The 56,775-nt window shown below is 64.1% G+C and carries 54 protein-coding genes and 1 pseudogene (1 of these 55 only partly in view); 13 read left to right on the top strand and 42 right to left on the bottom strand.

Annotation, left to right across the window (positions count from 1 at the left end):
* The 6 genes in view from EXZ48_RS02955 to EXZ48_RS02930 are tightly spaced (at most 25 nt apart) and all read right to left on the bottom strand, a layout consistent with a single transcriptional unit that may run on beyond the window.
* Positions 1-756, bottom strand: the 5' portion of a protein-coding gene (locus EXZ48_RS02955) for an ABC transporter ATP-binding protein (RefSeq protein ID WP_130514264.1). Its footprint begins 204 nt before the window's first position; only the first 756 of its 960 coding nucleotides appear in the window; the start codon lies at positions 754-756; its stop codon lies beyond the left edge, outside the window.
* Positions 753-1,724 carry an ABC transporter permease gene (locus EXZ48_RS02950; RefSeq protein WP_050744648.1) on the bottom strand — a complete coding sequence of 324 codons (972 nt, stop codon included), beginning with the start codon at positions 1,722-1,724 and terminating at the stop codon, positions 753-755. Before EXZ48_RS02950 ends, EXZ48_RS02955 begins: the two co-directional genes overlap by 4 nt.
* A complete protein-coding gene (locus EXZ48_RS02945; RefSeq protein WP_023514501.1) occupies positions 1,724-2,740 on the bottom strand; it encodes an ABC transporter permease in 1,017 nt (338 codons plus the stop codon). The genes EXZ48_RS02950 and EXZ48_RS02945 overlap by 1 nt, the downstream gene beginning before the upstream one ends.
* Positions 2,741-2,761: 21 nt before the next feature.
* The gene (locus EXZ48_RS02940) at positions 2,762-4,423 is read right to left on the bottom strand and encodes an ABC transporter substrate-binding protein (protein WP_050744647.1); all 1,662 of its coding nucleotides are present in this window, start codon (positions 4,421-4,423) and stop codon (positions 2,762-2,764) included.
* Positions 4,424-4,448: 25 nt separating this feature from the next.
* Positions 4,449-5,354, bottom strand: a complete 906-nt coding sequence (locus EXZ48_RS02935) for a proline iminopeptidase-family hydrolase (protein ID WP_130514263.1) — start codon at positions 5,352-5,354, stop codon at positions 4,449-4,451.
* Positions 5,355-5,375: 21 nt separating this feature from the next.
* Positions 5,376-6,890, bottom strand: a complete 1,515-nt coding sequence (locus tag EXZ48_RS02930) for a leucyl aminopeptidase (protein ID WP_130514262.1) — start codon at positions 6,888-6,890, stop codon at positions 5,376-5,378.
* Between the two features lie 259 nt (positions 6,891-7,149).
* On the opposite strand from EXZ48_RS02930, the gene EXZ48_RS02925 reads away from it, so the two are divergent.
* Positions 7,150-8,052 (top strand): LysR family transcriptional regulator, encoded by a 903-nt coding sequence (locus EXZ48_RS02925; protein WP_023514497.1) that lies wholly within the window; start codon positions 7,150-7,152, stop codon positions 8,050-8,052.
* 108 nt (positions 8,053-8,160) lie between these two features.
* Positions 8,161-9,135 (top strand): annotated as a pseudogene (locus EXZ48_RS02920) (threonine/serine dehydratase).
* Between the two features lie 24 nt (positions 9,136-9,159).
* Here the strand turns inward: EXZ48_RS02920 and EXZ48_RS02915 are convergent.
* Entirely contained in the window at positions 9,160-9,597 is a 438-nt protein-coding gene (locus EXZ48_RS02915; RefSeq protein WP_207900350.1) for a thioesterase family protein, read from the bottom strand.
* Positions 9,598-9,685: 88 nt separating this feature from the next.
* Between EXZ48_RS02915 and EXZ48_RS02910 the strand changes: the two genes are divergently transcribed.
* Positions 9,686-10,642, top strand: a complete 957-nt coding sequence (locus tag EXZ48_RS02910; RefSeq protein ID WP_130514260.1) for a LysR family transcriptional regulator — start codon at positions 9,686-9,688, stop codon at positions 10,640-10,642.
* Here EXZ48_RS02910 and EXZ48_RS02905 read toward each other — a convergent pair.
* From EXZ48_RS02905 to EXZ48_RS02775, 27 genes are all read right to left on the bottom strand, one after another.
* The gene (locus tag EXZ48_RS02905) at positions 10,639-11,667 is read right to left on the bottom strand and encodes a histone deacetylase family protein (protein WP_050744642.1); all 1,029 of its coding nucleotides are present in this window, start codon (positions 11,665-11,667) and stop codon (positions 10,639-10,641) included. The genes EXZ48_RS02910 and EXZ48_RS02905 overlap by 4 nt on opposite strands.
* A complete protein-coding gene (locus EXZ48_RS02900) occupies positions 11,664-12,158 on the bottom strand; it encodes a GNAT family N-acetyltransferase (protein WP_130514259.1) in 495 nt (164 codons plus the stop codon). Before EXZ48_RS02900 ends, EXZ48_RS02905 begins: the two co-directional genes overlap by 4 nt.
* Positions 12,159-12,167: 9 nt before the next feature.
* Entirely contained in the window at positions 12,168-13,097 is a 930-nt protein-coding gene (locus EXZ48_RS02895) for a 3-keto-5-aminohexanoate cleavage protein (RefSeq protein WP_023516444.1), read from the bottom strand.
* 9 nt (positions 13,098-13,106) lie between these two features.
* Positions 13,107-14,477, bottom strand: coding sequence for an aspartate aminotransferase family protein (locus EXZ48_RS02890; RefSeq protein WP_130514258.1), 1,371 nt, complete (start codon positions 14,475-14,477; stop codon positions 13,107-13,109).
* Positions 14,478-14,522: 45 nt separating this feature from the next.
* Positions 14,523-15,287, bottom strand: a complete 765-nt coding sequence (locus EXZ48_RS02885; protein WP_130514257.1) for an amino acid ABC transporter ATP-binding protein — start codon at positions 15,285-15,287, stop codon at positions 14,523-14,525.
* Positions 15,284-15,943: an amino acid ABC transporter permease gene (locus EXZ48_RS02880; protein WP_130514256.1), complete on the bottom strand. Its 660-nt coding sequence runs from the start codon at positions 15,941-15,943 to the stop codon at positions 15,284-15,286. The genes EXZ48_RS02885 and EXZ48_RS02880 overlap by 4 nt, the downstream gene beginning before the upstream one ends.
* A 2-nt stretch (positions 15,944-15,945) precedes the next feature.
* On the bottom strand, positions 15,946-16,596 hold the full coding sequence (locus EXZ48_RS02875) for an amino acid ABC transporter permease (protein ID WP_130514255.1): 651 nt from the start codon (positions 16,594-16,596) through the stop codon (positions 15,946-15,948).
* A gap of 74 nt (positions 16,597-16,670) precedes the next feature.
* Positions 16,671-17,456 (bottom strand): ABC transporter substrate-binding protein, encoded by a 786-nt coding sequence (locus EXZ48_RS02870; RefSeq protein ID WP_130514254.1) that lies wholly within the window; start codon positions 17,454-17,456, stop codon positions 16,671-16,673.
* A 332-nt stretch (positions 17,457-17,788) separates the two neighbouring features.
* Positions 17,789-19,885: a molybdopterin cofactor-binding domain-containing protein gene (locus EXZ48_RS02865; RefSeq protein ID WP_130514253.1), complete on the bottom strand. Its 2,097-nt coding sequence runs from the start codon at positions 19,883-19,885 to the stop codon at positions 17,789-17,791.
* Complete coding sequence (locus EXZ48_RS02860; RefSeq protein WP_023516437.1) at positions 19,885-20,361, bottom strand: (2Fe-2S)-binding protein; 477 nt, start codon at positions 20,359-20,361, stop codon at positions 19,885-19,887. Before EXZ48_RS02860 ends, EXZ48_RS02865 begins: the two co-directional genes overlap by 1 nt.
* Positions 20,358-21,344 carry an AraC family transcriptional regulator gene (locus EXZ48_RS02855; RefSeq protein ID WP_130514252.1) on the bottom strand — a complete coding sequence of 329 codons (987 nt, stop codon included), beginning with the start codon at positions 21,342-21,344 and terminating at the stop codon, positions 20,358-20,360. Before EXZ48_RS02855 ends, EXZ48_RS02860 begins: the two co-directional genes overlap by 4 nt.
* A 48-nt stretch (positions 21,345-21,392) precedes the next feature.
* Complete coding sequence (locus EXZ48_RS02850) at positions 21,393-22,343, bottom strand: electron transfer flavoprotein subunit alpha/FixB family protein (protein WP_130514251.1); 951 nt, start codon at positions 22,341-22,343, stop codon at positions 21,393-21,395.
* Complete coding sequence (locus tag EXZ48_RS02845; RefSeq protein ID WP_130514250.1) at positions 22,340-23,092, bottom strand: electron transfer flavoprotein subunit beta/FixA family protein; 753 nt, start codon at positions 23,090-23,092, stop codon at positions 22,340-22,342. Before EXZ48_RS02845 ends, EXZ48_RS02850 begins: the two co-directional genes overlap by 4 nt.
* A 64-nt stretch (positions 23,093-23,156) precedes the next feature.
* A complete protein-coding gene (locus EXZ48_RS02840; RefSeq protein WP_130514249.1) occupies positions 23,157-24,401 on the bottom strand; it encodes an acyl-CoA dehydrogenase family protein in 1,245 nt (414 codons plus the stop codon).
* A gap of 212 nt (positions 24,402-24,613) precedes the next feature.
* Positions 24,614-25,666, bottom strand: coding sequence for a S9 family peptidase (locus tag EXZ48_RS02835; RefSeq protein WP_130514248.1), 1,053 nt, complete (start codon positions 25,664-25,666; stop codon positions 24,614-24,616).
* A gap of 37 nt (positions 25,667-25,703) precedes the next feature.
* The gene (locus EXZ48_RS02830; RefSeq protein ID WP_130514247.1) at positions 25,704-26,246 is read right to left on the bottom strand and encodes a gamma carbonic anhydrase family protein; all 543 of its coding nucleotides are present in this window, start codon (positions 26,244-26,246) and stop codon (positions 25,704-25,706) included.
* A 24-nt stretch (positions 26,247-26,270) separates the two neighbouring features.
* Positions 26,271-26,603 (bottom strand): cupin domain-containing protein, encoded by a 333-nt coding sequence (locus tag EXZ48_RS02825; RefSeq protein WP_130514246.1) that lies wholly within the window; start codon positions 26,601-26,603, stop codon positions 26,271-26,273.
* 8 nt (positions 26,604-26,611) lie between these two features.
* The gene (locus tag EXZ48_RS02820) at positions 26,612-27,616 is read right to left on the bottom strand and encodes a zinc-binding alcohol dehydrogenase family protein (protein WP_130514245.1); all 1,005 of its coding nucleotides are present in this window, start codon (positions 27,614-27,616) and stop codon (positions 26,612-26,614) included.
* 31 nt (positions 27,617-27,647) lie between these two features.
* Entirely contained in the window at positions 27,648-28,526 is an 879-nt protein-coding gene (locus tag EXZ48_RS02815) for a 3-keto-5-aminohexanoate cleavage protein (RefSeq protein WP_023512137.1), read from the bottom strand.
* The gene (locus EXZ48_RS02810; protein ID WP_023512136.1) at positions 28,526-29,287 is read right to left on the bottom strand and encodes an SDR family NAD(P)-dependent oxidoreductase; all 762 of its coding nucleotides are present in this window, start codon (positions 29,285-29,287) and stop codon (positions 28,526-28,528) included. Before EXZ48_RS02810 ends, EXZ48_RS02815 begins: the two co-directional genes overlap by 1 nt.
* A 3-nt stretch (positions 29,288-29,290) precedes the next feature.
* Entirely contained in the window at positions 29,291-30,217 is a 927-nt protein-coding gene (locus EXZ48_RS02805; protein WP_130514244.1) for a dioxygenase, read from the bottom strand.
* 18 nt (positions 30,218-30,235) lie between these two features.
* Positions 30,236-31,021 (bottom strand): glutathione S-transferase family protein, encoded by a 786-nt coding sequence (locus EXZ48_RS02800; RefSeq protein ID WP_130514243.1) that lies wholly within the window; start codon positions 31,019-31,021, stop codon positions 30,236-30,238.
* Between the two features lie 63 nt (positions 31,022-31,084).
* Positions 31,085-32,131, bottom strand: a complete 1,047-nt coding sequence (locus EXZ48_RS02795; RefSeq protein ID WP_051758831.1) for a branched-chain amino acid ABC transporter permease — start codon at positions 32,129-32,131, stop codon at positions 31,085-31,087.
* The gene (locus tag EXZ48_RS02790; RefSeq protein WP_023512132.1) at positions 32,128-33,006 is read right to left on the bottom strand and encodes a branched-chain amino acid ABC transporter permease; all 879 of its coding nucleotides are present in this window, start codon (positions 33,004-33,006) and stop codon (positions 32,128-32,130) included. The genes EXZ48_RS02795 and EXZ48_RS02790 overlap by 4 nt, the downstream gene beginning before the upstream one ends.
* A gap of 12 nt (positions 33,007-33,018) precedes the next feature.
* Positions 33,019-33,747: an ABC transporter ATP-binding protein gene (locus tag EXZ48_RS02785; protein ID WP_050744625.1), complete on the bottom strand. Its 729-nt coding sequence runs from the start codon at positions 33,745-33,747 to the stop codon at positions 33,019-33,021.
* The gene (locus EXZ48_RS02780) at positions 33,747-34,493 is read right to left on the bottom strand and encodes an ABC transporter ATP-binding protein (protein WP_050744624.1); all 747 of its coding nucleotides are present in this window, start codon (positions 34,491-34,493) and stop codon (positions 33,747-33,749) included. Before EXZ48_RS02780 ends, EXZ48_RS02785 begins: the two co-directional genes overlap by 1 nt.
* A gap of 85 nt (positions 34,494-34,578) precedes the next feature.
* Positions 34,579-35,856 (bottom strand): amino acid ABC transporter substrate-binding protein, encoded by a 1,278-nt coding sequence (locus tag EXZ48_RS02775; RefSeq protein ID WP_023512129.1) that lies wholly within the window; start codon positions 35,854-35,856, stop codon positions 34,579-34,581.
* Between the two features lie 316 nt (positions 35,857-36,172).
* Here EXZ48_RS02775 and EXZ48_RS02770 point away from each other — a divergent pair, with 316 nt between their 5' ends.
* Positions 36,173-37,210 (top strand): LacI family DNA-binding transcriptional regulator, encoded by a 1,038-nt coding sequence (locus EXZ48_RS02770; RefSeq protein ID WP_130514242.1) that lies wholly within the window; start codon positions 36,173-36,175, stop codon positions 37,208-37,210.
* A gap of 84 nt (positions 37,211-37,294) precedes the next feature.
* Here EXZ48_RS02770 and EXZ48_RS02765 read toward each other — a convergent pair whose 3' ends face one another.
* Entirely contained in the window at positions 37,295-38,068 is a 774-nt protein-coding gene (locus tag EXZ48_RS02765) for an SDR family oxidoreductase (RefSeq protein WP_130514241.1), read from the bottom strand.
* A 140-nt stretch (positions 38,069-38,208) separates the two neighbouring features.
* Here EXZ48_RS02765 and EXZ48_RS02760 point away from each other — a divergent pair, with 140 nt between their 5' ends.
* The 7 genes from EXZ48_RS02760 (at position 38,209) to pncB (ending at position 46,921) form a co-directional block, all read left to right on the top strand.
* Positions 38,209-39,108 (top strand): LysR family transcriptional regulator, encoded by a 900-nt coding sequence (locus EXZ48_RS02760; RefSeq protein WP_130514240.1) that lies wholly within the window; start codon positions 38,209-38,211, stop codon positions 39,106-39,108.
* A gap of 542 nt (positions 39,109-39,650) precedes the next feature.
* Positions 39,651-39,905 (top strand): acyl carrier protein, encoded by a 255-nt coding sequence (locus EXZ48_RS02755; protein WP_130514239.1) that lies wholly within the window; start codon positions 39,651-39,653, stop codon positions 39,903-39,905.
* Positions 39,902-41,074, top strand: a complete 1,173-nt coding sequence (locus tag EXZ48_RS02750) for an acyl-CoA dehydrogenase family protein (RefSeq protein WP_130514238.1) — start codon at positions 39,902-39,904, stop codon at positions 41,072-41,074. Before EXZ48_RS02755 ends, EXZ48_RS02750 begins: the two co-directional genes overlap by 4 nt.
* A gap of 4 nt (positions 41,075-41,078) precedes the next feature.
* On the top strand, positions 41,079-41,993 hold the full coding sequence (locus EXZ48_RS02745; RefSeq protein WP_023512094.1) for an amino acid--[acyl-carrier-protein] ligase: 915 nt from the start codon (positions 41,079-41,081) through the stop codon (positions 41,991-41,993).
* Between the two features lie 2 nt (positions 41,994-41,995).
* Complete coding sequence (locus tag EXZ48_RS02740; protein WP_130514237.1) at positions 41,996-42,964, top strand: DUF1839 family protein; 969 nt, start codon at positions 41,996-41,998, stop codon at positions 42,962-42,964.
* Positions 42,965-42,975: 11 nt separating this feature from the next.
* On the top strand, positions 42,976-45,423 hold the full coding sequence (locus EXZ48_RS02735) for a glycoside hydrolase family 2 protein (protein WP_207900348.1): 2,448 nt from the start codon (positions 42,976-42,978) through the stop codon (positions 45,421-45,423).
* A 193-nt stretch (positions 45,424-45,616) separates the two neighbouring features.
* The gene (gene pncB / locus EXZ48_RS02730; RefSeq protein WP_130514236.1) at positions 45,617-46,921 is read left to right on the top strand and encodes a nicotinate phosphoribosyltransferase; all 1,305 of its coding nucleotides are present in this window, start codon (positions 45,617-45,619) and stop codon (positions 46,919-46,921) included.
* Here pncB and EXZ48_RS02725 read toward each other — a convergent pair.
* On the bottom strand, positions 46,918-47,601 hold the full coding sequence (locus tag EXZ48_RS02725) for an aspartate/glutamate racemase family protein (protein WP_130514235.1): 684 nt from the start codon (positions 47,599-47,601) through the stop codon (positions 46,918-46,920). The two genes, pncB and EXZ48_RS02725, sit on opposite strands and share 4 nt — an antisense overlap.
* 7 nt (positions 47,602-47,608) lie before the next feature.
* A complete protein-coding gene (locus tag EXZ48_RS02720) occupies positions 47,609-49,066 on the bottom strand; it encodes an MFS transporter (RefSeq protein ID WP_050744614.1) in 1,458 nt (485 codons plus the stop codon).
* 160 nt (positions 49,067-49,226) lie between these two features.
* Between EXZ48_RS02720 and EXZ48_RS02715 the strand changes: the two genes are divergently transcribed.
* Complete coding sequence (locus EXZ48_RS02715) at positions 49,227-50,069, top strand: MurR/RpiR family transcriptional regulator (RefSeq protein ID WP_023512100.1); 843 nt, start codon at positions 49,227-49,229, stop codon at positions 50,067-50,069.
* 100 nt (positions 50,070-50,169) lie between these two features.
* Here the strand turns inward: EXZ48_RS02715 and EXZ48_RS02710 are convergent, their stop codons facing one another.
* The 4 genes from EXZ48_RS02710 to EXZ48_RS02695 are packed head-to-tail and all read right to left on the bottom strand — an operon-like array spanning position 50,170 to position 54,233.
* Positions 50,170-51,450, bottom strand: a complete 1,281-nt coding sequence (locus tag EXZ48_RS02710) for a type III PLP-dependent enzyme (RefSeq protein WP_130514234.1) — start codon at positions 51,448-51,450, stop codon at positions 50,170-50,172.
* Positions 51,443-52,966 carry an AMP-binding protein gene (locus tag EXZ48_RS02705; RefSeq protein WP_130514233.1) on the bottom strand — a complete coding sequence of 508 codons (1,524 nt, stop codon included), beginning with the start codon at positions 52,964-52,966 and terminating at the stop codon, positions 51,443-51,445. The genes EXZ48_RS02710 and EXZ48_RS02705 overlap by 8 nt, the downstream gene beginning before the upstream one ends.
* On the bottom strand, positions 52,963-53,220 hold the full coding sequence (locus EXZ48_RS02700) for an acyl carrier protein (protein WP_023512103.1): 258 nt from the start codon (positions 53,218-53,220) through the stop codon (positions 52,963-52,965). Before EXZ48_RS02700 ends, EXZ48_RS02705 begins: the two co-directional genes overlap by 4 nt.
* 32 nt (positions 53,221-53,252) lie before the next feature.
* On the bottom strand, positions 53,253-54,233 hold the full coding sequence (locus EXZ48_RS02695; protein WP_130514232.1) for a hypothetical protein: 981 nt from the start codon (positions 54,231-54,233) through the stop codon (positions 53,253-53,255).
* A 156-nt stretch (positions 54,234-54,389) separates the two neighbouring features.
* Between EXZ48_RS02695 and EXZ48_RS02690 the strand changes: the two genes are divergently transcribed.
* Entirely contained in the window at positions 54,390-54,902 is a 513-nt protein-coding gene (locus EXZ48_RS02690) for a cupin domain-containing protein (RefSeq protein ID WP_023512105.1), read from the top strand.
* Between the two features lie 132 nt (positions 54,903-55,034).
* Here EXZ48_RS02690 and EXZ48_RS02685 read toward each other — a convergent pair whose 3' ends face one another.
* Positions 55,035-56,537 (bottom strand): hypothetical protein, encoded by a 1,503-nt coding sequence (locus tag EXZ48_RS02685; RefSeq protein WP_130514231.1) that lies wholly within the window; start codon positions 56,535-56,537, stop codon positions 55,035-55,037.
* Positions 56,538-56,775: the final 238 nt, after the last annotated feature.

The raw sequence follows: 56,775 nt of genomic DNA, 5'->3' as shown, positions 1-56,775 counted from the left end.
CAGGGCTCGCGTATAGGGGTGGCGCGGATCGGAGAACAGCGCAGCACGGCTGCCGCGCTCCACCACCCGGCCGGCATACATCACCATCACCCGGTCGGCGAGCTCGGAGACCACGCCCATGTCATGCGTGATGAAGACGACGGCGGAGTTGTGGGTGGTCCGCAGCTTGCGCACAAGATCGAGAATGCCGGCCTGCACGGTGACGTCGAGCGCCGTGGTCGGCTCGTCGGCGACGAGCAGGGCCGGATTGCAGGAGAGCGCCATGGCGATCACCGCGCGCTGGCGCATCCCGCCGGAAAGCTGGTGCGGATAGCGCGACATCGCTTCGCGTGGATTGGGGAAGTTCACCTCGGTAAGCAGCGCTTCCACCCGCTCCAGCGCCTTTGCCTTGCTGATCGCCTCATGGGCGCGGATCTGCTCGGCAATCTGCCAGCCGATCGTATAGACCGGCGTCAGAGCGGTCATCGGATCCTGGAAGATCATGGCGATCTCCCGGCCGCGCAGGCGCCGGAGTTCTCGCGCCGGCAGGCCGACAAGCTCGCGGCCCTTGTAGCGGATGGAGCCCTCGATCGTGGCGTTGGGATCGGTGATGAGCCCCATCACCGCCAGAAGCGAGACGGTTTTGCCCGAACCCGATTCGCCGACGACGCCGAGAATCTCGCCCTCGTCGAGATCGAAGGAAACGCCGTCGATGGCCCGCACCAGGCCGTCTTCGGTGCGGAACGACACCCTGAGGTCGCGCACGGAAAGCATCATGACGTCCTCACGCGGGGATCGAGAAGGATATAGACGAAATCGACCACCGCATTGGCGATGACCACGAACATCGAGGCATACATCACCGTCGCCATGATCATCGGCAGATCGAGATTCTGCATCGCGTCATAGGTGAGCTTGCCAATGCCGTTGAGGCCGAAGACCACTTCGGTGAGAAGCGCCGAACCGCCGACCAGCGCGCCGAAATCGAGGCCGAACAGGGTGACGAAGGAGATCAGCGAGGTCCGCAGCCCGTGGCGCAGCAGGATGCGCGTCTCCGACAGACCCTTGGCCCGGGCGGTGCGGACGAAATCCTCCTGCATGGATTCGATGATCGCCGCGCGCAGCACGCGCCCATAGATACCGATATAGAGCACGGCGAGCGTGATCCACGGAATGACGAGGGTGAGGAACCAGCCCTTCGGATCGCTCGTCAGCGGCTTGTAGCCGAGCGGCGGCACCCAGGAGAACAGCCAGGTATCGTGATAGCGGCTCTGGGTGATGAGGTTCATCACCTCGCCCAGCCAGTACACCGGCATGGAGATGCCGATGAGACCGAGCGCCATCAGGAGCTTGTCGAGCCAGCTGTCGCGTGTCGCCGCGGCGATGATGCCGATGGCGACGGAGACGACCACCCAGAGGAAGGCCGCGCCGAAGACCAGCGACAGCGTGACGGGGATGGCGTCGAAGACGGCGGGAACGACCTTCCAGCCGCGGTTGACGAAGGAGGTAAGGTCGCCGGTGATGAAGATCTTCTGCATCATCAGGCCGTACTGCACGTAGAGCGGCCGGTCGAAACCGAAGGAATGGCGCACCGCTTCCAGCACCTCGGGTGAGGCATTGCGCCCGGCAATGCGTGCAGCGGGATCGGAACCGGGCGTGGCGAAGAAGATCAGGAAGACGATGACCGAGATACCGAACATCACGAACAGCATCTGACCGAAGCGGCGAAGGATGGCGTAGATCATCAGGTGCGCCCCAGCCGGACCTTCGAGCGCGGATCTAGCGCATCGCGCAGGCCGTCGCCGAAAACGTTGAGAACCATGACGGACAGGGCAATCGTAAGGCCCGGCGCAAGCGCCACGAGCGGGCGGGTATAGAGCAGCGCCTGCCCGTCCTGGATGATGGTGCCCCAGCTTGCCGCTGGCGGCTGCACGCCGATCGACAGGAACGAGAGCGCCGATTCCGTCAGCATGTTCAGCGCCATCATCAGCGGCACGAAGACGATGAGCGTGGTCGTGATGTTCGGCTGGATGTCGCGCAGCAGGATGCGCCAGCCGGGCACGCCGAGATTGATGGCGGCAAGCACGAATTCGCTGTTGCGCAGCGAAAGCACCTGGCCGCGGATGGGACGGGCTACATAGGGCACATAGACGATGCCGATGATGATGACCGGCAGCCACAGCGAGCCGGACTCAATGAGGATCGGCCCGATCGAGATGCCGGCGGTGATGGTCACGATGGAAAGCGAGATCGCCAGCAGATAGATCGGGAAGGCCCAGAGGATGTCGAGCAGGCGCGACAGGATCGTGTCGGTGACGCCACCGAAATAGCCGGCGACGAGCCCGGCTGCCGTTCCGACGATCAGCGTGAAGACCGTGGCGGCCGCCGCGATCATCAGCGAGTTGAGCCCGCCGTAGAGCAGGCGCGCCATGACGTCACGGCCCTGGCTGTCCGCGCCAAGGAAGTAGTTGCCGAGCTCCCAGGTGGGGCCGATCGGCGTATAGCCGAGTCCGAGCCCCTCCGTCGAGGCCTCCATGACCGGAACCTCGACGCCGTCGACCATGATGACGGCATCGAGCGTCGAGGTGAACGGATCCACGCCCGCCCAGCGCGCATAGAGCGGCGCGCTGAGACAGGAAAGGACGATGAGCAGAAACACCGTCAGGGACGCGATGGCGGCCCTGTTGCGCCTCAAACGCACGAAAGCGAGGGCCCAAGGCCCTCGCGTCCCGCGCTGCACGGCAACGACTTCATTCGACACGCAGCTTTCCTCCGCCGGGTCTTACTGTACCCACGACTGGGTGATCATCCAGTCGAACTGGCGGTTGAACTTGAAGTTACCAACACGCTTGCTGACGAAATCGAGCCGCTTCGGCGTGAAGAGACCGATGGCCGGCGCCTGGTCGGTGACTTCCTTGTCGATCTCGCTCCACAGCGCATCGGCGGCCGCCTGGTCGGTGACGCCGAGGTCCATCGCCTTCTGCATCTTGGCATCGATATCCTTGTTGCAGAAGCCCGCGATGTTGATCGAGGCATCCGAGCCTTCGCGGAAGGAGGCGCAGCCGAACAGGATGTTCAGGAAGTTGGATGCCGCCGGGTAGTCCTTATACCACTGGCTCACCGACATCTGCACCTTGTTGTTGGTGTTCTGGATATAGGTGAACTGGATGTTGGCGGAGATCGGCTTGACGTCGGCAACGTAACCGATGCTGGTCAGGACGCTCTGCAGATAGACGCCGATGGAGCGCGAAACGGCCGTGTCCTCGACGATGACGGTGACCTTCTGGCCCTTGGTGCCCGACTCCTCGACAAGCTGCTTGGCCTTCTCGACATCAGGTGCCGACCACTTCGCGCCCGGGTCCTTCGTGTAGGGGCAGTAGTCCACATGGCCGGGGAAGTCCGGCGGCAAGATCTGGCAGACCGGCGAAGCGAGAACCTTGCCGCCGAAGAGTTTTACCAGCGTGTTGCGGTCGATCGCGAAGGAAACGGCCTGGCGGGCCTTCAGATTGTCGAAGGGGGCAAGGCGTGTGTTGAGCGGCGCGTACCACCAGGCCGAAAGCGGCGCGATGTGCAGCTGCTCCATATATTTGGTGCCGACTTCGGCAAGACGGTCGCTCGGCAGGGAATCGAACATCCAGTCGGCCTCGCCGTTCTGGATCGCCGTCACTGCAGCCTCTTCGGAAAGGCCGAAATCGTACTGCACGACATCGGGATAACCGTCGGGCTGGGCGTCCTCGCTCCACTGCTTGAAGTGCGGGTTGCGCGTGACGGTCATGCCCTTGTTGGGGTCGAAGGCGGAGATCGTATAGGGACCGGTGCTCGGGATCGGCACGGAACCCATGTCCTCGGCGGGCGTATCCGCCGGCAACGTCACGGCATGCGGCAGGGCGAGCTTGTAGAGGAATTCGGCGTCCGGCTTCGTCAGGTTGATGGTGATCGTGCCGGCGGCTTCGTCCCCCACCACGCCGCCTTCCAGCGTGCAGCTCTTGGTGTCGGCAAGGCATTTGTCGGCGCCGACGATGCCTGCGTAGAAGGTGCCGGATGTCGGGCCGGAGACCTTGAAGATGCGCTGGAACGAGGCGACCACATCCTTCACGCCGACTTCCTGGCCGGTGGAGAACTTGATGCCCTTGCGCAGCTTGAAGGCGAAGGTCTTGCCGTCGTTGCTCACCTCCGGCAGCGCCTCGGCGAGATCGGCAACGACGGTGAAGCCGTCCATGCCCTCGGCCTTGCGGAAGGTGACGAGGCCGTCATAGATCGGCTGGTACATCTGCCAGCCCTGGGAGGTGTAGTTGATGTGCGGGTCGAGCGTACCGGCCGCCGAGCGGGCGAGCAGCCGCATGGTGCCACCGCGGTGTTCCTGAAGGTATTCGGCCTTGGCCGGGGCCAGCGATGCGCCGGCGATGAGTGCGACGGCCGATGCCGTCAGAAGCAGTTTCTTCATGTTCGATCCCCTTTTCTCTCTGTTTCTACCTGTCATGCTGATTGAGAAAATCTCCCACCACCCGCATGCAGTCGTCCTGTTCCTCGACATGCGGCATGTGGCTGGAATGCTCGAATATCTCCCACCGCGCACCCTTGATGCCGTCCTTGAAGGGCTGCACGGTCGCAGGCGTGGCTTCGTCATGGCGCCCGGAGAGGATCAGCGTCGGCGTGTCGATGGCCGGCAGGCGGTCGATGATGCTCCAGGTTTTCAGCGTGCCGATGACGTGGAATTCGTTCGGCCCGTTCATCAGCGTGTAGACGGTCGGATTGCGCGCGGCCTGCTCGAAGCTCGCCGTCACCTCCGGCGGGAACGGCACGACGCGACAGACATGCCGTTCATAGAAGGCCATCGTTGCCGCCTGGTAATCAGGATGGTCCGTCGTGCCCGCCGCCTCGTGCCGCGTCAACGTGTCCTGCACGTCCCCAGGCAGGTCGGCGCGCAGCCGGTTCGCCTCCGCGACCCAGAGCGTCATGGAGGCGGGTGAATTGGCGATGGTCAGCGAGGCGAGCCCCTTCGGGCGCAGCACGGCGTATTCGGCGCCCAGCATGCCGCCCCAGCTCTGGCCGAGCACATGGAACCCACCCCGGATGCCGAGGTGGTCGACGAGGTTTTCCAGTTCGTCGATGAAGAGCTGCGGCGTCCAGAAATCCGCGCCCTTCTCCGGCAGGAGGGTGGAGTTGCCGCATCCGAGCTGGTCGTAGTGGATGACGGCCCGGCCGTCGCGGGCAAGCAGCTTGTAGGCGTCGACATAGTTGTGCGCGACGCCCGGCCCGCCGTGCAGGATCACCACTGGCAGCTTGTCGCCAGCGAGGTCACCGCTGATGCGATACCAGGTTTCATACTCCCTGAACGGCGCCCGCCCCTCGGTGCTGTTGATCGTCGACGACATTCCCATTCCTTTCCCGCACATTCAGGCGCCTTTCCGGCCGGCCTGAACCCACTCTTCCAGCATCTGCACGCCAAAGGCCGTCGCCCCCTGCCGGCCGAGCGGCCGGTCCTCGCCCGCCAGCTCCTTGCCGGCGATGTCGAGATGCACCCAGGGGCGATCCTCGGTGAAATGGCGCAGGAAAGCCGCAGCATAGGGCGCGTCGCCATCTTCCATGTCCTTGGCGTGATGGCGCAGGTCCGCCAATGGCGATTTAAGACCCTCGTCATAGGCCCGGTCGAGCGGCATGCGCCAGAAACGCTCGCCGACCGTTTCGCCGGCAGCGATCATCTCGGCGGCAACCGTGTCGTCGGTGCTGAACAGGCCGGCAAAGATCGAGCCGAGGCCGCGCATCACCGAATAGGTCAGCGTCGCGAGATCGACAATGACGGAGGGTTCGAAACGCGTCGCCGTATAATAGAGACAGTCGGCGAGGATCAGGCGCCCCTCCGCGTCCGTGTCGAAGACTTCGACGGTCTGGCCGGAGAGGGTGGGAATGATCTCGCGCGGCTTTAGCGAATGGCCGGACGGGAGGTTTTCGGCAATGCCGAGCACACCGACGGCATGCACCGGGCTCTTCTGCCGGGCGAGCGACAGGAGCAGACCGACGACCGCCGCCGCCCCGGCCATGTCGGCCTTCATGTCGAACATCTGCGCGCCGCCCTTGATGCAGAGCCCGCCGGAATCGAAGCAGACGCCCTTGCCGACGAAGGCGAGCGGCTGGTCGCCCGAGCCTTCGCCGCGATAGCGCAGCACCGCGAGCCGCGGTGGCCGCACCGACCCCGCGCCGACCGCAAGCAGCGCGTCTGCGCCAAGTTCCTTCAGCGCGGCGGCATCGAGCACTTCGACGTCGATGCCGGCCTCGCGCAGCGGCTCCAGATGCGCGGCAAAACTGTCGGGATGCAGATGGTTCGGCGGCAGATTGACCAGCGTGCGGGCATATTCGACGCCATCAGCCACGGCATTGGCGCGGACAAGCGCCGCATCCAGGGCAGCTTTTTGTGCGCCGACCAGCCGCAGCCGCCAGACAGTGTCAACCTCGGCCACCGGCTTCCTGTTGCGAAGGTCGAAACGGTAGCGCCGCAGCCGCAGCCCGAGGGCGATGCGCGCCAGGATCTCCGCTGCTGAAAGCGGCGCGCCGTCGATCCGGTCGAGGAGGATCGTCGCCTCGGCCTCGTCCTTCTCTTCCAGATGCGCGGCAAGCTTCCCGCCGGCTGCCGAAAGGGCAAGCGCCGTCAGGCTCTCCGCCTTGCCGAGGGACAGGACGATGACACGCCGTGTCGATACAGAGGGTGGCGGAACGAGATCGACGACGGCACCGCTTTCGCAAAGCGCCGGTTCAGCAGAACAGGCCCGCGAGAGAATGCCGCCCATGCCCGCATCCAGCACGGCTGCACGCGCGCCGAGTGCCTGCCCGGCTGCGTGCAGGATCACGATGACGGAGCTTTCGACGGATATATCGTCTGCCGCTTCGAAGACCGGTGCGGGCGATTGGGGCATCTGGGCGTACTTCCTGTTGCAGCGCCGGTGATCGCCGCAGCCGACACCGCCTGCCCGGGAACGGCTTGCTGCCGACCCGGGCCATGACGGTTACGCCACAAGCCGACCACCGCTGAAGGCGAGATGGTGCCAGAGGCCGAATTACCGTTTCCCCATGGCGACTTAGGACCCTATCTCAAATCGGTACGGGTGAAGGTTCAAGCGTCAATTTCGTCCACATCGATTGACAAAAACTCAGGTGATAATCCATGCTGATTTTATGGCATTACCCTCCCTCAACGGCATGCGCGCATTCGAGGCCGCCGCCCGCCTCGGCAGCATCAAGGATGCAGCGGAAGAACTGCATCTGACGCCCTCGGCCGTCAGCCGGCACATCCGCACGCTGGAAAAGACCCTTGGCCAGGACCTCTTCGAGCGCGGCTTCCGGCAGGTGACGCCGACCATGCGCGGGTCCTACTATGCGCGCAGCCTCTCGGAGGCCTTCGAGGCGATCTGGCGAGCGACGGAGGATGTCAGCTTCTACGACGAGCCGCGCGGCAGCAAGGCCCGGCGCGTCAAGCTGATGTGCGAGCCGACCTTCCTCAATCTCTGGCTGGCGGATCGCCTGCCAGTCTTCCGGCGCCAGCATCCGACCGTCGATCTCGAAATCTCCACCTCCGGCAAGCGGACCAATGTCGATTTCGCCATCGTCGACGAGTTCGTCTACAAGGCCGGCCCGGCCCTGACGATGATGGTGCCGCTGCTGCTGACGCCGGTCTGTGCGCCCTCCGTGCTCGAAGGCCCGATCCCGCTGCGCTCGCCCGCCGATCTGGTGCACCATCACCTGATCCACGAATGCGAGACCACGCGCTGGAAGCAATGGCTGGAGCGGGAGGGCATTGCCGATGCCCGTCCCCCGTCAGGCTCGACGCTGCATGACTGCACGCTGATCATGCGCGAGGCGATGAACGGCGCGGGCATCGCGCTCGCCGATACGATCATGGCGCAGGATCTCTTGCGCCAGGGCAAGCTGGTCGCCCCGTTCGCCGCCCGCCATGCCTATCCGGCCGGCTACTACCTGCAGCAACGGCGCAGCATCGGCAACAAACCCGGCACGCGCCTTTTCCAGGACTGGTTGTTGGCCGAGGTCGCGGAGCACAAGCGCGCAATGGGTATCGAATAGAAACAACCGGGCGACGGCCGGTCCTGTCACCATGACAAGAACGAGCGTTCTCAACGCCGCGGCGGCCCTCTATGAAACAGGCACCGCATCAGCTGAAAGCTTGCTTCAATGACATCCATCGAAATGATCGTCGCCGCCAGATCCCGCCTGCAGGGCCATGCCCGGCGGACGCCCCTGCTATCCTCTCCCTTCCTGGATGAGATGGCCGGACGACGTGTCTTCGTGAAGGCGGAATGCCTGCAGCACACCGGCTCCTTCAAGTTTCGCGGCGGCTAGTCCGCCCTTTCGGAGCTGGAGCCGGACGTGCGCAAGCGCGGGGTGATCGCCTTCTCGTCGGGAAATCATGCCCAGGGCGTCGCTCTCGCCGCCACGCGGCACGGCGTTCCGTCCGTCATCATCATGCCCTCGGATGCCCCGAGGCTGAAGATCGACAACACCCGCGCCTTCGGGGCAGAGGTCGTTCTCTACGATCGCGACAGGGAAGACCGGGACGCCATCGGGGCGCGGCTTTCCGCGGAGCGCGGCCTGACGCTGATCCGGCCCTTCGACGAGCCGCTGGTCATTGCCGGCCAGGGCACGACGGGCCTGGAAATCGCGGAACAGGCGGAAGAGGAAGGCATAACGGCAGCCGACGTGCTGGTGCCCTGCGGCGGCGGCGGGTTGAGTTCAGGCATCGCCCTCGCGCTGGAGGCCACCGCGCCGGGCTTTACCGTGCGTACCTGCGAACCGGAGAATTTCGATGACACCGCACGCTCGCTGGCGGCCGGAGAGGTCGTGCGGAACGCCACGCTGTCGGGCTCGATCTGCGATGCAATCGTCACCCCGGAGCCCGGCAGGATCACCTTCCCCATTCTGAAGCGTCTCGCCGGGGCCGGCATTGCCGTGACGGAAGAGGAGGTCCTTCGCGCGATGGCACTCGCCTTCAAGCGGCTGAAGATCATCGTGGAGCCCGGCGGGGCCGTCGCCCTTGCGGCGGCGCTCTTCCACGGTGCTGCGATCAAGGGCGATACCGTGATTGCCGTTACCTCCGGCGGCAATGTCGATACGGATCTGTTCACCGCAGCGCTCCAGCGCTTCGGCTGAAGGCACGGCCTTCCATCAAGGCCGTCATAGGGCGTCTGTGCTATCCATGTCCGTCTCCAAAAGACCGCGGACGCCGCTCACGATGGTTTCCGGCAGGACGCGCGATTCCCGGCGCGCAAGGTCGAAATAGACGGAGACGGCCAGCAATTCGGCGCAAAGGTGGCCGTCCGCCTTGTCCAGCAGCCTATGAAGGGTGGTGAGCGAGGTGCGCCCGACCTTGACGACGGCGCTGCGGATTTCGAATAGGCTGCCGACGGGCAGCTCCCGCCGGAAATCGATCTCGTAGCGGCGGTCCGCCCAGCCCTCCTGCCGCTCGGCGATCCAGGTCGCCGAGTAGCCGGCCGCGGCGATCAGATGCCAGAACGCCTGGTCGAAGGCGGCGATATAATATTGCACGTTCATGTGCCCCATCGCATCGCATTGCGCGGGATAGACGACACCCTGATAGGTGAGAAGCGGCACGGCGGATCTCCTTTGTCCGTTGAAACCTTTGACGCCCGATGGGCGCATGCAATAGTCGCGGCCCGAAGCATAATTTCAGGGAATGCACATGGCGCGGCAAAGACGGCGTTTCGTCTGGGAAATCGACTGGAACCTGCTCAGGACCTTCATGGTCATCGTGCAGGAACGCGGCCTGACCGCGGCGGGCGAAAAACTCTCCCTCAAGCAGCCGACCGTCAGCAACGCCCTGAAGCGGCTGGAAACCCATATGGGCTGCCGGCTGGTCGAGCGGAACGCCTCGCATTTCGCCGTCACGCCCGCCGGACAGCGGCTGTTCAGCGAATGCATCGCTCTGTTCGAGATCGTCTCCGGCCTGCCGCAGCACATGGAGGAGCAACCCGGTGACCTGACCGGTCATATCGAGATCGCGCTGGCGAGCCATGTCGTCTGCCCGTTCCTCGACGAGGTGCTGGCCGGTTTTCACACCACATTTCCCCAGGTCACGCTGTCGCTCTCCGTCGCCTCCAGCCAGGAAGTGACGACGGCGGTGCTCAACCGGGACGCCGGTTTCGGCATCTGCCTGATGCAGGAGCGGCATCCGAAACTCGAATATGACGTGCTCTACCGGGAGAGTTTCGGTTATTTCTGCGGCGCACGGCACCCGCTGTTCGGCGTCAAGGACCTACCGTTGCAGGCGCTGCGCCAGGAGCCCTACGTCTCCTTCAAGACGGACCAGATGTCCGGCGCACTCTGGCCCGTCGCGCTCCTGCGCCAGCAGGAAGGGTTCGAGGGCCAGACCGTCGGCACCTCCTCGCATCTGGAAGAGGTCAAGCGGCTCATCATCGCCGGATTCGGCTTCGGTCCTCTGCCGATCCATGTGGTGGAGGAAGATGTGCGCGTCGGCCGCCTCTGGCGCCTGCCGCCCTATCAGGACCCGCCAGTCATCGACGTTCACCTCGTCTATGACGGCGCGGCCCGCCGCAGCCGGGCCGAGACGATCCTGCTTGCCGAACTGCGCCAGGCGATCGCCACGATACCCTTCGCGCAACGAACCTATCCCGCCTAACCGTTCTTCGTACCCAAACCGGTGAGAAAGGCCGTCAGGTTGTCGCCAAGGGCGTCGCAGAGATAGCCGCCCTCCTGTACGACGACGGTCGGCAGATGCAGCGCCCCGATTGCCTCCGCGATGCGCGCAAAGCCCGGCGTCGAGACCGAGAGGCCACCGAACGGATCCTTTTCGAAGGCATCGAGACCGAGCGCCACGACAAGCGCATCCGGCGCGAAGGCCCCGATGCGGCGGATGGCGGCGGCCAGCGCCTCCAGATAGACGTCGTCGCCGGACTTGCGCGGCAGCGGCAGGTTGAAATTGTAGCCGAGACCTAGCCCTTCGCCCCGCTCGTCGGCATGCCCCCAGAAGAAGGGGTAGAAACGCACCGGATCGGCGTGGATCGAGACCGTCAGCACGTCGGCGCGCTCGTAGAACATGCCCTGCGTGCCGTTGCCGTGGTGCAGGTCCACGTCGAGGATGGCGACGCGTTTAGCTTGCCGCAGCAGGTGCTGCGCGGCGATGCCGGAATTGTTGAAGAAACAGAACCCGCCGGCGACGTCCCGGAAGGCGTGGTGGCCCGGCGGGCGGCAGAGGGCGTAGGACCATCGCTCGCCGGCCATCACCGCTTCGGCGGCGGAAACGGCCGTAGACGCGCTCCAGCGCGCACTCTCGAAGGTGTGTTCGGAGATCGGGCAGGACGTATCGGCCATGTGATAGCCGGCCTGCCCGACCGCTGAGGCGGGATAGCTGCCCGTGCGGGCGATCGGGTGAATGTTGGGGATGACCTCCGCGGAAGCCCCCTCGATACGCTGCCAGCGCTCGTAGATGCGGCTCAGGAAGTCGATATATTCCGGCGTGTGCACAGCAGAAACGGGTGCGAGGCCATGATCCCCAGGCCGCACGATCTCCGTGCCTGCCGCCCGCGCGCCGGCGAGCAGGCGCTCGACGCGTTCCGGTTGCTCCGGGTTCGGCTGCGGCGCGCCGCTGGAGAGGAAGAAGCTCGGATCGTGGCGTTTCTGTTCTTCCGCAAAAAAGGTCTTCATGGATCTCCCTCACCGGCGAAATTGTCGAAATCCGCGCCCTTGATCATGTGGATCTGCTCGCTGCGGGAATGGCGGATCCCGAGGCGATCGTAGACGGCCTGCGCACGCACATTGTCCACATCGACCGACAGGCGCATGTAGCGCGCACCGTGCGCCCGGCCATTCTGCGCGGTGGCGCGCAGAAGCCGTTCGCCGATCCGCCTTCCGCGAAAGGCATCCGCAACGAAGAGGTCCTGCACATAGAGGCCGGGCTCGCCCATCCAGGTGGAAAAGCTCGGGAAGCTCAGGCACAGGCCGGCGAACGTCGTCCCCACCTCGGCGATCAGCACCTCGAAGGCCGGCGCCTCGCCGAAACCGTGGCGGCACACGTCCTCGACCGTCGAGACGAACTTCGTCTCCGCGCCCATGTCGATGGCCATGGTCCTCAGCGCCGCATGGATGGTCGCAGCGTCATCGGCGACGGCGAACCGGATCGTGATGTCGTCCTGCATGTTTTCTCCTCAGAATGCGACGCGGTCGCCACCCTTGAGACCGAGTATGGCGCGCGCCTCGTCGGGCGTTGCGACCTCCAGCGAAAGACCTTCGAGGATCGCGCGGATGCGTCGTACCTGATCCGCGTTCGAGGTCGCAAGCGCACGGCCATCGAAAAGACTGTCCTCCAGGCCGACGCGCACGCTGCCGCCCATGGTCGCCGCCATCGTTATCATCGGCATCTGCCTGCGCCCGGCAGCGAGCACCGAGAAACGGTAGTCATCGCCGAACAGCTTGTCGGCGATACGCTTCATATGGACGAGGTTTTCCGGATCCGCGCCGATACCGCCAAGCACGCCGAAGACGAACTGCATGAAGGGTGTGCCGGGGATGAGCCCGCGATCGCGGAAATGGGCGAGCGTGTAGAGATGCCCGACATCGTAGCATTCGAACTCGAAGCGCGTGCCGCACCCCTCGCCGAGACGTTTGAGGACCGTCTCGATATCGGCGAAAGTGTTGCGGAAGATCGTGCCGCGCGTCGCTTCCAGAAGCGCGGGCTCCCAGGCGTGTTTCCACTCCCGCGGCCGGTCGAGCATCGGGAAGAGGCCGAAATTCATCGAGCCCATGTTGAGCGAGCACATCTCCGGCTCGGCGGCGAGCGCTGCAGCCAACCGGTCCTCCAGCGCCATGACGGAGGAACCGCCGGTGGTGATGTTGATGACCGCATCGCTCGCCTGCCTGATGACCGGCAGGAAGCGCATGAAGACCTTGGGATCGGCCGTCGGACGGCCGTCATCCGGGTCGCGGGCGTGCAGGTGCAGGATCGATGCTCCCGCTTCTGCGGCTGCGATGGCTTCGGCGGCGATGTCCTCCGGCCTGTAGGGCAGATGCGGCGACATGGACGGCGTGTGTACCGACCCCGTCACCGCGCAGGTGATGATGACCTTGTCCGATTTCATGACCGGCTCCTACTTCGTGACTGGCAGCGAAAGCTCGCCGGCAAGTTGCGCCAGCGTCGCATCGAGGATCGTCACGATCTCGCCGACCTGCGCCTCGGTGGTGATCATCGGCGGGCAGACGAGGAAATGATCGCCCTCGACGCCGCCGCGCGTGCGGCGCGAATAGATGATGAGGCCGCGCTCATAGGCAATGTCGACGACGCGCTGATGCGCATCGAGCGCCTTGGGCAGCGGTGTCATGGTCGCACGGTCGGACACGAATTCGGCGGCGAGCAGCAGGCCCTTGCCGCGCACGTCGCCGATGAACGGGTAACGTTCGGCAAGACCCTCCAGCTCGGCCTTCAGAAGAGCGCCGATGCGGGTGGCGTTGCCGAGCAGATCCTGCCGCTCGATCTCGTCGAGCACGGCAAGCCCCGCCGCGCAGGCGAGCGGATTGCCGGCATAGGTGTAGCCATGGGCAAAACCGCCGCGATCGAGCACAGGCTTCACCAGCCGGGAATGGGCGATCATCGCACCGAGCGGGCAATAGCCGGCGCCGAGCCCCTTGGAAAGCGCAACGATATCCGGCCGGCAGTTCCAGTGGTCACCACCGAGATAGCGGCCGGTGCGGCCGGCTCCGCTCATCACTTCGTCGTGGATCAGGAGGATGCCGTACTTGTCGCAGATCTCGCGGATGCGCGGATAATAGCTGTCGGGCGCGACGAGCGCGCCGGTGGAAGCACCGCCGATCGGCTCCATGATGAAGGCGAGAACGCTTTCCGCCCCCTCCTCGAGGATCTTTTCCTCCAGCATGTCCGCATAGCGGATGCCGCGCTCCTCCATGGAAAAGTTGTCGCGGTCGAGATAGGCGGTCGGTGCCTTGATGTGCGGCATGTCGCGCAGCATCGGCAGGAAGGGTTTCTTCAGCGCGTCATAGCCGGTGACGGCGAGCGCACCGAGGGTCGAGCCGTGATAGGAAGGGAAGCGCGAGATGACTTTCCAGCGCTCCGGCTGGTCGGTGGCGAGCGCCCATTGCCGGGCGAGCTTCAGGCAGGATTCCACCGCCTCCGAGCCGCCGGAGACGAAGAACACCCGGTCGAGCCCCTCGGGCATGTAACCGGAAAGGCGCCGCGCCAGATCTTCCGCCGGCTGGTTCTCGAAATGCAGGCGGTAGGCAAAGGTCGCCTTGTCCATCTGCCGCTTCATGGCATCGAGCACGTTGCGGTTGGAATGGCCGATATTGACGACCATCGCGCCGCTCGAGCCGTCGATGACCTTTCGGCCGTGTTCATCCCAGATGTAGATGCCCTCCGCCCGGTCGGCGAGCGGCCGACGCATGCGGGATTGGTAGAAGAGGTGGGAGGCCGGGCGTTCGCCGGATGCATTCTGATGCTGGCTCATGATCGATCCATGAAAGAAGGAAGCGGTTTCAGCGGCCGGAAAACTCTAGCCGCCCAGGAATTTCTTCAGGAAGCTGCGGGTGCGCTCCTGCTTCGGATTGCGGAAGAGCTCGGCCGGGCTGCCCTCCTCCACGACCGCGCCATCGGCCATGAAGATCACCCGGTCGGCGACTTCGGCGGCAAAACGCATCTCGTGGGTGACGATCACCATGGTCATGTGCTCGCTCGCCAGCTGCTTCATGACGAAGTTGACCTCGTCCACCAGTTCCGGATCGAGCGCCGAGGTCGCCTCGTCGAACAGCATGACCTTCGGCTGCATGGCAAGCGCCCGGGCAATCGCCACACGCTGTTTCTGCCCGCCCGAGAGGCGTGCCGGAAAGGCATCGATCTTGTCGGCAAGGCCGACCTTGTCGAGCATCTTCAGAGCAAGCGCCCTCGCCTCCGCTTTCGCCATGCCCTTCAGCTTGGTCGGGGCGATGGTGATGTTCTCCGCAACGCTCAGATGCGGGAACAGATTGAAGTGCTGGAAAACCATGCCCATCTGCTGGCGCACATTGTTGATGTGGCGTTCGAAGGAACGGCGATCAAGCTTTTGATTTACCTGAACACCATCAAGCCAGACCTCCCCGCCATCGAGCGTTTCGAGATGGTTGATCGAGCGCAGCAGCGTGCTCTTGCCCGAACCGCTCGGGCCGATGACAGCGACGATCTGGCCGCGCGCCACGCTGAAATCGATGCCCTTCAGCACCTCCAGCGGCCCGAAGAATTTTTGGGCGCCACGCACCTCGATCATCGGACGGGTATCGTTCATCGCGAAAGCTCCACTTTCCGTTCGATCCCGCGCAGGACCGCTTCGAGGATGAGATTGAGGCCATAATAGAGGGCGGCGGCCGTCAGGTAGAATTCGAAGGGCCGATAGGTCTCGCTGATGACGAGCTGGGCGCTGTGCACCAGTTCGGCGATACCGATCATCGAGACGATCGACGACTCCTTCAAGAGCGCGATCATCATGTTGCCGACCGCCGGCACCGTGTTGCGCACCGCCTGCGGCACGACGATGTAGATCCGCGTCCGCCAGGCCCCGAAGCCGAGCGAGCGCGCCGCCTCCGTCTGCCCCTTGTCGAGGGATACGATGCCGGCGCGAAAGATGTCGGCATTGTAGACGGCGAAATGCAGGCTGAGAGCGATGATGCCCGACCAGATGGCGGGAATGTCGATGCCGATTTGCACGAGGCCGAAATAGATGAGGAAGAGCTGCAACAGCAGCGGCGTCCCCATGAAGAGCCACATGAAGAGACGCACGGGATAACGAACGACCGGCGTGGCATAGAGCACGAGAAGGGCGAAGCCGATGCCGGCGAGAACGCTGAGCACGGCGGAGGCGGTGGAGATGACGACGGTCCACCACAGGCCCTTGCCGATCAGCGGCCAATATTCAGGAACGATACTGAAATCGAGACCCTGCATCTTCACGCCTCCCCGGCATAGGCGCGGTCGAGACGGTCGATGGCGAGCGTCAGGCCGTAGACCATGATCATGTAGAGCACCGCCGTCACCGCGAAGATCTCAAAGGGTTTGTAGGTGGAGCCGATGAAGCGTTGCGCCGTGTAGGTGAGTTCCACCACCGAGATGGTGGCGACGAGCGCCGTGCCCTTGACCAGCGCCACGGCATTGACGCCAAGCGGGCGGATCATCAGCTTGGCGGCCTGCGGCAACACGATCCAGCGCATGGACTGCCCTTCGCCGAAACCCAGCGAGCGTGCCGCCTCCATCTGTCCCCGATCGACCGACAGCACGCCGCCGCGGATCGATTCCGCCATGTAGGCTGCGATGTTGAGCCCGAGCGCAATCGCCCCTGCCGCGAAAGGTTCAAGCTGGATGCCGACCTGGGGCCCGCCGAAATAGAGCAAAAAGATCTGGATGAGCGCCGGCGTGCCCCTGAACAGGCTGACATAGGCCGCACCGACGAAACGCAATGCCGCGACGTGCGAGAGGCGGAGCATCGCGATCAGCGCCGCCACGGCAAGCCCGATGGCAAGCGACAGCAGGGAAAGTTCGACGGTCGTCCAGGCCGCCTGGACGAAGACTGGGACAATGCGGCCGATGAGAGCGATATCCATTGCCGGATCCTCGGCGATCGGTCAGCCGGCCGGCAGTTTCCCGCCGGGCCGGCCCTGTGACGGGCAGAAAGAGATCAGCGGATGTCCGAGCCGATCCACTTCATGGCGATGGCCTCATAGGTACCGTCGGCCATCATGTCGTCCAGCGCCTTCTGCATGGCGGCCTTCAGCTCCGGATTGCCCTTGCGGATGGCGATGCCGATCCTGTCCTCGGTACCGGCAAACTCGGGCACGTCGAGCTTGACGACCTTGTCGCCCGTCTGCTTGACCGCGATCGATACCGGCACCGCATCGACGATCATCGCCTGAATGCGGCCGGCCTTGAGTTCGAGGAAGAGCTCCGGCAGCCCCTTATAGGTGCGGATTTCCCAGCCGCCGCGCTCGCGTGCCCATTTCTCGTGGGTTTCGCCGAGCGTCACGCCGATCGTCTTGTCCTTGAGATCGTCGATCGACTTGATCTCGGACCCGTCCGAAACGAAGACGCCGCGCCCCGACTTGTAGTAGGGGCCGACGAAATCGACGGCCTTCTCGCGCTCCGGGGTAATGGTCATGCTGCCGATGATGGTGTCGTATTTACCGGCAAGCAGGCCGGCGATGATGCCGTCCCAGGCGGTGCTGACGCCGGCACCCTTCACGCCGAGGCGCTTGGCGATCTCGTTGCCGATATCGACGTCGAAGCCAACGGTCTGGTTGCTGTCGTCAACGAAGCTGAAGGGCGGATAGGCGCCACTGTTGGCGAACTTGAACTCTCCCGCGGCCTTGATGGTCTCGAGGTCGTCGGCACGCGCGGCGAGCGGCGCTCCGAGGACGGAGAAGGCAAGGCCTGCGGCCACGGCATAGGACAGAATGGATTTCAACATGATTGTTCCCCTTGTTGGTGCAGGATCACCGCCGGAGCAATGACGCCCTTGGGGGACGATATGTCGCCAAGCCCATGCATTTCGCAAATAGATATATGAAATGCAGTTCATAGCTTCAGAAAATGATATACTTGATGCCTGCTATCGCCCACTGTGCTTCCTTCAAGCGCCACCGGCGGCAGATCCGAGTTGGTTTGCTCGGGCCGGATCACCATGACAAGCTCCTGGGCCGGATCGACGGTGAACCTGCCGAAATCCGCGCCTTCGCACGCTCTTCGCCTGATCAACTCGCTTTGCGGGATTCTGGAAAACTGGAACGCAACGGCTGGCGGTCAGGCATTCATAAGCGCCTCGATCAGTCGGTCCCGCGTCAGCGGCAGGTCGCGCATCCTCAGCCCGAGCGCGCGGGACGCCGCGTTTCCGATGGCCGCGGCCACCGGCCCCTGTGCGGCCTCGCCCGCGCCGAGCGGCGGGTGCATCGGATCGATGATGAACCGTGTCTCGATCTCTGGAATTTCCGAGAATTTCAGGATCGGATAGGCATTCCAGTCCAAGGCCGGCACCCGGTCGCCCTCAACCTTGACCTCTTCCTTGAGGGTCCATCTCGCCGCCTGGATCGCGCCGCCCTCGATCTGGCTGCGCGCGCCCTCCGGGTTGATCACAAGCCCCACATCGGCGCAAAGCCACAACCGCTCCAGCCTGATCTCCTCTTCCACCGAGACCTCGGCAACCGCAGCAAGCCAGGCGCCCTTGTTCTTGTAGCGGGCGGCGGCAATCCCAAGCGACCGCCCCTCACTGGCCCCGTGGCTGCCGGGCCAGCTGCTCATTTCGGCCGCCCCTTCGAGCACGGCGCGACAGCGCTCGTCGCTAAGATGGCGAAGCCGGAAATCCAGCGGGTCAGTACCGGCGAGATCCGCCAGTTCGTCCATCGCCGATTCGATGGCAAAGACGTTGAGATGGGCGCCGAGCGAACGCAGCGAAGAGGTGCGGATGCGGCTGCGCGTATCGAGCCGGACCGTCACGGTCTGGCCCGGGAAGTCATAGATCGCCACGGCATTGCGCGCGGCACCGCCACCGGCAACGGCGGGAAGGTCCGCAACCTTGCCCGGCAAATGGGCGCTGTCGAGCGCCTCGGCCGAACTGAGATTGACATGGCCGCCGAAGCCCGGGCGCTGGGCATGCGGTTCGCTCACCACCGAGAGGTTCCAGGACGTCACCCTGCCGGCGGCATCGATCTCCGCGTCGACGGCCGCGGACATGGCAGCCCCCAACGGACCGCGTCCGAGCTCGTCCTCCCGTGACCACTGGATACGCACCGGCTGGCCCGGCCGTTCCAGTGCGATGATGGCCGCATCGAGCGCGGCGTCGTCGGCACCGTTGTGACCGTAGCAGCCGGAGCCGTGCGCATGGACGACCCGAACCGCCCGTAGCGCGAGCCCGAGGCATCTGGCTATCTGCGCGCGAAGCGGAAAAATACCCTGCGAATGGCTCCACACCGTCAGCCGGCCGGCATCGAACAGGGCAAGGGCACAGGACGGGCCGATCGATGCATGCGCCACACGTGCCCGCGAGTATCGTTCGTCAAGCCTCGCCGCCCCGCGAGAAGACGGGGCCGATCCAAGCCGGGTGACAACCTCCCCGGCGGTTTCCGCCGGCCGCCAGCGGCCGGGCACCTCTTCCCATGTGGTGAACCTGCTCGCATCGGCATGTGCGGCATGAACACCATATTCGTCCGGTCCGATGAGGGCGAAAAAGTCGTTCCTTCGCAGAACCGCGATGCCGGGATAGCGGCGCTGCAGCCATGCCTCATCGACATCGGCGAGGCGAGCGAGCCGGAACGGTTGCCGGATGACCCTGGCATGCAGCAGCCCCAGCAGGGAAAGATCATGGATGAAGCCGGCACCACCGCGCTTTGCCGCCATATCGATGCGCGCGTGGTCGGCGCCCACAGCGCAGCGCGCGGCAATGGGCTGGACAGGCACATTGCCACGGACGGGCTGCTTCCAATCAACCAAGGCGGCGACCGACCAGAAATCGAGGCCCGTCGGTGCACCCTCGAGAAGCACGATACCATCGTGACACGAGAGACGGGCAGAATCCGTACCAAGGCGGGCGGCGGCGGCATCGATCAGCGTTGCACGCGCCTGCGCCATGGCGATGCGGATGGAGGCGCCCGAGACCTCGACGGACTGGCTGCCGGCGGTGATGCCCTCGTCCGGCGAGCAATCGGTATCGCACGGGGCCAACCTCACCAGCCTTGGATGGAGACCCAGTTCATCGGCGGCAATCTGCGCAAGCGCCGTGAGGATGCCCTGGCCGAGTTCGACCTTGCCCGAGCGGATGGCAACAACGCCCGGCTCATCGAAGGAGACCCAGCGACCCAGTTCGGGATTGTCCTGGAGGCTTTTGGGAAGCGCGTTGTCCGCCATCACACCGCCTCGCCGAGACGGGCCACGGCACGCTCCGCCGCGCGCAGGATACTGCCATGCGCTCCGCAGCGGCACAGGTGCTTGTCGAGCGCCGCGAGGATCATGTCCCGGCTCGGCCGGCGCTCCGTTTTGAGCAGCGCATGGAGACGCATCAGGATACCGGAGATGCAGTATCCGCACTGGCCGGCCTGCTCCACCTCGAAGGATGCGAGCAGGATCGCGCCGACACGGTCGTTCGCCAATCCCTCGGGCGTCGTCACGTCAGCCCCGGCCAGGGCAGAAACAGGTAGCGTGCAGGAATAGCGGGCCTGCCCGTCAATGCTGAGCACGCATGCCCCGCACTGCTCCAGGCCACAGCCGAAATGGGTCGCCTTGAGATCAAGCTGGTTGCGCAGCACGAAGAGAAATGGCGCCTCACCGGTTTCATCAACCTGCGCCGGCGATCCGTTGAGCCGGAAGGAGACGGGCGCGCTCATGGTTTGCGCTCAGCAGTCGCGGCGCGGTCTTCCTTCGCCCGCTTCAGCCGGTAGGCCGTCGGCGTCATCCCCGCCGAACTCTTGAACGCCCGAAGGAAATACTTCTCGTCGTTGTACCCGACGCGGTAGGCGATCTGACCGATCGTATCGTCGGTGAGGACCAGACGCTCCCGGGCGTCCTCGATCCGCATTTCGCGGATCAGCACCTGGAAACTGGTGCCGGTATACTGGCGGATCAGAGCGCACAGCCGGCTCTTGGAGAGACGTGCGGCGGCCGCCGCTTCATCGAGGCTCGGGCCACGTGTATAGTTTTCGCCTATGAACTCGGCGATGCGGCGCATGTGCCCGCTGTCGCGACCGACCACCGGCAGCGTCCTCGACAGTTCGGCGAATTCGGCCTCGTGATCCTGGCACAGCGTGGCAAGCATCAGCGTAAGCTCGGCACGGACGATCTCCGCTGCCCCGATGCGCTCGGACCCGTGCTGGTCGATCATCGACCTGATTGCGCGCTCCGTTCGTTCGCTCTGTGCGGTATCGAGATCGAAGTTCACATGGTTCTGCCACGCAAAGGGAGTCAGCTCCGGCGCCAGCCGCACCAGCTCCGCCACGGGGTAGGAGCGCGTGATGTTGGGGCGCAGGAAATCGAGATCGAAATAGGCAACGACACAGCGCGTCGCATAGTCGAAACGGATCTGGTGCGGCACCATCGGTGCGATGAAGTAGATGGAACCGGCTCTGGGCTTGTGCGACGTCAGGCCGATCCGGATCGCCGGCGCATCCGACAGGAAGTAAAGAATCTGAAAATAATCATGCTTGTGGGCGGGGTAGAGCCGCTGGGTGTTCTCCACGAGCCTGATGTGGAAACGCGGGCTGCCGGATCGGTCGAGCGCATAGGAACGGAAGGGGGCGACCTCGCCCCGATCCTGCCGATCGTCGTCCGGGTCCACTTGCGGTGGCTCCGTCCTGCCGCTTCCCTTGGCCATGTGCGCTCCTGTCCTGCGATCCTCTCAAGAAACGTGGTCTCCGATCGCCTAGGTTTTTGCACCCTCGGCAACCGCGGCATGAAACTCCGGCACGGCTTCGAACAGATCCGCGACCAGACCGTAGTCGGCAACCTGGAAGATTGGCGCGTCCGGGTCCTTGTTGATCGCAACGATCACCCTGGAATCCTTCATGCCGGCGAGGTGCTGGATTGCACCGGAAATGCCGCAGGCGATGTAGAGGTCGGGCGCGATGATCTTGCCCGTCTGCCCGACCTGGAGATCGTTCGAGACATAGCCGGCATCGACGGCCGCGCGGCTCGCGCCGAGCGCCGCCCCCAGCGCGTCGGCCAGCGGGGCCAGCACCGTTTCGAAGTTTTCAGCGGACGCCAACGCCCGCCCGCCCGACACGACGGTCCGCGCGCCGGCCAGTTCCGGGCGCTCGGATCGCGACAGTTCGCTTCGGACGAACGACGACCGCCCCGGATTTGCCGGAATGGCAACGGCTTCGATCGGTACCGCCGCAGCTGCAATGGATGCAGCAGGAAAGGACGAGGCGCGAACGGTCAGCACCGTCTTCGTGTCCGTGGAGCGGACGGTCTGGATGACGTTGCCCGCATAGATCGGGCGCTGGAACAGGTCCGGCCCGTCGACCGCAATGACGTCGGATATCTGCATCACGTCGAGCAGCGCAGCGACGCGCGGCAGGATGTTCTTGCCGCTGGTGGTGGAGGGGGCGAGGATGGCGTCATAGCCGGCGGCGAGACCGATGATCAGCGCGGCCACCGGCTCGGCAAGCCGGTTCGACAGGGCAGCGTGGTCCGCGACGAGCACCCTGGCGACGCCAGTCAACCGGGCCGCTGCTTCGGCGGCCGCGCCGCACCCCTCACCTGCGACCAGGACGTGGACATCGCCCCCCATTCTTCCCGCGGCGGAGACCGCCTTGCCGGTCGCTTCGTCAAGCAGCGTGTCGTGATGCTCTGCAAGTACGAGAATGGTCATGCGAGAACTCCTGCTTCCGTGCGCAAGCACGCAACAAGTTCACCCACCGATCCAACCTTGATGCCGGCCTTGCGGGTTGCCGGCTCGTGGACCCGCACGACCGTCAGGCGCGGCTCCATCGCCACACCATAATCCGCGGGCGTGCGTTCATCGATCGGCTTTTTCTTGGCTTTCATGATGTTGGGCAGCGAGGCGTAGCGCGGCTCGTTCAGCCGGAGATCGGCGGTGACGAGCGCCGGCAGAGGCAGATTGACTGTCTGCTGGCTGCCATCGACCTCGCGGGTGACCTCGATGGTCCCGTCGCCGACGACGATCTTCGAGGCAAATGTCCCCTGCCCCCATCCCAGCAATGCCGACAGCATCTGGCCGGTCTGGTTGGCGTCGTCGTCGATCGCCTGCTTGCCGGTGATGATGATATCCGGCCATTCGGCCTCCACGACGCCTTTCAGGATCTTGGCGACGGCGAGCGGTTCAACCACCGCGTCCGTGCGGACCAGGAGGCCGCGGTCCGCGCCCATCGCGAGGGCCGTGCGCAGCGTTTCGGCTGATTTTTCCGATCCGATCGACACGACGACGACGTCGCTCGCCTGACCCGCCTCCTTCAACCGGACCGCCTCCTCGACGGCAATCTCATCGAACGGGTTCATCGTCATCTTGACATTCGCAAGGTCGACGCCCGAGCCGTCCGCCAGGGCACGCACCTTCACGTTGGGATCGGCGACCCGCTTTACGGCAACCAGTATCTTCATCTCCGTTCCTCCTTTGACAGGCGCTGGGGCAGGCGAACCGTCCTGCCCCCTCGCCCGCTTCGCTTCAGGTTTCCGGGCCGGCATATTTGCCGGCGGTGGCGGGGAACATGTTCTTGATGATCTTCATGCGGCTGACATCCACCGTCGCATCCATGTGCAGGAAGATCGCTGCATCGCGGAACAGCTTTTCAATGCCGAATTCCAGCATGGCACCGTTGCCGCCATGAAGCTCCAGCGCATGGGTCGCGACTTTCATGATCTCCTCCGAAGCATAGACCTTGGCCATGTTGCAGAGAACGTCGGCATCGGGATGCGCCTCGTCCACCGCCTTCGACGCCCGCTCGACCAGTGACCGGACGGCTTCGATGCGCGTTGCCATGTCGGCAAGCCGCAACGCCACGGCCTGGTGTTTGATGAGGATGCGCCCACCCTGGACGTAGTTCTGGACATAGTCCGCCGCGCGCTCGAAACAGGCAACGCCGACCCCAAGGTTCTTGGCGGCCTGGATGATCTTGCCGGCACGGAAATACTGGCCGGCAGAGGCCAGCGCCGTGCTCTTGACGAGCAGATGGTCAGCCGGAATGCGGCAATCCTCGAAAACCAGCTCGCCGTTGTTCATGAACCGGCAGCCCATGGTTTCGTTGCACTTGGTGACGGTCAGGCCCGGCGTTTCGCGGGGAACCAGGAAGCTCGATGTGCCCTGCAGCATGCCGACGGAGGGATCGGTGTTGGCATAGACGACATAGAGACTGGCGTCGAAACCGTTCGAGATGAACTGCTTGCGACCGTTAATGACCCAGTGGTCACCGTCCAGCACCGCCTTGGTGTGCATCGAGGCTTCCGGCACATTGTAGGGCAGCCAGCGGTCGGAGGCGCCCCTCGGTTCGGTGAGGCAGTGCGCCAGAAGGAACTTCGGATCCTCCAGCAGGCGTGGAAACCACTTCTCCTGCAGGTGCTTGGCAGCGAATTGTCGGATGACGATCGAGACCTTCCAGTTCTGCACCAGCTTGTCGGCGAGGCCGGAATCGCCGCGGGCGATTTCCTCGGAGATCAGGGCGAAGGTCCGTACCTCGGTCTCCCGCTCAAGATCGATGCCGCCGAACGCCTCCGGCACGCCAAGGGTACGGATGCCGATCGCCTCGGCGCCTTCGAGGATCGCGCCCGGCAACCGTTCGCCGGGACTCATGTCCCATTCGCGTTGCCAGTTCGACCGGATGAAGGGCGTCACCACATCGTCGACAAACGATCGGCAGCTGTCGCGCATCAGGCGCTGTTCCTGGGACAATATCCCGTCATCGGCGTGTATCATCGTCGCTCCCCTTGAGTGCCAAGCGGTCAGCTGCTTGGTCTTCCGCTGTGCCTCAATTGGTATCAGCACCCTGGATATCCGATCAGGCGGTGGTGTCCGCTTGTGGTGGACAGTCGTCCAGCTTCAAGTGGACATTTTCTACTTCACCCCGTCCGATCGACTTGTCACCCGAAGCCGTCAGCTTCGCGCAAGCGCTGCCATAATCGGCAGCGCTAGACTTTCAGCCGCTCCGCGAGCCAATCGGCAACGAGGGGCCGATACATCCAGGGAATGTTGTTGCAGACATGGTTTCCGGTCGGAAAGACGTGCAGTTCCGCACCCGCCCTGCAGATGTCGGCACATTTTTGCGCTTCCGACGGCGGAAAGATCCTGTCGCGTCCGCCATGCAGGACGAGCGCGGGAACTGCCGGTCCCGTGATGCCCGACAGGGTGAAGCAACGTGCGCTTTCGACAACGTCATCGCCCCCCAGCGCAAAGGTCATATTGTCCTGATAGACCTTCGGCAGCGTTGGCCAGAGCGCCCCGAGATCGTAAAAACCGTTGATGGAGACGACGGCGGCAAGCCCCTCCAGCGCAGCCGCCGCCCGCAACGCGAGGAAGCCGCCAAAGGCCATGCCGACGAGGCCGACGGCACCCGTCAGGCCGGGCCGCCCCTCGAGCGTCTTGATCGTAGCAGCGACCACCGGCGCGATATCAGCGCGCAGGTGGCCGTGGGACCGCCCCTCGCCCTGTCCCGGACCGTCAAGCGACAGCGTCGCCACGCCGCGAAGGAGGAAGTGCCGTTCGAAGGCCGGGAATTCCTCCTTGGTCGAATCCGATCCGGGGATGATCAGCGCCAGCGGATGTGGCCCCGCTCCGGCCGGCCGGCGGAGATAGCTGCGCAGCACACCGCCCTCGAACGGCACCTCGACCAGTTCTCCGGGGTGCTCCAGCAGCGGTGCGGACCTGCGGAAAGTTGCCACCTTCAGCGCCGCGACGCGCTCCTTCGCATCAAGGTCGTCGAAAGCCATGAACTGACCGAAGTGGTAGAACAGGCTGGCGCGGGCGAAGGCTTCGCCTGCAGTGACTTCGCGGCCCTGCGCAAGGGCCGCCTCGCCCATCGCGGCATGGCGGTCGCCTTCGGCGCTCCAGGCGGTGAGCCAGTTCTCCCAGACGCCCGCGCTGTCGATCACCGCCCTCGCCGTTGCCGACGGTATGCCGGCGACCTCCTTGCGCGGCAGCCAATGTTCCACCACACTCAGCAACCTGTTTTCCGCCTCGCTCATTCTCTCGTCCTTCCAGCGTTGCCGAACATATCCGTTTTCAGGGGTCGAACATTTCAAGGTCACGGGAATAAGAGTCTGCCTTCGCACGGTATCGTTCCGCGCCGCGTGACAGGTTCTCCGCCGCATCCCCATCGAGCGTCCTGACGATTTTGGCCGGAACACCGATGACGAGCGATCCGTCCGGCACCACCATGCCTTCGCGAACGAACGAATTCGCCCCGACCAGGCACCGCTCGCCGATCCGGGCGCCGTTGAGGATGGTCGCGCCCATGCCGATCAGGCTGCCTTTGCCGATGCTGCAGCCATGCACGATCGCATTGTGGCCGACGGTGACGTCCTCGCCGATCGCGACTGGAAACCCCGGATCCGTATGAATGACGCAGCCGTCCTGGACATTCGAGCCGGCACCGAGGGTTATCGGTTCGTTGTCGCCGCGCAGGACAGCGTTGAACCAGATGCTGACGCCCGTGGCGATGCGCACGTCGCCGATGACGGCTGCGCCCGGGGCAATGTAGAATTCGCCGTCTGCCGGCAGGCTGGGCGCCCGGTCGCCCAGCCGGTACAGTGTCGGATTGTGCATGATTTCCGGCCCATCCCTTCGGCTTCAGGTCGGCATTGCGAGAAGGATCGATGCCGGCGCATTGGTGCGGTTGACGAGTGCGCGCGCTTCGCCCGGCGCCAGCCGGCAGCTGTCGAGCACACCGAGCGTAACGGCAGTATCAGCGGTTTCGACCGTGACCTCGCCGGCAACGACGATGTAGATCTTCTCCACTGCCGCCGCCTTGAGCGAGGTGCGTCCGCCCGGCAAGAGATGCGACAGGCCGATCCAGATCGTGTCCGTCGCCGTCGCCTCCTTGCCCTGCAGGCGCAGGCAGTGCATGTCGTAGTGTTCGGCCGCCTCATAGGGCTTCGCCTCGCTGTAGCGCGTGACCTGCATGATGCGTCCTACGGCTTGAGCAGGACCCGCTCGGGCGTCCCGCGCAGCACTGAAGCGTAGGCCTTCGCAGCGTCCTTGAGGTCGTGGCAGCAGTCGGGATTGATCGGGAACGGCTTGAGCAGGCCCTCCTCGAACTTCAGCTTCAGCCGGTCGAATATCCGCGCGCCATCGACGGAGGACAGCGCCAGCGTGTCGATGCCTATATATTTGTGGCGGCCGCGGAAGAAGTTGAAGATGTCGAAGGGCACGGCGCGGTCGAAGGTCGAGATGAATATCTGCCGCGCCTGCTTGGCCATCGCCTTGTTGGCGATCTCGAAATAGGGGCTGCCGACGGTGTTGAAGACGATATCGGCGCCGTGACCGCCCGTCATGTCGCGAACGATGGCCGCGACATCGTCGACGGCGCTGTTCAGCATCGTGACCGGGCCGTTGGTGTGGCCCATCAAGGGCTGCTCGTTGTACTCGACGGCGAAGACCTTCGCCCCGGCCATGGTGGCGAGCTGGATTGCGGCCTGCCCGACCTTGCCATTACCGCCGCAGACGAGCACGACATCGGTCGGCTGGGCGCCGCCCGCCTCGCGCAGGCCCTCATAGGCGGTGATGAAGGGCACGCCGACCGAGCCCGCCTCCTCCATCGAAAAGGTCTTCGGCTTGGCGCGCACGGCCTTCTGGTCGAGCACCATCCATTTGCCGTGGCTGCCATCCTGGCTGATGCCGAGCTCGCCGCCGCCGCCCCAGACCTCCATGCCGATCATCTGCGACGGCCCCTCGCGCACGATGCCGCCGAAGTCGCGCCCGGGTATGCGCGGCCAGATGGCGTGCGGCATGTGGCCGAGCGAAGCCTTGACGTCACTGGGATTGACACCCGCCGCGACGATCTCGACCAGAACCTGGCCGGGGCCCGGGCGCGGTACGGCCACCTCGACGACATCGATCAGAAGATTATCGAGATCCGGCGATTTCTGGGAAACCCTGAGGGCGTTGCCGGCTTTGGCGCTTGCTTGAATGTTCATGTCTTCGTCTCCTTTGCTCCAGCTGCGCCGCTCAGGCCGCAAGCCCCAAGATTTCCCTGGCTTCCGACGGACCGGCAATCTGCCCGCCAAGTTTCTCGATCAGATCGCGGGCGCGCTCCACCAGCTCGCCATTGCCCTTCGCCAGCACGCCCTTGGCGATGTAGGAATTGTCCTCGAGGCCGACGCGGACGTGCCCGCCGAGCAGATAGGCCTGCATCGCCATCGGGAACGACATCCGGCCGACGCCGAAGCCCGTCCAGACGGCATCGCGCGGCAGCATGCGCGCGGCGGTGGCCATCACGTCTGTCGTGGAGGGGAAGCCGTATTTGACGCCGGTGACGATGGTGAACATTGCAGGCGACGTCAGCACGCCCGCCTTCATAAGATCCTGCGCGAGCACGATGTGGCCGGTGTCGAAGACTTCGAGCTCCGGCTTGGAGCCGGCCGCGTTGATGATCTCGGCCATGATCTTGACGTTGGCGGGAGTGTTGATCACCACCTCGTTGCCGAAGGTCATGGTGTTGAGGTCGAGCGTGGCAATGTCGGGCTTCAGCGCGGTGATGTGCTCGACACGCTTTTCCGGCCGCATCAGCGTCGTGCGCGGACCGGCCACCGCCGGGTTCTCGTCGCTCGGGTGGTAGCGCCCGCCCGGTCCCGTGGTCACGTTGAGGATCAGCGCGTTGTTCTTCGCCCTGATCCGCTCGACCACCTCGCGGTAGTGCTTCAGCTCCATCGACGGTTTTGCCGTTTCGGGATCGCGGACATGGATGTGGGCGATGGCCGCCCCGGCATCCGCCGCCTCGAGACAGGCGTTCGCAATTTCCTCCGGCGTCACCGGCAGGCCGGGATGGTTCTCCCGGGTCGTCAGATTGCCGGTCACGGCACAGGTGATGATGACTTTCGGCTGCATTACAGGTGCCTTCCTCCATCGACGACGATCCGGCTGCCGGTCGAGAACTTCAGATGCGTGGCGCAGGAGACGATCGCCTCGGCGACGTCCGCCGGGCTGGTGATCCGCTTGAGCGGGGTGGTCGCGGCGACCTTGTCGGCAAACTCCTTGCCGCGGCCCGGGACGAACTGCGTGTCGACGGCGCCGGGCGACACCACCATGACGCGGATTTCGGGGGCAAGCGCCCGGCCGAGCGAATTCGCCATGATGTCGACGCCCGCCTTGGCGCCGCAATAGGCGACATTCGAGCCGATGCCGGTGAAGGCGGCGATCGACGAGACGTTGACGATCAGGCCGTCACCGCTCGCCTTCAGCGCCGGCGCGAAGGCGCGGATCGTGGCGAAGACGCCGCGCCAGTTGTTGACGAAGATACGGTCGATCATCGCGTCCGTCAGGGCATCGAGATCGCCATGCGCCACCGGTTCCGTGACACCTGCCGTGTTGACGAGGATGTCCACTCGGCCAAGCCTCTCCAGCACCGCATTCCGGAACGCCTCGATCGTCGTGGTCTCTTCGATCGAGACCGGCAGCGCGACATGGCCTTCGCCGGCAAGTCCAGCGACGATTTCCTCTGCCTTCTGCCTGCCCGAACGGTAGCCGACGACAACGGCCGCACCGGCGGCGGCGAGCATCCGGCAGGCCTCCCGGCCAATACCACCGGAGCCCCCGACGACGACGGCCACCTTGCCCTCAAGCGGTTGATGGGAATTGTGCGCTGCCATGGATCAGCTCTTCTTTCCCGAAATCGGCGGCACAGGCATTGTCGATTTACCGGGCACCAGCTTGAAATCGTATTCACAGGTGTAGAAGGGCAGGCTCGCGTCCGGATAATCGGGATGCGGCTCGGTATGCATGACGAAGTTGCCGACGATCTGCTGCTTGGCACCGAACACGACATCGGCTGCCAGTGCCTCGGGCGTGTCGGAAAAGATCTGCGTGATCAGGGTCTTGTGCCCCGGCGCTGAAACGATGAAATGAACGTGCGCCGGCCGCATCGGCTCGCGCTTCTGGGCTCGCAGCAGCACACCGACGGGACCGTCCGTCGGCACCGGATAGCCTGCCGGCTTCACCGAGCGGAAATGATACCGCCCATCGGCCTCGCTCGTGAACTTGCCGCGAAGGTTGCAGTCCTCCTGGGTCGCGTCCTGGTTCTCGTAGAGACCCACGGGGGACGCCTGCCACACATCGAGCACGGCGCCGGCGACCGGCGCGCCGTCGATCCCGATCACCCTGCCGGAGAAGAAGAGCGTGGCGCCGGGCGTTTGCGAGCGCGCGATGCAGTCGCCGTTGGTGCAGATTGGCGCGCCACCACGGTAGAACGGACCGAGCAGCGCCGACATCGTCTCGCCCTGCATGCCGTCATTGTTGATGAGGTCGATCAGCGTCGATGCGCCGACCACGTCCGCGGCAAGCACCACCTCGTTGTGGAACTCGTTCGTCAGCTGACCGATCTCGACGATCCAACGCAGCGCATATTCGAACTCCTCCTCGGTCGGGCGGGTCTTGAGAATGAACTGGTGAAGGTGTTCCACCAGCACGGTCATGACTTCCTTCAGCCGCGGATTGTCGGTGTTCGCCATCGCCGCAAGCACCGTGGGTGTGACATCCGCTTCCTTCGTGATGAGCTTGGGGGGGCTGCTGATATAGTCCATGATGATCCTCCACTGCGTTCAGGCATTCACGGGCTCGGGCTGCTTCGCGCCGGCCTTGAGGTGTGGGTATTTTTCGGTCAACAACGACCCGTGGTAATAGGTCGCTGAAAAAGCGGGCGTTTCCCGGATCCCCTCGAGCCAGCGGCCAATCGTCGGCGCGCCATGCCATGTGCCGGAAAGCCGGATATCGTCCATCCGCACGATGACGGGCATGATCGCGATATCGGCAAGGCTGAGGTCCGCGCCCATCAGCCAGGGCCCGCCGCTGGCGGCAAGCCAGGCCGCCATGCGGTCGATGCCGCGCTGCAGACGTGCCAGGGCCTCGTCCATCTCGGCTTTCGGGAACCCCGTGCGCCCCATCTTCATGAGGAACTCGCGGCGCAGGGGTTTGCTGTCGCACAACGCCTGGAACTCTTCATCGCCCATCGCCTGGAAGTGCGGCAGGAAAGCCAGATTGTACGACGGCACGCGGATCGCCGGTGTCGGCACCTCGTCGATGAAACGCATCATCGCGCGCATCTCCGCCACCTTGAGCGGATCGCCGGGCCTCAGCGGTGCCAAGCCGCCGAGGATATCCTCCAGATACTCCATGATGACGGCGGAATCGGTGACCGGGGCACCGTCATGCAGCAGGGTCGGGACCACGCCATTGGGGTTGATCGCGAGATATTCCGGCTTCAGCTGATCCCCTTTGAAGAGATCGAGCTTGTGTTCCTCGAAGGCCTTGCCCTTGGCGTGAAGGACATAGCGAACCCGCTGGCTGCATGTGGACTGCGGCGCGTTGTAAAGCACGAATTCGGGCATCTCGGTTTCCTCTCGTTGATGATACGAGCCGTGTTCTCTGGTGTCGGGCCGTGCGGTGCCCGGCTAGTCCCAGTTGAGGACGCGCGGCAGCCTTCCGCTTCTGGCGAGGGTCCCGACCAGTCCGAGCGGGAAGAAGATCAGGCCGAGCGCCATCACCAGGCCGGTGCCGAGGATGTTGATTTCGGATGCCCCCATGGTGGCGACGAAGAGCTCGTTGAGCGCGACGATGAGGATCGCGCCGATCACCGGTCCGGCGATCGTGCCCTTGCCGCCGAGGATGCACATCAGCACCATGTTGGCCGAGATCAGGATGAGCAGGAAAATGTTCGGCCGGAGATAGGTGAGGTACTCGCCCCATACCGCACCCGCCATGCCGACGAAGAAGGCCGAGAGCGCGAAAGCCGAAACCTTGTAGAAGCGCGTGTCGATGCCGGCGCTTTCCGCCTTGATCTCGTCCTTGGAGAGAGCCCGCAGACCAAGGCCGAACTTGGAGTGCTTGATCTTGTAGGCCGACCATACGGTGAAGGCCGCGATCGCCAGCATGGCATAGTAGTACGGCACCTTCGCCCACTGCACCGAGAGGTCGTTCGGCGGCAGGGTGAGACCGTTGGCACCGCCGATGAAGTGCCAGTTGTCGAACAGGATACGGGCGATCATCAAAAGGGCGATCGACGAGATGATGAAGCTCGGGCCCCGTACCTTGAGCGTGACCATGCCGACGGCATAGCCGAGGGCTGCGGCAACGAGGCCGGCAATCGGCGCGGTGATCAGCGTGGAAATGCCGTAGCGCGCCAGAAGCATGCCGGAGAAATATCCCCCGACGCCGAAGAACACCGCGTGGCCGAGCGAGACGTAACCGGCAAAGCCGCCGAGGATGTTCCAGCCCGAGGCCATGGCGACGTAGGAGGCGGTGAACAGCACCAGGTGCAAGACGTAATTGTAGTTCCCGGTAAATTGCAGCAGCGGCAGTGCGGCGAGCAGCGCAAGCAAGGTGAGCGGGAACCAGGTCGCGCGGGTCTGGTCCGCCTTGCGCGACAGTTTCTCGTTGTGGGCGCGGCGCGCCTCGATGACAGCGCTGGCGCTGGAATCCTGAAGGGTAACGGCCATCATGCCATCTCCGGTTTTTCGCCGAACAGGCCCTGTGGCCGAACCAGCAGAATGATGAAAAGGGCGAGGAAGAAGGTCAGCGTCGACCAGGTCGCCCCGATCCAGGTGCCGACAAAGGCGGCGATGACGGACAAGACCAGCGCGCCGACCACCGTGCCGAGAATGCTGCCCATGCCGCCGAGAACGACCACCGACATCAGCATGGCGATCCACTCCCAGTGCTTGGCCGGAAAGAAGCTGAACACGAAGCTGACCAGCGATCCGGCAGCACCCGCAAGACCGATGCCGATGGCAAAGGCAAGCACGCTGATGAACTGTACGTTGACGCCGAGGAGTTCGGCCGCCTCGCGGTTCTGCGTCGTGGCACGGATGGCATAGCCGAGCCGCGAATATTTGAGGAACAGGGACAGCGCCGCGATGATCGCCAGCGAGACGAGACCGGCATAGAGCTGCCCCTTGGGGATGAAGACGTCGCCGATGAAGAACGCCGCGGTGGCGTAGTCGGGCGACGTCACCCGCTGCGTGTTTGTGAACAGGCCACCAAGCAGCCCCTCCACCATCATCGCCAACGCGAAGGTGAGCAGCACGGTCATCTCGGAGTATTTGGCGCTCTTGGTCTCCCGCTGGAACAGCAGCCGGTAGAGCACCACGCCGACGGCCGCCATCGCAACGGCCGCGACGGGCAGCATGGCGATCGGGTCGATACCGAACGTCTTGAACGCCAGGTAGGTGATGTAGGCGCCGCCGATGATCAGCGCGGGATGGGCGAGATTGACGATGCGCATCACGCCGAAGACAAGCGACAGGCCGGAGCCCATGAGAGCGATGACGCCGCCAAGCGCCAGGCCCAGGATCAGTATCTGCAATATCTCTGCCATGTCTGTTCCTCGTCAGGCGGCCTTCTTGCCGCCGAGGTAGAGTTCCTGGATGCGCGGATCGGCCAGCACCGTGGCGGCCGGGCCTTCGAACAGTGTCCGGCCGAGATCGAGCACCACGCCCCAGTCGGCGTTCCTGAGCCCCATCAGCGCGTTCTGTTCGACGAGGAGGACGGTGACGCCTTCCGCCGACATCATCTTCATGATGTCGAACATCTCCTGGACGACCTTCGGCGCAAGACCGAGGGACGGTTCGTCCAGCATGACGATGTCCGGCTTGATGATGAGCGTGCGGGCCATGGCGAGCGTCTGCTGCTGGCCGCCGGACATCGTGCCCGCATGCTGGTCGGCACGCTCGCGAAGGATCGGGAAACGTTCGAGAATGCCTTCGATGCGGCGCTCCAGCTCCTTCTTGTCGTCAAGGATGAAACCGCCCATGCGCAGGTTCTCCCGCACGGTCATCTTCGCAAACAGCGCCCGTTCCTGCGGCACGAAACAGATGCCCTTGCGCAGGATCTGGTCTGGACGCAGCCCGTTCAGCCGCTCGCCCTTGAACAGAACGTCGCCCTTGCGGATCGACAGCATGCCGCAGATCGCCTTGAGCAGCGTCGACTTGCCGGCACCGTTGGGGCCGATGATGCAATGGACCTTGCCGGGCTCGACGGTCAGATGCGCCCCATCGATGATGGCGGGGCCGTCGCCGTAGCCGGCGGTGATGTTGGTGACCTCAAGAAGTTTCGTCATCAGGCGGCCTCATCTTCCAGGACGCCGCCGAGATAGGCATCCAGCACGTGGGGATCCCTGCGCACGACGTCGGGCGTGCCGGCGCAGATGACCTTGCCGTGCGCCATGACCACGACCTTGTGCGAGAGGCGCATGATCAGGTCCATGTTGTGCTCCACGATCAGCACCGTCAGGCCCTTGTCGTTAAGTGCGCGGATATGGCCGACGATCTCTTCCATCAGCGACGGGTTGACCCCGCCGGCCGGCTCGTCGAGCAGGATGATCTTCGGGTCGGACATCAAAAGCGCGGCGAGGTCCATGAGCTTCTTCTGCCCGTAGGAGAGATTGTGACCATCCTCGTGGGCGATGCGGGTGATGCCGAGGAAATCGAGGATCGACATCGCCTTGTCCTTCTCCTCCCGCGACATGGCGGGGCGGAACAGGCCGCGCAGGCCCTCGACCCGGGATTGAACGATGACATTCTCGATCACCGTCATGTCGCCGAGGTTGCGCGAGATCTGGAACGTCCGGCTGAGGCCCTTGGCCGTGATCTTGTGCGGCCGGAGGTGGTCGATCCGCTCGCCATCGAGCCAGACCTCGCCGGATGTCGGCGCCGCCGTCCGGCTGATGCAGTTGAACGCCGTCGTCTTTCCGGCGCCGTTCGGTCCGATCAGGGCGGTGATCGCGCCTTTCTCGACCGTGAACGTCGCACCGTCGACAGCCTTGATGCCGCCGAAATGCTTACAGAGGTTCTTCACTTCCAGCATGCGCCATCTACCTTTCGCAGTTGCGCTGACAATGGCCGGCGATGGGAAGGATGCCCGGGCGGGCACCCCTCCACTGCCTGTCTTCTCAGAACCCGTTCTTGGGATAGCTGAACGGCGATACGCCCTCGAATTCGCCCGTCGGGTAGACGAACTTCAGGCTGCCATCCTGCCACTGCGTCATGATGTGGGACTTCTCCACCGGCAGGCCGACGTCATCCCAGGAGAAGCGGCCAAGCACCGTGCGGACCGGGTCCTCCTTGGTGCGCGCATGCAGCCATTCGCCCATCTTGGCATTGTCGGTGGTCCCCGCTCCGAGGATCGCCTGCTCGATACCCTGGCAGACGGCGAACGGAATGGCGCTGTCCTCGTCCGGTTCGACACTGTATTCGGCGGTGAAGGCCTTAACGAAGTCAGCGTTGTTGAACGGCTTGCCGGCCAGCGTGCTTTCGAACGGCACGTCCTTGTGCCAGGTGGTGTGGATCAGCACGCCATCGGCCGCTTCCTTGCCAACGCCCTCGATGAACTCCGTCTGCGCTCCCTGGCTGAGATAGACCAGCTTGGGGGTGGCGCCGACGGTCTTGAGGCTGCGGGTCAACTGCACCGCTTCTTCCGCCGATGCCGTGAGGCCGATGACCATCTCGGCACCGGAGCGCTTGACCGAATTGGCAAGGTTCAGCCAGTCGTTGAAACCTTCCTCCGGCCACTTCTCCTTCATCAGGACCTCGATACCCGCATCCGCGAGGTAACCGGGTGCCAGATCGGCGATCTCCTTGTCGGTCGCGGGGTCCTTCACCTTCTGCCCGAGCAGACCCGCCTCGATGGCATTGGCGAAGAAGTCGTCCGCTGAAACCACGGCCACGCTCTTCGGCGCCTCGCCGGCCGGAATGAGCTGCTTGATAACCGCGGCCACGTCCTTGCCGGTATATTCAGCGGCGTTGACCTGGAAGTAGAACAGGTTCTTGTAGCCCTGCTCGTAGATGCGCAGCGCCCCGCCCGAGGGAATGGCGTGCACCATGTTGTATTTCGAAAGGATGCTGGCGACCGGGAAGGTCAGGCGGCTCGAAAACGTGCCATATACCGCCTCGACCTTGTCGACATTGATGAAACGTTCGTACTGGTTGATCGCGGTCGCCGTGTCGGACCGGTTGTCGCTGACGATCAGCTCGACCTGCCGGCCGAGAATGCCACCGGCTTCGTTGATCAGTTTCGTGCAGAGCTCGTAGCCCCGCTTGTGTTTTTCGCCGCTGACCGAGAGTCCCCCGGTAATCGGCAGCGAAGCGCCTATCCTCAGATTTTCCGCATGGGCCGCACTGGCCGTAATCGCCACAGCGGCCGTTGCCGCGAGCAATGTATTCAATCTCATACGCCTTCCTCCCGTTAGCGATCGATTGTATCCGCGACCGGGCGCCCACCGCGGGGAACCCGGCTGAATTTCGTGCCCGGTAAAGGAAGCCCAGCGGACGCTGCCGCATTCCCCGTCCGGGATCATTAGGGGTATTTTGCCGGCCGCCCTCCACGACGAACCGGTATCTGCCCGATGCAGGAACTCTCCTCCAAGCGTCCATGCAATCGATTGCGAAGATGAGGTATCATGGCACTTGCGTTTGGTCAAGGATTTTCGCAAACGATTGCATGCGCCATCCGTCATCTGCTAATATGGAAAAATCAGAGGGGATCAGATGCGGCAGAAACGGGTTACGCTGAAGGATATCGCCCGGGAGACAGGCGTACACGTATCCACCGTCTCCCGGGCGCTTGATCCTGTGGAGCGCAAGTCGATCACGGAAGAGGTTGCCAGCCGCATCCAGGCTGCGGCGGATGCCCTGGGATATCGGCCGAACCGCATCGCCGCCGGGCTTCGGACCAATCGCACGATGACCGTCGGCGTGATGATTCCCGACATCACCAACGTGATCTTTCCGCCTATCCTGCGCGGTATCGAGAGCGTTCTCGAGCCGCTGGGCTACGCATCGATCATCGTCAACACCGATAGCGAACGGGATCGGGAAAGCCGTCTTGTCGACGTGCTGCGGGACCGCGGCGTCGATGGCATCATTCACGCGGCCGTGTTGAGAAGCGATCCGTCCATCGCGCGGGCCGCAGCCGAAGGCCTGCCGGTGGTGACGCTGAACCGCATGGTCGAGAACTCGCAGATTCCCTATATCATCAACGACGAGGATGCCGGCATCTGCGAGATGCTGCGCCACCTGCGCGATCTCGGCCATCGCGACATTGCCCATCTCGCCGGTCCGCAGGACCTGTCGACCGGCCAGCTTCGCCTTGCCGCCTTCCGCAACGCCGCTGCTGCCCTTTCGCTGGAGTTCCGCCCCGACCTCGTGGCAACCGCCCGGCGCTTCGACGAGCAGGAAGGCGCACGCTGCATCCGGGATCTCCTGGTACCGGGCCGGAAATTCACGGCCGTCCTGTGCGCCAACGACCGTCTTGCACTGGGCGCGATCGACGAGTTGCGCGAGCGCGGCATCGACTGCCCGCGCGAGGTTTCCGTCACCGGCTTCAACGACATGCCGTTTCTCGACCTCATCCGCCCCCGGCTGACGACCGTCCGCATCCTCCAGCACAGTGCCGGCCAGACCGCGGCCACCGTGCTGCTGCAACTCATGAATGGCGAGAAGGCGGAGGACATCCCCGCGGAGACGATCCTGCCGGTCGAAATCATCGTCCGCGAGAGCACCGCTCCCGTCAGCAGCCCCGTGTGATCCCGAAAACCGGAATGCGCCGCCACGACCATCCCGGCGGACAGAAGGCGGCCTATCCCGTGGGAGGAAGGCCGCCCCTGGCCCCTACTTCGTCGTGTAGCCGCCGTTGACGAGGATGGTCTGGCCGGTCATCCACCAGCCATCGGAAACCATGAAGCGGATATAGGGGACGATATCCTCGATATCGGTGAGGCCGGTTTTCGAAAACCCCGACAGGGCTGCGGCGGTCTTGTGATAGGCAACCGCGTCGGCTCCCTCGGCCGGATAGAAGAAGGGTGTATCCATCGGGCCCGGCCCGATCGCCGTTACCGAGATGCCGCGCTCACCGAACTCCTTGGACGCGGCCCGCGTGAAATGCTCGACCGGCGCCTTGGTGCCGGCATAGCTCGCATAAAAGGGCGTGAAGGCGCCGAGCAGGGACGTGACGAGCGTCACCAGCTTGCCATTGTCGTTGAGATGCCGGCCTGCTTCCTTGATGAAGAAGAAGGCCGTTTTGGCGTTGACGGCGCTCATCTCGTCATATTCGGCTTCGCTGATCTCGAGCATGGGCTTCTTCAGCACCTTTCCGACGGTGTTGATGGCGATATCCGGCCGGCCAATGGCAGCGACCGCATCGACGAACAGTTTTTCGACGGCACCGGCCGTCGTCAGGTCGGCCTGGAAGGCGACGGCCTCGGCGCCCGCGGCCTTGACGGCGGCCACGGTGGCGTCGGCCTCCGCCCTGCTGGCGGCGCTGTTGTAGTGGATTGCGATCGCCTTCGCGCCATGCGCCGCGAGGTCACGGGCGACCAGCCCGCCAAGGTTCTTCGCGCCTCCGGCGATGATGACGGTTTTGCCTTTGATGCTGTGGTCGGTCATGGGCGGCCTCCTTTGCCGGTTCCGCGATCACATGAGCGATCGCTTTCTTGGGAAGAACATATCGTCTAGGATCAGCCGATAAAGACGGCCATTCTGACATCACTTGTCAGAAATTCCGTGCAATCGAGTGGGTAGAACACGTGGACCGTATCGATCTGTTCCGCATTTTCGCGCGTGTCGTCGAGCAGGCAAGCTTCACCCGCGCCGCCGATACGCTGGGGATTGCCCGTTCTTCCGTATCGGCAGCCGTTCAGGAACTGGAGGGCCGCGTCGGCGCGCGGCTGCTCTATCGCACCACGCGCAAGGTCTCCCCGACCCAGGACGGCGTGGCCTTCTACGAACGCTGCCAGCGCGTCATCGCCGATGTCGAGGACACGGAAAACCTGTTCCGCCAGACATCCGCACGGCCATCGGGAAAGCTGCGGATCGACGTGCCCGGCCGGATCGGACGCCTGATCGTCGCGCCGGCCCTGCCCGGCTTCCTTGACGACTATCCCGAGATCGACATCGATCTCGGCGTCACCGACCGCGCGGTAAATCTCGTCGAAGACAGCGTCGATTGTGTTCTGCGCGTCGGTTCGCTCGGTGATTCCGGCCTGATCGCACGTCCGATCGGCAGACTGCCGCTCATCAACGTCGCCAGCCCGGCCTATCTGGCGCTTCACGGAACGCCGCACACGCCAGACGATCTCCGGTATCACCGGGCGATCAACTACGCCTCGCCTTCCAGCGGTCGGGTCGAGGACTGGGAATGGCTCGAGAACGGGACGCTGCACAGGATGCAGATGCAGGGACGCGTCACGGTCAACAGTGCGGAGGCCTATATCGCCTGCTGTCTCGCCGGCCTCGGACTGATCCAGATACCGGCCTATGACGTCAGAGGACACCTTGAAGCCGGAGAACTGGTCGAGATCATGCCCCATCACCGCGCCGAGCCGATGCCGATGGCCCTGCTCTACCCGCACCGCCAGCACCTCTCCCGTCGGTTGCAGGTCTTCGCCGACTGGCTCGAGGCGCTGCTCAGGCGACAACTTTTGTAGTCCTCCCAAACGGTTTTTCTTCACTGTACGAGGCAGAGGTCGCCCATATCCCGTCTCGCAATCCCGAAAGAGCACCTCCGGCAAGAGTTCAACCGGAGCGCCACGACCGGCTGCTCAAGGCTGCCGTCGGCTTCAGGCGCAGGCGCTGAAAGGCGATGTCGATCCAGATACCGAAGGGTCGCATCGTCGTTGGCAACCGCAAACCGCTCTCCCCGAACCGCCCGAAACGGCCACTTCAACCCTCTTTGTCATTCAATCCTACACGTCCTGCGTTTATGGCTAACGGAGTTTTTACGCCGGCGGGACGCACCATTTCAGGACATAACACACTTCCTCCAACGCCCTGAAAAACCGGGACTGTTACCACCTTCTTCACAAAGCACCGCAATGGTACGCCTCGGTTCAATCCAGCAATCCCACCCGCTTCACGAAATCTTATCCATGTCCTTTCAGCCGATCTTATCAACCGTCGGTTATGCCTTTGAGGAACGATAAGCCAAGAGCCCGCTGTCCGGCCGGCAATGAAAACGACGGAGAAGACCATGAAGCAGAAGATTCGTGATATCCTGGCGAAACACGGTGGCCTGCCGATGCCGGTCGATCAGCTCGCGGACGATGCCGATCTCTATGCAGCCGGCCTCTCCTCCTTTGCTTCCGTGCAGGTGATGCTCGGCATCGAAGACGCCTTCGACGTCGAATTCCCCGACAACCTGCTCAACCGCAAGTCCTTCCAAAGCATCGACGCGATCACGAAGGCGGTGTCGGGCCTTGTCGGGAGCACGGAGGCCGCCGAATGACACTCACCGTCGGAAAGGGGCTGACGGAACGCGCCGAGCGCGTCTCCGCCGTGGCCGCAGCGCATGCCGACGACGTGGACGCCAAGGGCCGCTTCCCGCGGGAAGCCGTCGACGCGATGATCGCCGAACGGCTGCTTTCCATCCAGATTCCCGCTGCGCTCGGCGGCGAGGACGCCTCCGTCTCTGAAATCGCCGAAATCTGCTCGGTGCTCGGCCAGACCTGCTCGGCCGCCGCCATGGTCTTCGCCATGCACCACATCAAGCTGTCGAGCCTCGTCTCGCACGGTGCCGGCGATACCTGGCATTCCGCCTTCATGCGCCGCGTTTGCGACGAACAGCTCCTCCTCGCCTCGGCGACGACCGAAGGCGGCATCGGCGGGAACCTGCGCAACAGCATCTGCGCCATCGAGATCACCGGCGACACCTGCCGCCTTACCAAGGACGCCACCGTCATCTCCTACGGTGCCCATGCCGACGCAATCCTCATCACCTCGCGCGCCCATGCGGACGCTGCCTCGACCGACCAGGTGATCACCGTCTTCACCAGGGACCAGTATACGCTCGAGCAAACCCATGTCTGGGATACGCTCGGCATGCGCGGGACCTGCTCGGACGGCTGGCTGTTCAAGGGCGAGGCGCCGAAGGCGCAGATCCTGCCCAAACCCTTCGCCGAGATCGCGGCACAGTCGATGCTCGCCACCTCGCACCTGCTCTGGAGCGCGGTGTGGTACGGCATCGCCGTCAACGCCGTCGCCCGTGCGCAGGCCTTCGTGCGCGCCGCCGCGCGCAAAAGCCCCGGCGTGACACCACCCGGCGCGTTGCGGCTTGCGGAAGCCTCGAATCTTCTCCAGCTCGTCAAATCGAATACGATTGCGGGCCTCAAGGAATATGAAGCGGCCAAGGCCGATCCGGACCGCCTCTCCTCCATGGGCTTTGCCGTGGCGATGAACAATGTGAAGATCGCCTCCTCCGAAACGATCCTCACCATCATCAACCAGGCCATGCTGATCTGCGGCATCATGGGCTACAAGAACGGCACGCCCTTCAGCCTCGGCCGCCATCTGCGCGATGCGCATTCCGCCCAGCTCATGATCTCCAACGACCGCATCCTCGGCAACACGTCGAACCTCCTGCTTGTGCACAAGCAGGACACCAGCCTGATCGGGTGACACCATGGACATGCAGACCTCCCTTCTCGACCGGCTCTTCGATTCGGGCCTGCTCATCGACACCGGCGTCGAAGGCCTTTACGGCCGCAGCGGCGCCTTCGAGGATGTCATCGCCCGCTTCGAGCGGCTGATCGACGCCTATGGCGGCGCCGACGGCGCGGAGGCGATGCGCTTTCCGCCGGGCATGAACCGCGCGCATTTCGAAACCTCGGGCTACATGAAGAGCTTTCCGCAGCTTGCCGGCACCGTGCACAGCTTCTGCGGCGGAGAGCTCGACCACATGAGCCTCCTGCAATGCATGGAGGTCGGCGGCGACTGGACCAAGGACCAGAAGGCGACCGATATCGTTCTGACGCCGGCGGCCTGCTATCCGCTCTATCCGACCATCGCCAAGCGCGGCCGCCTGCCGGCCAAGGGCGGCCTCTACGATCTGCAGTCCTACTGCTTCCGCCACGAGCCCTCCAACGACCCGGCCCGACAGCAGCTCTTCCGCATGCGCGAATATGTCTGCATGGGTACGCAGGAGCATGTGACGACCTTCCGCCAGACCTGGATGGACCGCGGCCTGGAGATGATGGCGAAAGTCGGCCTCGACGTGACGATGGACGTGGCCAACGACCCGTTCTTCGGCCGCGCCGGCCGCATGCTGGCCAACAACCAGCGCGACCAGAACCTGAAGTTCGAGCTGCTCATCCCCGTGACCTCGGCCGCCAAGCCGACCGCCTGCATGAGCTTCAACTACCACCAGGACGCCTTCGGCGCGAAGTGGGGGCTCAATCTCGAAAACGGCGACGTCGCGCACACCGCCTGCGTCGGTTTTGGCCTGGAGCGCATCGCACTTGCCCTCTTCGCCCGCCACGGCATGGATATCGCCGCCTGGCCGGACGACGTCCGCAAGACGCTCGGATATCAGGACTAAGCATGGATGCCGTCTTCCCCGGGGCAGACCCCGAGACCTTTCGGCCGCACGCGCTGCACGACGCGGAGCGCATGTGGCCGGAGACGAACTGCTACGTCGATCTCTGGATCGAGGTACTGAACGCCTTCGGGAGCGCCCCGGAGGCGATGCTCGGCTTCTCCCTGACCCAGGATTTCGAGGGCGACCAGTTCACCTTCTTCAAGGTGCCGCTGGAGGACCTGGAAAGCCTCTACGGCATCCGCTGCACGGAACTTGCCATTTTCGACAAAGTGGAGAGCCATGTCGCGACCCAGATCGCGCGCGGCCGCCTCTGCCTCGTCGAGATGGACAGTTTTTACATGCCGGATACGCGCGGCGTCGCCTACGGCCAGGAGCACGGCAAGACGACGGTCGCGATCAACCGGCTGGACCTTCAGGCAAAGCAGCTCGACTACTTCCACAATGCCGGATTTTTCCGGTTGGAAGGCGCAGATTTCGACGGCCTGTTCCATCTGAACGACGGCCCCGACGACCTGCCCTTCCTGCCCTACACGGAATTCGCCAAATTCCCGGAAAAGCGGCCGGACGAGACCCATCTGCGCCGCGAGGCAAAACGCCTCGCCGCTGTGCATTTCGCGCGCCGCCCCGCCGAAAACCCGGTGGCGGCCTTCGCAAAGGCCTTTCCGGGCCAGGTGGAAGCGGTGGCCGATCGCCCCTTCGGCTTCTTCCACAAATACGCCTTCAACACGCTGCGCCAGCTCGGCGCGAATTTCGAACTCGCCGGCAGCCATCTCGACTGGCTCGCGCCGGATGGCAGCCTGAACGAGGCGGCCGAGGCCGCGCGCAAAATCTCGGAAACGGCGAAGTCCGTGCAGTTCCAGCTTGCCCGTGCCGTGACGCGCAGGAAGTTCGATCCGCTGGCAACGGCACTCGATCCGGCGCTCGAAGCGTGGGATAGTCTGATGGCTCAACTGGCCACCCGCGTCGACTGAAGGAAGACGGAATGACCGAAACCGGAAAGGCGCTTTCCACCGGCTGGCGCATGGCGCTGACAGTGGCCGACGCTGCGGCTGATCCGGTGGCGCTGAAAAGCCTTTCCGATTTCCTCGACGCTCCCGTGCCCGGGACCGTTGCTGGTGCACTCGAACGGGCCGGCCGTTTCGACCGTACCGCCCCGCAGCCGCTCGACCATCTCGACGCCTGGTACACGCTCGATCTCTCCGGCGAAGCACCCGGCGAGGCTCTGCTGCAGTTCGACGGGCTCGCGACGATCGCCGAGGTCTGGTGGAACGGTACGCTGGTTCTCTCCTCCGACAGCATGTTCGTGCGCCACAGCCTGCCCGTCACGCTCACCGGCAACGACCGCCTGGCTCTCTGCTTCCGCGCACTGAAACCGCATCTGGAAAAACGTGGCCCCCGCGCCCGCTGGCGGCCGCAGATGATCACGCCGCAGGGCCTGCGCCTCGTGCGCACCACCCTGCTCGGCCGCATGCCCGGCTGGTGCGCGGAGGTCCACGCCGCCGGCCCCTGGCGCCCCGTGCGCCTCACACGGCCGAGCCCGGCCGTTGCCTCAGAAATCCGCCTCTCCGCGCGCCTGCACGAGAACGGCAAGGGCCAGCTCGAGATCGGCTTCACGCTCTCGGGTGCAGTCGCGCCAGTGGTGGAATGTGCGGGCGTTGCCGTCGAAGCGATCCCGAACGGCGCGCACAGTTTTAGCGCCAGCCTCAGCATTCCCGATGTCGAGGCCTGGTGGCCGCGCAGCCATGGCAAGCCGGTTCTGCACGACATCACCCTCGTCGTCGACGGTGCGCGCCAAAAACTCGGCCGCACCGGCTTCCGCCGCATCGAGATCGATCGCGGCGCCGATGGCCGCGACTTTGCTCTCCATGTCAACGGCGTCAAAATCTTCTGCCGCGGGGCGGTCTGGACCAATGCCGATATCGTCGATCTGCCGGGCACGCGCGCGCGCTACGAACCACTGCTGACGCTTGCGGCCGAGGCCAACATGAACATGCTGCGCATCGGCGGCACCATGACTTACGAGACGCCGGATTTCTTCGCGCTGTGCGACGAGCTCGGCCTTCTCGTCTGGCAGGATTTTCAGTTCGCCAATTTCGATTATCCGGCAACCGATCCGGCCTTCGTCGAGAATGTCAGGATCGAAGTCGCACAGTTCCTCGATGCCACCGCCGCCTCGCCGTCGCTTGCCGTGCTCTGCGGCGGCAGCGAGATCGACCAGCAGGCCGCGATGCTCGGCCTGCCGGAGACGGCCTGGGCGGGGCCGCTGACGCTCGATATCCTGCCCGCGCTCGTTGCCGCCCATCGTCCCGATGTGCCCTACGTCGAGAACTCGCCGAGCGGCGGGGCGATGCCATTTTCGCCCGGTGCCGGCGTCACGCATTATTACGGCGTCGGTGCCTATTGCCGGCCGCTGGAAGATGCGCGCCGCGCAAACGTGCGTTTTTCCGCCGAAAGCCTCGCCTTCGCCAATGTCCCGGAACAGGCAACGCTCGACGCGCACCTGCCCGTGCCTGCCGTGCACGATCCGCGCTGGAAGGCCCGCGTGCCGCGCGACCGCGGCGCCTCCTGGGATTTCGAGGATGTGCGCGACCACTATCTCGCCCTCCTTTACGGACACGAGCCGGCGCGTCTGCGGCGCGAAGACCCGGCCCGCTATCTCGATCTCTCCCGCGCCGTCGTCGGCGAAGTGATGGAGGCGATCTTCGCCGAATGGCGGCGGGAGCAATCCACCTGCAATGGCGCGCTCGTCTGGACGTTCCAGGATCTATTGCCCGGCGCCGGCTGGGGTATCGTCGATGCGACCGGCCTGCCGAAATCCGCCTGGCATGCGCTGCGCCGCGCTTTCCGGCCCGTGCAGATCACGCTTTGTGACGAAGGCACCAACGGCCTCGACATCCATGTAAGGAACGACGGCCCGGAAGAGCGGCGGCTGATGCTGGAGCTTTCCTGCCTGCGCCATGGACGGCAGCCGGTGGTCTCCGGTCGCAGAGACATCGCGCTCGCCCCGCATTCCGCCGAAACGCTGCCGGCAACCGCGCTCTTCGGCGCCTTCTTCGACACGACCTACGCGTTCCGCTTCGGCCCGCCCTCCCATGACGTCACGGTCGGCCGGCTCATCGATACGGACGGGACGGTGGCCGCGGAAGCCTTCCATTTTCCGCTCGGCCGGGCAGAGGCGTTCTTTTCCGCCAGCCTGACGGCGACGCTCCGGCAGGACACGGATGGCTGGCTGCTCGACCTCTCGGCCGATCGTTTCGCCCAGTCGGTCGCCATCGAGATCGACGGCTTCCTGCCTTCCGACAACTGGTTCCATCTTGCCCCCGGCAACGTGAAAAGCATCCGCCTTCTTCCGTCTGCCGGCACGTCCCCCGAGACAACACCGCACGGCACGATCCGCGGCATCGGTGCCGAAGCCGTCATCTCCATCTGAGCATCGGGGATTTACAGGCGATATGGGTGGCGGCCTCGTGTCGAGGTCACCCATGCCCCAAGAGAGTGCGCAAGACTCCCGACCCCAAATATCAGCCCGGATGCTGCCCGTACTGCTCTTGAAGCCAGAGAAGCATTCCGAAGCGTTTGGCGGTGCGCTATACCCCTCTCGAGCATCATTCAGGAGGAGCCGGATGGCCGTCACCGATTTCGCGACCCGCACCTACGACCACAATTTCCGGCTCGACCCGATCGTGCGCAGCCTGCTCGACACGGATTTCTACAAGCTGCTGATGCTCCAGATGATCCGCCAGCTGCATCCGGATGTCCAAGCGACCTTTTCACTGATCAACCGGACGAAAACCGTGCGGCTTGCCGAAGTCATCGACGAAGGGGAACTGCGGGCACAGCTTGACCATGCCCGGGAGCTTCGTTTCACCAAGAAGGAACTGATCTGGCTGGCGGGCAACAGTTTTTACGGCAAGGCCCGCATGTTCGGCCCGGACTTCATCGCCTGGCTCGCCGCCTTCCGCCTGCCCGACTACGAGCTGCGCAAGGTGGACGGGCAGTACGAGTTGCATTTCGAAGGGCCGTGGACCCATACCAGCATGTGGGAGATCCCGGCACTCGTCATCATCAACGAGCTGAAATCCCGGGCGGCGATGCGCGACAAGGGGCTTTTTGCGCTCGACGTGCTCTATGCCCGCGCCAAGGCCCGGCTCTGGGAGAAGGTCGAGCGGTTGCGGCATCTGCCGGATCTCGTCATCTCCGACTTCGGCACGCGCCGCCGGCACGGTTTTCTATGGCAGCGCTGGTGCGTGGAGGCCCTGAAGGAAGGGCTTGGCGAGCGCTTCATCGGCACATCCAACGTGTTGCTCGCGATGGATGCGGACCTCGAGGCCATCGGCACCAATGCGCATGAACTGCCGATGGTCGCAGCCGCACTGGCCGAGAATGATAAGGCGCTTGCCGCCGCGCCCTACCAGGTGCTGGAGGAGTGGCGGCAGCACTACAACGGCAATCTCCTCATCGCCCTGCCGGACGCCTTCGGCACCACTGCCTTCCTGGCCGAGGCGCCGGACTGGGTGGCGGACTGGACCGGTTTCCGGCCGGACAGCGCCCCGCCGATCGCCGGCGGCGAGCAGATCATCCGCTGGTGGCAGGAGAAGGGGCGCGATCCGCGGGAAAAGCTGCTGATCTTCTCCGATGGCATGGATGTCGATACGATCGAGGAAACCTATCGGCATTTCCATGGGCGGGTGCGCATGAGCTTTGGCTGGGGCACCAATCTCACCAACGATTTCCGCGGCTGCGATCCGGATGGCGGCAGCGGGCTCGATCCGATCTCACTCGTCTGCAAGGTGACGAGTGCCAACGGCCGGCCGGCGGTCAAGCTTTCGGACAATCCGCTGAAAGCAACCGGCGATCCCGCCGAAATCGAACGGTATCGCCGGGTGTTTGGCACGAAGGCCGAGCATGCCCGGCCAGTCGAAGTTTAGCTCTCTGCCGCCTGCGGCGCATCGCTGGCCACGTTGACGAGGCCGATGATGCGCTCGACCGCACAGGGGATCGGGCCGAGCACGGGCTGATCGAAGCGCGGACGCAGCTTTTCTGCCGCCTGGCCGAGCGGGCCGCCGCCGATGATGACGGCTTCGGCTCCGTCCTCGAAGATGCACGCGTGCACCGCACCGGAGAGCGCCTCGGTGAGCAAGCCCGGATCGGATGCAAGCGCGACGGGGTCGCCCTCAGTACAGCGGATACCCCTGTAGAGATGGGCAAGACCGAGATCGTTCGCCCGCTGGCCGATGGCCTCGATCAGGTCAGGCGTCGAAGTGGCGACGGAGAAGGCCCGGCCGCCCCGCGAAGCCTCGATCATCGAGGCCTCGCAGATGCCCACCACCGGGACCGCGACCTTGCGACGAAGCTCCGCAAGGCCGGGATCGCCGAAGGCGCTGACGATGATCCCCGCACAATCCCGCCCGTGCGCGGTGCCGAGTTCCACCACTTCAGCGGCGGAGGCGGCCAGTTGCTCGGGGGTGACGATCATGCCCGGCGCGCGGCGCGCGGTGACAGTCTTCACCACCAGCCGGCCCGCCGAAGAGGCCAGCGCGATGGCGTGCATCATCTCGCTGGTGGGCTCGGAGCTGTTGGGATTGATCAACAGGATGTGCGGGGTCATGCTCTTGTCAGGCTCCTGCTTTTGCGGGCTCTGCGACGAGGTTGTCGCTTGCCGTGGTGGCGTCCGCCCGCTGCGTGATGTCTTCCATCGACATGCCATAGGTTTCCGGCCCGAGGCGGATGCAGATGGCGAAGATGGCGTACATGGCGGCGGCGAGGCCGAAGACCCCACCCATGCCATAGCTGTCGAACAGCGCACCCGAGATGGTCGGCACGAAGGATCCGGCAGCCGAGCCTGCCGCCAGGATGAAGGCGACGCCGAAGGCGCGGATGCGGGTCGGGAAGAGTTCCGGCGCATAGATCCAGATGGACGTGTTCAGGAGAAGCACGAAGAACTGGAACAGTGCGCCGAAGAACAGCACCAGATAGATGGTGGTGCCGAACTGCATGATGGAAAGCGCGGCAAGGCAGGCGCAGATCGCACCGACGGTCAGGACGCGCTTGCGCGGGAAGTAGTAGCCGAACATCGAGGCCGCGATGGCACCAAGGACGCTGCCGCTCTGGATGATCATGCTGTAGAGCAGGCTGCCCTGCAGCGTATAGCCCATCGAGACGAAGATGACGGGCATCAGGGTCAGAACGGAAAGCTGGGCGCCGTAGCTCATCAGGATGGCGATGGACACCGGCACGATGCGGCCGAGGAAGGGTGCACGGAACAGTTCCTTCCAGGCGCCCTTGGCGCGCGGCGCATCCTGCTCGTTGTCCTTCGAGAGATATTCGCGGACCACGAGGTTCTTCGGCCGGAGCGAACCGGATTCCAGCACCGAGAGCACCTTGTTCGCCTCGTCTATCCGCCCTTGCGAGGCGAGGAAGCGCGGCGTTTCCGGCACATAGCGGCGGTAGAAGACGACCAGCAGGGCCGGCAGCGCAAGCGAGGCGAAGAGCCAGCGCCAGCTATCCTCACCCGGGAAGATGCTGAAGATCATCAGACCATAAACGGGGGCAAGGAAATTGCCGAAACCGCCCGCGCCCACATTGACGAGCCCGGCCGCCGTTCCGCGGAATTTCGGCGAGCAGAATTCCGACAGCATGGTGACGGCGGTGGAAATCTCGCCGCCGACGCCGAAGCCGACGATGGCCCGGGCGATGCACAGGAACATGAAGTCCGGCGCCAGCGCGCAGGCTAGGGAGCCGAGCGAAAACAGCAAAAGATTGACAGTGAGCATGACACGGCGGCCGTAGCGATCGCCGAGGATACCGGAAAGCAGGCGACCGATGGCGGCGCTGCCAAAAGTAATCGTGTTCAGGAAGCCGATATCCGTACCCGTCAGTCCCCAATGCTCCTTCAGGAGCGGGCCGGACACGCCGATCGTGTTCTGTTCGAAACTGTCGAACAGGCAGCCGATCAGCACCAGCGCGATGATCTGCTTGTGCGCACGCGTCACTCCGATACGGGTGAGCGCGCCCTCCAGTTGCCGAATGGCCGGCGATGATTTGCCAGACTGCACCATACCTTCTGCTGCCATAGTCTCCTCCTCTTGGCATCGGCATGAAAATCAATTTTCTTACAATACACATGAGAAATCATTTTTTCAAGAAACTTTGTGTCCCGGCCCCAGCGGCATTCTTGCGTAGTCCTGCAAGTCCGTTACAAGCTTGATTTCGAAGTGAAAGGCGGTGGCTCCGATGGGCTCTACGGATCGTTCGTTCCTGTTTCGCGTGCGTGATGCGCTTGACGACCTGCATCCGGCAGAGCGGCGACTCGGCGACTTCGTCTGTGACTTTCCAGGAGAGCTTGCCAGCTATTCGGCATCGGAGCTCGCAAAGCTGGCCCAGGTCTCGAATGCAACCGTGACACGATTCGTCCGCCGGCTCGGCTACGAGAACTACGAGGAAGCCCGCCGCCATGCGCGCGACGAGCGCGAGACCGGATCGCGCCTGTTCCTCGCCACCTCGACGGATGCTGCAGGCGCGCAGTCGCTTGGCGCTCATGTCGCCCAGGGCATCGCCAATCTCGAAGGCACCTTCTCGAGCATTACCGATGCGCAGGTGGACGCCGTCGCCGACGCGATCCTGGCCGCGCGCAAGACCTGGGTGGTCGGCTTTCGCAGCAGCCATGCCTTTGCCGATTACCTACAATGGCAGATGACGCAGGTGGTGGAAAACATCGTCGCCATCCCCGGCGCCGGCCAGACGCTCGGCGAGCATCTCGTCAGCGTGACGGAGAAGGATGTCGCCATCGTCTTCGGCCTGCGTCGCCGCGTGGCGCAGATGGACAGCATCCTGACCGCGATCGAAAAGAGCGGCGCCAAGCTGCTCTACCTCACCGATGAAGGCGTCACCCATCGGGCGAGTGCCACCTGGCATTTTCGCTGTCACACGCTCGCACCGGGACCGCTGTTCAACCACGTCTCGGTCATGGCCGTCTGTCACCTCATCACGACGCGCGCGATCGAGCGCGCCGGCCCCGCCGGCCGCACGCGCCTGCGCGGAATCGAGCGCTTCGGCGACACGCTGGAAGAGCTGTAGCGCCCCTAGAGTTTGTCCGGAAAAAGTGGAACCCGGCTTTCCCGAAAAGACAAACGAAAACAAAGAACGCTAGAGCCCGTCAGTATGAAGCAGACGGACTCTAGCGGGCGATGCGTTCGATCCTGCCGTTTTCCACCAGCGCTTCCGCCGGCGCCGGATGGGAGAGGAAATGCCCCGGGCTCGCCGTCAGGCCGTAGGCGCCGGATTGCAGAACGGCGACGAGGTCCCCGGCGGCAAGCGCCGGCAGCCCCGTGTCACGCGCGAGCGTATCGAGTGGCGTGCAAAGGGGGCCGACCACCGTTGCGGGCAGATCCGGTCCAGCCGCCATGTGGGCAGGCGCAACGACCGGATAGTTTCGCTTGATGACCTGGCCGAGATTGCCGGAAGCCGCCAGATGGTGGTTCATACCACCTTCCAGGACAAGGAACCGCACGCCGCGGGACGTCTTGACGGCGTTGATTTCACTGACATAGAGGCCCGCCGTACCAACAAGGAAGCGCCCCGGCTCGACGATGGCCCGCGCACCAGCGAGCAGCGGTTCGGAGCGTATCAGTGCCGTCAGATCGGGAATGGCCGCGGCAACGGCATCAAGATCGAGCGGCCTGTCCCCATCATAATAGGGAATGCCGAGGCCGCCGCCGAGATCGATCGTGGCAAGCGGTCTCCCGCTCGTGCGGGCAACACGCGCGGCCAGCGTGACGGCATGCCGCCAGCTTTCGATCAGCGCAGCCGCATCGAGGATCTGCGTGCCGCCATAAACATGGATGCCGACGAGTTCGATGTTCGGCACGGCAAGCACGGCGGCGATCGCCGCATCGAGGTCTTCCTCATCGAAGCCGAAGGCGGTCGCCTTGCCGCCCATGCGCATGGCGCCCACCTGAACGGCTGGAACCGGATTGATGCGCAGCGAGGCGCGGACCGGCCGGCCGATCGCGCGGAGCCGCGCGATCTCGTCATGCCCTTCGATGTGGATTTCACCAATCCCGCCGTCGATAACCGCCGCAAGTTCCGCATGGCGCTTGCCGGGCCCGGCGAAGAGGATCCGCTCCGGCTTTGCGCCGGCGGCAATGGCCGCGTGGTACTCGCCGATTGAGGCAATCTCGACGCCCGCTCCCTCCTCGATGAAGAGACGGATGACGCTACGGGCCGGATTGGCCTTGGCCGAGTAGTAGATGGCGGCAAAACCGTCGAGTACAGCGGCCAGCCGGCGATAGGCCCGGCGCATGACCGCACCGTCATAGATATAGGCGGGCGACCCTATCTGCGAGACGATCTCGCGCACCGAAAGCTCACCGACATGGAGGTCGTCGCCTCGCACCTCGAAAAGCTCTGTTGCAAGCGGGTAGCCGTGACGCGTCATCCTCACCGCGGGATCAGCCATTTTCCGTGCGCTCCCTGACGAGTTGCCGGTAGTCCACCTTGCCGTTCGGCGTCACCGGCAAAGCCTCGACGAGTTCGAGGCCTCGCGGCACCATATAGGCCGCGAGCATGCCCGCGATCGCCTGCAACACCGACGCCGCATCGACATCCGGCTCCAGCGCCACGGCCACGGCATGGAGCTTCTGCCCGGCAAAATCATCCGGCAGGCCGATGACGGCAACCTGGCGGAAGCGCCCGGTGCTCATGATCGCCTCCTCGACCTCCGACGGGCTGATGCGGTAGCCCGAGGATTTGATCATCGCATCGTTGCGGCCGATGAAGGAGAAGAAGCCGTCCTCGTCCTCTACGGCCAGATCGCCGGAGTAACAGACGATGTCACCGCCCTCATCCCGCGGGCGGAACGGGTTCTGCCGCAGCACCCGGGCCGTCTCCTCAGGCCGGTTCCAGTAACCAAGCGAAACGGTCGGTCCACGATGCACGAGGATGCCGGGCTCGCCCGGCCTCGCGCGGCGGCCATCCTCGGTCACGATGAAGATCTCGCATTCCGGTATCGCCTTGCCGATCGAGGTCGGGCGGCGGTCCAGCTCTTCCGGTGGCAGATAGGTCGAGCGGAAAGCCTCGGTGAGGCCATACATCAGAAACACGTTCGTCTGCGGCAGCATCCTGCGCAGATCCGCGACCGTCTGCGAAGGCACTGCCCCGCCAGAGTTGGTGATGTAGCGCAAATCCGGCAAGGCGGTCTTGTGCAGGAGGGGCGCAGCCTTCGTCAGGATCGCCCAGATGGTCGGCACGCCGGCAAGGGCGGTGATCTTGTGGTCACGCAACGCGCGAACGATCTCGTCGCCGAAGCGGAACGTCAGAATGACGGTCGTCGCCCCCTGCTCCACCGCGGTCAGGAGCTGGTTGAGGCCATAATCGAAACTGAACGGCAGGATGGAAAGAATGCGCTCCTCCGGCGTGATGCCGAGATAGGTGCGCACGATACGCGCGCCGGCCAGAAGGTTGCGGTGCGACACCATCACGCCCTTTGGCCGCCCGGTCGAGCCCGATGTATAGAGGATCGCTGCAAGATCCTCGCCGATGGCATTTTCACGGACAGCCACAGGCGCGGCTTCCGCCATTTCCTCGACGGTCAGGATATGCGCTTCGGCAACGCCATGCAGGCTTTCGGCGACCATCGGCGCAAGCTCGCGGCTGGTAACGACGATACGCGCCGCGCAATCGGCGACGATATGGCTGATCTGCGGACCGCGCAGCAGCGCATTGATCGGCACGAAAACGGCGGCAGCCCGGCTGGCCGCAAAGATGGAGACACATTCTTCGATACCGCGCGGCAGGAAGATCGCGACGCGGTCCCCGCGCTCGACGCCCGCTTGCAACAGCGCCGCGGCAAAGCGCTCGACAGCCTCGTGGAAGGCACGATAGTCGAGTTCCCTCTCGCCATGAACCAGCGCACGCCTGCCGCTCTCGGCATGCGGGACAAGAAGGTGATGAAGAAGAACCGGTGATCCCGTCACGCCCGAACCTGCGAGACGAAGCGCACAAGGCTTGCGGGTGTCGCCAGCTCCTGGAAATCGAACCCGTCATCCTCCATGGAGACCCCGAAGCGCTCGCCGAGGAACATGATCAGCTCGAGAAAGCCAAGGGAGTCGATCGCGCCGTCAAGCAGTGCCGTGTCTGGCGCAACGGGCGCGAGTGCCGGAAAACGCCGATCGATATAGGCGTGGATCTCGGCGCTGATGTCGTCTGTGGGGACTGCTGCACTCTGCATCGTCCGTCTCCTCTTCCTTTGCCTCTCACCGGCTACATCTTCAGAAGTACGCGCTCGGAATAGAGCTCATCGATCAATCTGTCGTCCCAATCGCCCTTCACCTGGTAGCAAAGGCCGCGTTTCCAGATCCAGGCATGCGGGACGTTGCGACCTTCCTCGACCTGGAGCGCGAGAACCGGCACCCCACGCAGGACAAGCAGGCGTGCAAGCGCCCCGAGATTGTCAGCGACGATGTCCTGGTTTTCGGCAAAAACAACCCGCGCGACCGGAATGCGCTTGCGCGAGGTGACGCTGAGCACGATCGGATGGTAACGCCCGTCGACTTCGACCGCGACCACGATGCATCCGAGGGCCAGATGGTTTCTGAGATCCCGCAGCAGGGTTTCGGCAAGCGCGCCTGCCGGAACAGCTTCGAGCGGTCGAAGCCGCCCCTGCCTTGGACCAGCGAGCGCCAGCCAGGGAAGGACGACGAGGGAAAGATCGAACCCTATCGATCGGAATCCGAAACGGTTGTTTATTTCAACGGCGGCGGGGGTCGGCGTCAGGTCCGTGTAGATCGCTTCCTTGTCGGCCAAACCCGCCATGATCAGACGTGTGGCGGACCAGCGATGATTCTCTTCCACGTACCAGCTCGAAAGATTCACGATCCTTCGACCTGTCTGCGCATCCCATCGGGAGATCGTCAGAAGGATGCCGACAGGGGTCTCCCCCGCCAGAAGAAAGAAGCCAACCGACGGTTGGCCGGCCGCCCTGTTCTGATCGGCAAGCCTGCGCAGTCCCTTGCGCCAGAAAGCACGAGAGCGGGAGGGGAACCCCTTCGAGAGCAGGGTCTCGGCCGCTTCCAGGCGAGCCTCGTCAATGGCGCAAAGCTTCAGCATTTCCTCAATCGAAAATCCGTTCCTGTCGAACCGTTCTAGGGATGACACCTTCTGAAAGCGTAAACGCACCTTCTTGCAATTAAGGCTTGAGCGGCAAATGACGAGAACGTGAACGGACGCGGCGACATTTGCCATTCACCGCGCCCTGTCTTTGCCAATTCTTCAACTTTGGCCCGTCCGCGACAGCGCTTTCGCCATTGAAGTGAAAACAATTACAACTTTACCTTTCGCATAAACGGCATGCTGACCCGGCCTCGTTATGCTCCGCCGAAGTAAGACGAAGGGGACCCCATGAGCTGGCATATTTTCACCGCCACCGCAGCACTTGCAGCAGGAATGTACAGAGGCCAGTTTTTGGACCGCGCCGAGCCGGACGTGTTCGTTGCAGCCAGCTCCAATGCATTGCCGATGGAGCCGCGCCCGATCAACCCCGACTGGGTCATGGCAGGCAATCCCGTTGCCCGCGCCGCGCTTCACTCCCGGCCGGCGGACACCTATGCCACGATGGCGGTCTGGGATTGCACGGCCGGCCAGTTCCGCTGGTTCTTCGGATGGGACGAGATGGTGGTCATCCTCGAGGGCGAGGTTCACGTGACAGCCGAGGACGGCAGTGCGCGCCTCCTGACCAGCGGCGACATGGCCTATTTCAAGGCCGGCACCTGGGCGACCTGGCGTATCGATCGCTATGTCAAGAAGGCCGCCGTGATGAGAAAGCCCTTCCCGCTGCCCGTTTCGCTGCTCTATCGCACGCTTGGCTGGCTCCGGTCGGCCATCAAGGGCACGCAGTCGGGTGGCGGCCTGTAACGTCAAAAATCTGGCGCAGAAGATTACAGGCGCAGAGAAAGCCCCTCGCCCCGGAAGCGGGGCACCCTGGCATGAGCAGCGCAAGTCCTTTAGCGGATGCCATGCATCTCCGGGTTGACAAAACGCCTTGCTTCACTGGGAAGCAAGGCGCCTCGGGCTCTTGAGGCTCCAGCGAAACCGTGGAACCTTGCAGTCGATCACCTCGAGATGCTCGCTGCTGTTGAGCGTGTGTATTCTTGAAATCGCTTTGTCACGGGACGGAATGGGAACGGGGGCCGCAAGGCGCACCCTCTCCTCGTTCAGCTCGAGAAGATCGGCAAGCCCGAGGCCGGCGCCGTATTCCTGCGTTCCATCCTGCAAGGGCAATACGAGGCGGTTGCCGACACCGATAAAACTCCCGCCGGGCCGGGCGGCGGCCCGGTCTATCTGCAGCGGATTGCTGCGGTGCGGCGTCCATTCGCCATCCAGACGGTCCGCATAATACACCACGAGTGTGTCCGCAGCGCTCCCATAGGTGTCGCGTTCACTGGCGAACAGCCACAGGCGCCCCTCGTGCTCCAGGAGCGTCGCATCAAAAAGCGCACGATCCGGTATCAGGACGGCGTGTCGTACCCAGCCGTCCGGAAACGATGCCGCACGATACAGAACGAGACCGCCGCCCGCCGCACTCTCCGGCAGCATCCAGATTTCACCGTCGCGGCTGAAAACCTGCGGGTAAGACAGATGATGCGGCTCCTCGACGACCGTACGCGGAACGCTCGCCCTGCCATCGGGAAACACTTCCGCCACGGAAATGACGGCCTTCGTATCCCCGTCGGCAAAATCCTCCACGAAAATGAAGTGCCGCCCGTTCCAGTCGAACGGAAACGGATCGGCATAGAAGCGATTGCCGCCATCCGGCAGGATCGCCCAGGGCTCGCCCGTCAACGACCCCGTGCTGCCCACCTGCACACCCTTGTGGAACCGATAGTACGTATCCCAGCGGTGTATGTTGAACAGTGCCCGGTGAGCCGCGCCCGCCAGCTGGCGCGGCATCATCGAGAACATATAGGCATTGAGCAACTGCCCGGCCGTCGGCTGAGGCGATCGCGTGACGCGCTTGTAGGGTGTTTCTGCCGGCGCCCCGCTCCTGAGGTAGCGATCCGCCGCATCCACCAAAAGGGTAAGCATGCGCGCCAGAACATCGTTCAGCCCCCGGACGAGCGACAGGCGACTGTCGACCATGGGCGCAGCATGACCAATGGCCTCATCGTCGTTGAGAACGATATCGATCCTGGGCAAACATCCCTGCATCAACGCTTTCGCGGCGGACGCGACGGAAGCACAACCGTTGAAGCGCGGTTCAAGTGTCGGCGATGCGAAACTCTGCCCGCTCGCCGTCAGATCTATCCGCAGCGCTGCCTCGGCACGGGAGGAGGACAGTCCGACAGTGGACACGACATCGAAAAGATCGTTGCCGCGAATCCGCAATGTTCTTCTTTCTGCCCTAAGAATATTGCTGAGCATGCGGGGTTCATCGGGTGTTTCCACCCCTGCGAGCACAATATCGTGGCCCTTCTCGGCAAGGCGATCGGCAACAAGAAGATGGATGCGCCGAACGTCATTTGCAGGCACTAATATATCGATTGTGCTCACACGATTCCTTTATCTCAGGCTGATGAAAAAAATGATATAACACTTGATAGTTGCAAACTTTGGCAGGTCAAGTGAAATCTCCGATCCAGCCGCATACACCGTGCAATCAGACCGGCGCACTCTTTTAAATCGGGACAAACGCATGACAAGCCGTGTCTAAAATACTCCGGCATCCGTTAGCCAAACAGAAAAGGAGAGCAGCCAGTTTTCAGGTTGCTGTGCCCAAGCTCCCGGAATT

The organism is Shinella sp. JR1-6 (assembly GCF_004284735.1).
Lineage (GTDB): Bacteria > Pseudomonadota > Alphaproteobacteria > Rhizobiales > Rhizobiaceae > Shinella.
This window is presented reverse-complemented; position numbering and strand designations above follow the sequence as displayed.

Coding starts and splice junctions, on each gene's coding strand:
- EXZ48_RS02765 (WP_130514241.1), bottom strand. CDS start 38,068: ATGACCGACCACAGCATCAAAGGCAAAACCGTCATCATCGCCGGAGGC.
- EXZ48_RS02910 (WP_130514260.1), top strand. CDS start 9,686: ATGGCGCGGCAAAGACGGCGTTTCGTCTGGGAAATCGACTGGAACCTG.
- EXZ48_RS02710 (WP_130514234.1), bottom strand. CDS start 51,450: ATGGCTGATCCCGCGGTGAGGATGACGCGTCACGGCTACCCGCTTGCA.
- EXZ48_RS02830 (WP_130514247.1), bottom strand. CDS start 26,246: ATGCACAATCCGACACTGTACCGGCTGGGCGACCGGGCGCCCAGCCTG.
- EXZ48_RS02935 (WP_130514263.1), bottom strand. CDS start 5,354: ATGTCGTCGACGATCAACAGCACCGAGGGGCGGGCGCCGTTCAGGGAG.
- EXZ48_RS02785 (WP_050744625.1), bottom strand. CDS start 33,747: ATGACGAAACTTCTTGAGGTCACCAACATCACCGCCGGCTACGGCGAC.
- EXZ48_RS02810 (WP_023512136.1), bottom strand. CDS start 29,287: ATGGCAGCGCACAATTCCCATCAACCGCTTGAGGGCAAGGTGGCCGTC.
- EXZ48_RS02780 (WP_050744624.1), bottom strand. CDS start 34,493: ATGCTGGAAGTGAAGAACCTCTGTAAGCATTTCGGCGGCATCAAGGCT.
- EXZ48_RS02845 (WP_130514250.1), bottom strand. CDS start 23,092: ATGAAGATACTGGTTGCCGTAAAGCGGGTCGCCGATCCCAACGTGAAG.
- EXZ48_RS02700 (WP_023512103.1), bottom strand. CDS start 53,220: ATGCAGAGTGCAGCAGTCCCCACAGACGACATCAGCGCCGAGATCCAC.
- EXZ48_RS02860 (WP_023516437.1), bottom strand. CDS start 20,361: ATGAGCGCGCCCGTCTCCTTCCGGCTCAACGGATCGCCGGCGCAGGTT.
- EXZ48_RS02940 (WP_050744647.1), bottom strand. CDS start 4,423: ATGAAGAAACTGCTTCTGACGGCATCGGCCGTCGCACTCATCGCCGGC.
- EXZ48_RS02870 (WP_130514254.1), bottom strand. CDS start 17,456: ATGTTGAAATCCATTCTGTCCTATGCCGTGGCCGCAGGCCTTGCCTTC.
- EXZ48_RS02905 (WP_050744642.1), bottom strand. CDS start 11,667: ATGAAGACCTTTTTTGCGGAAGAACAGAAACGCCACGATCCGAGCTTC.
- EXZ48_RS02790 (WP_023512132.1), bottom strand. CDS start 33,006: ATGGCAGAGATATTGCAGATACTGATCCTGGGCCTGGCGCTTGGCGGC.
- EXZ48_RS02720 (WP_050744614.1), bottom strand. CDS start 49,066: ATGGCAGCAGAAGGTATGGTGCAGTCTGGCAAATCATCGCCGGCCATT.
- EXZ48_RS02770 (WP_130514242.1), top strand. CDS start 36,173: ATGCGGCAGAAACGGGTTACGCTGAAGGATATCGCCCGGGAGACAGGC.
- pncB (WP_130514236.1), top strand. CDS start 45,617: ATGGCCGTCACCGATTTCGCGACCCGCACCTACGACCACAATTTCCGG.
- EXZ48_RS02900 (WP_130514259.1), bottom strand. CDS start 12,158: ATGCAGGACGACATCACGATCCGGTTCGCCGTCGCCGATGACGCTGCG.
- EXZ48_RS02755 (WP_130514239.1), top strand. CDS start 39,651: ATGAAGCAGAAGATTCGTGATATCCTGGCGAAACACGGTGGCCTGCCG.
- EXZ48_RS02820 (WP_130514245.1), bottom strand. CDS start 27,616: ATGAACATTCAAGCAAGCGCCAAAGCCGGCAACGCCCTCAGGGTTTCC.
- EXZ48_RS02815 (WP_023512137.1), bottom strand. CDS start 28,526: ATGCAGCCGAAAGTCATCATCACCTGTGCCGTGACCGGCAATCTGACG.
- EXZ48_RS02835 (WP_130514248.1), bottom strand. CDS start 25,666: ATGAGCGAGGCGGAAAACAGGTTGCTGAGTGTGGTGGAACATTGGCTG.
- EXZ48_RS02865 (WP_130514253.1), bottom strand. CDS start 19,885: ATGGCGGACAACGCGCTTCCCAAAAGCCTCCAGGACAATCCCGAACTG.
- EXZ48_RS02950 (WP_050744648.1), bottom strand. CDS start 1,724: ATGATCTACGCCATCCTTCGCCGCTTCGGTCAGATGCTGTTCGTGATG.
- EXZ48_RS02750 (WP_130514238.1), top strand. CDS start 39,902: ATGACACTCACCGTCGGAAAGGGGCTGACGGAACGCGCCGAGCGCGTC.
- EXZ48_RS02725 (WP_130514235.1), bottom strand. CDS start 47,601: ATGACCCCGCACATCCTGTTGATCAATCCCAACAGCTCCGAGCCCACC.
- EXZ48_RS02895 (WP_023516444.1), bottom strand. CDS start 13,097: ATGAAATCGGACAAGGTCATCATCACCTGCGCGGTGACGGGGTCGGTA.
- EXZ48_RS02825 (WP_130514246.1), bottom strand. CDS start 26,603: ATGCAGGTCACGCGCTACAGCGAGGCGAAGCCCTATGAGGCGGCCGAA.
- EXZ48_RS02795 (WP_051758831.1), bottom strand. CDS start 32,131: ATGATGGCCGTTACCCTTCAGGATTCCAGCGCCAGCGCTGTCATCGAG.
- EXZ48_RS02805 (WP_130514244.1), bottom strand. CDS start 30,217: ATGGACTATATCAGCAGCCCCCCCAAGCTCATCACGAAGGAAGCGGAT.
- EXZ48_RS02885 (WP_130514257.1), bottom strand. CDS start 15,287: ATGAACGATACCCGTCCGATGATCGAGGTGCGTGGCGCCCAAAAATTC.
- EXZ48_RS02695 (WP_130514232.1), bottom strand. CDS start 54,233: ATGGCAAATGTCGCCGCGTCCGTTCACGTTCTCGTCATTTGCCGCTCA.
- EXZ48_RS02735 (WP_207900348.1), top strand. CDS start 42,976: ATGACCGAAACCGGAAAGGCGCTTTCCACCGGCTGGCGCATGGCGCTG.
- EXZ48_RS02880 (WP_130514256.1), bottom strand. CDS start 15,943: ATGCAGGGTCTCGATTTCAGTATCGTTCCTGAATATTGGCCGCTGATC.
- EXZ48_RS02840 (WP_130514249.1), bottom strand. CDS start 24,401: ATGATACACGCCGATGACGGGATATTGTCCCAGGAACAGCGCCTGATG.
- EXZ48_RS02855 (WP_130514252.1), bottom strand. CDS start 21,344: ATGGCCAAGGGAAGCGGCAGGACGGAGCCACCGCAAGTGGACCCGGAC.
- EXZ48_RS02740 (WP_130514237.1), top strand. CDS start 41,996: ATGGATGCCGTCTTCCCCGGGGCAGACCCCGAGACCTTTCGGCCGCAC.
- EXZ48_RS02690 (WP_023512105.1), top strand. CDS start 54,390: ATGAGCTGGCATATTTTCACCGCCACCGCAGCACTTGCAGCAGGAATG.
- EXZ48_RS02745 (WP_023512094.1), top strand. CDS start 41,079: ATGGACATGCAGACCTCCCTTCTCGACCGGCTCTTCGATTCGGGCCTG.
- EXZ48_RS02925 (WP_023514497.1), top strand. CDS start 7,150: ATGGCATTACCCTCCCTCAACGGCATGCGCGCATTCGAGGCCGCCGCC.
- EXZ48_RS02850 (WP_130514251.1), bottom strand. CDS start 22,343: ATGACCATTCTCGTACTTGCAGAGCATCACGACACGCTGCTTGACGAA.
- EXZ48_RS02890 (WP_130514258.1), bottom strand. CDS start 14,477: ATGAGCCAGCATCAGAATGCATCCGGCGAACGCCCGGCCTCCCACCTC.
- EXZ48_RS02715 (WP_023512100.1), top strand. CDS start 49,227: ATGGGCTCTACGGATCGTTCGTTCCTGTTTCGCGTGCGTGATGCGCTT.
- EXZ48_RS02930 (WP_130514262.1), bottom strand. CDS start 6,890: ATGCCCCAATCGCCCGCACCGGTCTTCGAAGCGGCAGACGATATATCC.
- EXZ48_RS02875 (WP_130514255.1), bottom strand. CDS start 16,596: ATGGATATCGCTCTCATCGGCCGCATTGTCCCAGTCTTCGTCCAGGCG.
- EXZ48_RS02775 (WP_023512129.1), bottom strand. CDS start 35,856: ATGAGATTGAATACATTGCTCGCGGCAACGGCCGCTGTGGCGATTACG.
- EXZ48_RS02800 (WP_130514243.1), bottom strand. CDS start 31,021: ATGCCCGAATTCGTGCTTTACAACGCGCCGCAGTCCACATGCAGCCAG.